The 54904-nt window shown below is 67.1% G+C and carries 60 protein-coding genes (2 of these 60 only partly in view); 27 read left to right on the forward strand and 33 right to left on the reverse strand.

What is annotated here, in order from left to right; all coding sequences use genetic code 11:
* From BST38_RS12800 to BST38_RS12825, 6 genes are all read right to left on the reverse strand, one after another.
* A protein-coding gene (locus BST38_RS12800) for an alpha/beta fold hydrolase (RefSeq protein WP_207569357.1) crosses the window boundary here: on the reverse strand, nt 1-208 show its beginning. The gene continues 611 nt to the left of window position 1, outside the view; the window shows 208 of its 819 coding nt (coding positions 1-208); the start codon lies at nt 206-208; its stop codon lies off the left edge, out of view.
* An 82-nt stretch (nt 209-290) separates the two neighbouring features.
* On the reverse strand, nt 291-1088 hold the full coding sequence (locus tag BST38_RS12805; protein WP_083143683.1) for an SDR family NAD(P)-dependent oxidoreductase: 798 nt from the start codon (nt 1086-1088) through the stop codon (nt 291-293).
* Between the two features lie 49 nt (nt 1089-1137).
* Nucleotides 1138-1830, reverse strand: coding sequence for an enoyl-CoA hydratase/isomerase family protein (locus BST38_RS12810; protein ID WP_083143684.1), 693 nt, complete (start codon nt 1828-1830; stop codon nt 1138-1140).
* The gene (locus tag BST38_RS12815; RefSeq protein ID WP_083143686.1) at nt 1827-2996 is read right to left on the reverse strand and encodes an acyl-CoA dehydrogenase family protein; all 1170 of its coding nucleotides are present in this window, start codon (nt 2994-2996) and stop codon (nt 1827-1829) included. The genes BST38_RS12810 and BST38_RS12815 overlap by 4 nt, the downstream gene beginning before the upstream one ends.
* Nucleotides 2993-4357: an amidase gene (locus BST38_RS12820; protein WP_083143688.1), complete on the reverse strand. Its 1365-nt coding sequence runs from the start codon at nt 4355-4357 to the stop codon at nt 2993-2995. The genes BST38_RS12815 and BST38_RS12820 overlap by 4 nt, the downstream gene beginning before the upstream one ends.
* On the reverse strand, nt 4354-5889 hold the full coding sequence (locus tag BST38_RS12825; protein WP_083143690.1) for a class I adenylate-forming enzyme family protein: 1536 nt from the start codon (nt 5887-5889) through the stop codon (nt 4354-4356). Before BST38_RS12825 ends, BST38_RS12820 begins: the two co-directional genes overlap by 4 nt.
* A gap of 416 nt (nt 5890-6305) precedes the next feature.
* On the opposite strand from BST38_RS12825, the gene BST38_RS12830 reads away from it, so the two are divergent.
* Nucleotides 6306-6635 (forward strand): hypothetical protein, encoded by a 330-nt coding sequence (locus BST38_RS12830; protein ID WP_133057227.1) that lies wholly within the window; start codon nt 6306-6308, stop codon nt 6633-6635.
* 71 nt (nt 6636-6706) lie between these two features.
* Nucleotides 6707-7327: a TetR/AcrR family transcriptional regulator gene (locus tag BST38_RS12835; RefSeq protein WP_163767606.1), complete on the forward strand. Its 621-nt coding sequence runs from the start codon at nt 6707-6709 to the stop codon at nt 7325-7327.
* Nucleotides 7328-7343: 16 nt separating this feature from the next.
* Here the strand turns inward: BST38_RS12835 and BST38_RS12840 are convergent, their stop codons facing one another.
* Nucleotides 7344-8096, reverse strand: a complete 753-nt coding sequence (locus tag BST38_RS12840; RefSeq protein ID WP_165761585.1) for an SDR family NAD(P)-dependent oxidoreductase — start codon at nt 8094-8096, stop codon at nt 7344-7346.
* 18 nt (nt 8097-8114) lie between these two features.
* Nucleotides 8115-9236 carry an alkene reductase gene (locus BST38_RS12845; protein ID WP_083143700.1) on the reverse strand — a complete coding sequence of 374 codons (1122 nt, stop codon included), beginning with the start codon at nt 9234-9236 and terminating at the stop codon, nt 8115-8117.
* A 218-nt stretch (nt 9237-9454) separates the two neighbouring features.
* On the opposite strand from BST38_RS12845, the gene BST38_RS12850 reads away from it, so the two are divergent.
* The gene (locus tag BST38_RS12850; RefSeq protein WP_237160779.1) at nt 9455-10354 is read left to right on the forward strand and encodes a cutinase family protein; all 900 of its coding nucleotides are present in this window, start codon (nt 9455-9457) and stop codon (nt 10352-10354) included.
* Nucleotides 10355-10393: 39 nt separating this feature from the next.
* Here BST38_RS12850 and BST38_RS12855 read toward each other — a convergent pair whose 3' ends face one another.
* From BST38_RS12855 to BST38_RS12865, 3 genes are all read right to left on the reverse strand, one after another.
* Entirely contained in the window at nt 10394-10933 is a 540-nt protein-coding gene (locus tag BST38_RS12855; RefSeq protein ID WP_083143756.1) for a hypothetical protein, read from the reverse strand.
* 62 nt (nt 10934-10995) lie between these two features.
* Nucleotides 10996-12297 (reverse strand): TrpB-like pyridoxal phosphate-dependent enzyme, encoded by a 1302-nt coding sequence (locus BST38_RS12860; protein WP_083143757.1) that lies wholly within the window; start codon nt 12295-12297, stop codon nt 10996-10998.
* A gap of 44 nt (nt 12298-12341) precedes the next feature.
* Complete coding sequence (locus BST38_RS12865) at nt 12342-12926, reverse strand: TetR/AcrR family transcriptional regulator (RefSeq protein WP_083143702.1); 585 nt, start codon at nt 12924-12926, stop codon at nt 12342-12344.
* A gap of 110 nt (nt 12927-13036) precedes the next feature.
* Between BST38_RS12865 and BST38_RS12870 the strand changes: the two genes are divergently transcribed.
* Nucleotides 13037-14266 carry an FAD-dependent monooxygenase gene (locus BST38_RS12870; protein WP_083143703.1) on the forward strand — a complete coding sequence of 410 codons (1230 nt, stop codon included), beginning with the start codon at nt 13037-13039 and terminating at the stop codon, nt 14264-14266.
* A 65-nt stretch (nt 14267-14331) separates the two neighbouring features.
* Complete coding sequence (locus BST38_RS12875; RefSeq protein ID WP_237160780.1) at nt 14332-15729, forward strand: MFS transporter; 1398 nt, start codon at nt 14332-14334, stop codon at nt 15727-15729.
* Here the strand turns inward: BST38_RS12875 and BST38_RS12880 are convergent.
* Nucleotides 15712-16779: an alpha/beta fold hydrolase gene (locus tag BST38_RS12880; protein ID WP_083143705.1), complete on the reverse strand. Its 1068-nt coding sequence runs from the start codon at nt 16777-16779 to the stop codon at nt 15712-15714. The genes BST38_RS12875 and BST38_RS12880 overlap by 18 nt on opposite strands.
* A gap of 71 nt (nt 16780-16850) precedes the next feature.
* Complete coding sequence (locus BST38_RS12885) at nt 16851-17858, reverse strand: NAD(P)H-dependent amine dehydrogenase family protein (RefSeq protein ID WP_083143706.1); 1008 nt, start codon at nt 17856-17858, stop codon at nt 16851-16853.
* 35 nt (nt 17859-17893) lie between these two features.
* On the opposite strand from BST38_RS12885, the gene BST38_RS29210 reads away from it, so the two are divergent.
* On the forward strand, nt 17894-18109 hold the full coding sequence (locus tag BST38_RS29210; protein WP_133057228.1) for a hypothetical protein: 216 nt from the start codon (nt 17894-17896) through the stop codon (nt 18107-18109).
* On the opposite strand, the gene BST38_RS12890 is transcribed toward BST38_RS29210, so the two are convergent.
* The 6 genes from BST38_RS12890 to BST38_RS12915 are packed head-to-tail and all read right to left on the reverse strand — an operon-like array spanning nt 18106 to nt 24021.
* Complete coding sequence (locus BST38_RS12890; RefSeq protein ID WP_083143707.1) at nt 18106-18576, reverse strand: pyridoxamine 5'-phosphate oxidase family protein; 471 nt, start codon at nt 18574-18576, stop codon at nt 18106-18108. The two genes, BST38_RS29210 and BST38_RS12890, sit on opposite strands and share 4 nt — an antisense overlap.
* A 46-nt stretch (nt 18577-18622) precedes the next feature.
* On the reverse strand, nt 18623-20185 hold the full coding sequence (locus BST38_RS12895) for an AMP-binding protein (RefSeq protein WP_083143708.1): 1563 nt from the start codon (nt 20183-20185) through the stop codon (nt 18623-18625).
* Entirely contained in the window at nt 20170-20994 is an 825-nt protein-coding gene (locus BST38_RS12900) for an enoyl-CoA hydratase/isomerase family protein (protein WP_083143709.1), read from the reverse strand. The genes BST38_RS12895 and BST38_RS12900 overlap by 16 nt, the downstream gene beginning before the upstream one ends.
* Entirely contained in the window at nt 20991-22082 is a 1092-nt protein-coding gene (locus BST38_RS12905; RefSeq protein WP_083143710.1) for a hydroxyacid dehydrogenase, read from the reverse strand. Before BST38_RS12905 ends, BST38_RS12900 begins: the two co-directional genes overlap by 4 nt.
* Entirely contained in the window at nt 22079-23194 is a 1116-nt protein-coding gene (locus BST38_RS12910; protein ID WP_083143711.1) for a TauD/TfdA family dioxygenase, read from the reverse strand. Before BST38_RS12910 ends, BST38_RS12905 begins: the two co-directional genes overlap by 4 nt.
* 32 nt (nt 23195-23226) lie before the next feature.
* On the reverse strand, nt 23227-24021 hold the full coding sequence (locus BST38_RS12915; protein WP_083143712.1) for an HpcH/HpaI aldolase family protein: 795 nt from the start codon (nt 24019-24021) through the stop codon (nt 23227-23229).
* Between the two features lie 79 nt (nt 24022-24100).
* Between BST38_RS12915 and BST38_RS12920 the strand changes: the two genes are divergently transcribed.
* Together BST38_RS12920 and BST38_RS12925 are read left to right on the forward strand one after the other, a co-directional pair.
* On the forward strand, nt 24101-25246 hold the full coding sequence (locus tag BST38_RS12920) for an acetyl-CoA acetyltransferase (protein ID WP_083143713.1): 1146 nt from the start codon (nt 24101-24103) through the stop codon (nt 25244-25246).
* Complete coding sequence (locus tag BST38_RS12925) at nt 25246-25671, forward strand: Zn-ribbon domain-containing OB-fold protein (RefSeq protein ID WP_083143714.1); 426 nt, start codon at nt 25246-25248, stop codon at nt 25669-25671. Before BST38_RS12920 ends, BST38_RS12925 begins: the two co-directional genes overlap by 1 nt.
* Here BST38_RS12925 and BST38_RS12930 read toward each other — a convergent pair.
* A complete protein-coding gene (locus tag BST38_RS12930; RefSeq protein ID WP_083143758.1) occupies nt 25658-27229 on the reverse strand; it encodes a class I adenylate-forming enzyme family protein in 1572 nt (523 codons plus the stop codon). The genes BST38_RS12925 and BST38_RS12930 overlap by 14 nt on opposite strands.
* 106 nt (nt 27230-27335) lie before the next feature.
* Here BST38_RS12930 and BST38_RS12935 point away from each other — a divergent pair, with 106 nt between their 5' ends.
* Nucleotides 27336-28193, forward strand: a complete 858-nt coding sequence (locus BST38_RS12935) for an SDR family NAD(P)-dependent oxidoreductase (protein WP_083143759.1) — start codon at nt 27336-27338, stop codon at nt 28191-28193.
* Between the two features lie 6 nt (nt 28194-28199).
* Here the strand turns inward: BST38_RS12935 and BST38_RS12940 are convergent, their stop codons facing one another.
* Nucleotides 28200-28925 (reverse strand): enoyl-CoA hydratase/isomerase family protein, encoded by a 726-nt coding sequence (locus BST38_RS12940; protein WP_237160783.1) that lies wholly within the window; start codon nt 28923-28925, stop codon nt 28200-28202.
* A 195-nt stretch (nt 28926-29120) separates the two neighbouring features.
* On the opposite strand from BST38_RS12940, the gene BST38_RS12945 reads away from it, so the two are divergent.
* The 5 genes from BST38_RS12945 to BST38_RS12965 are packed head-to-tail and all read left to right on the forward strand — an operon-like array spanning nt 29121 to nt 34305.
* Nucleotides 29121-30383, forward strand: a complete 1263-nt coding sequence (locus BST38_RS12945; protein WP_083143716.1) for a hotdog family protein — start codon at nt 29121-29123, stop codon at nt 30381-30383.
* Between the two features lie 7 nt (nt 30384-30390).
* Nucleotides 30391-31197 carry an enoyl-CoA hydratase/isomerase family protein gene (locus BST38_RS12950; protein ID WP_083143717.1) on the forward strand — a complete coding sequence of 269 codons (807 nt, stop codon included), beginning with the start codon at nt 30391-30393 and terminating at the stop codon, nt 31195-31197.
* Nucleotides 31194-32030: an enoyl-CoA hydratase/isomerase family protein gene (locus tag BST38_RS12955; RefSeq protein WP_083143718.1), complete on the forward strand. Its 837-nt coding sequence runs from the start codon at nt 31194-31196 to the stop codon at nt 32028-32030. Before BST38_RS12950 ends, BST38_RS12955 begins: the two co-directional genes overlap by 4 nt.
* Nucleotides 32027-32827 (forward strand): enoyl-CoA hydratase/isomerase family protein, encoded by an 801-nt coding sequence (locus BST38_RS12960; RefSeq protein ID WP_083143719.1) that lies wholly within the window; start codon nt 32027-32029, stop codon nt 32825-32827. Before BST38_RS12955 ends, BST38_RS12960 begins: the two co-directional genes overlap by 4 nt.
* Nucleotides 32824-34305 (forward strand): class I adenylate-forming enzyme family protein, encoded by a 1482-nt coding sequence (locus BST38_RS12965; RefSeq protein WP_083143720.1) that lies wholly within the window; start codon nt 32824-32826, stop codon nt 34303-34305. Before BST38_RS12960 ends, BST38_RS12965 begins: the two co-directional genes overlap by 4 nt.
* Here the strand turns inward: BST38_RS12965 and BST38_RS12970 are convergent.
* Nucleotides 34256-35128: a hypothetical protein gene (locus BST38_RS12970; protein WP_083143760.1), complete on the reverse strand. Its 873-nt coding sequence runs from the start codon at nt 35126-35128 to the stop codon at nt 34256-34258. The two genes, BST38_RS12965 and BST38_RS12970, sit on opposite strands and share 50 nt — an antisense overlap.
* Nucleotides 35129-35327: 199 nt before the next feature.
* On the opposite strand from BST38_RS12970, the gene BST38_RS12975 reads away from it, so the two are divergent.
* The 3 genes from BST38_RS12975 (at nt 35328) to BST38_RS12985 (ending at nt 36458) form a co-directional block, all read left to right on the forward strand.
* Nucleotides 35328-35666 carry an ArsR/SmtB family transcription factor gene (locus BST38_RS12975; protein WP_237160785.1) on the forward strand — a complete coding sequence of 113 codons (339 nt, stop codon included), beginning with the start codon at nt 35328-35330 and terminating at the stop codon, nt 35664-35666.
* Complete coding sequence (locus BST38_RS12980; RefSeq protein ID WP_083143721.1) at nt 35663-36052, forward strand: VOC family protein; 390 nt, start codon at nt 35663-35665, stop codon at nt 36050-36052. The genes BST38_RS12975 and BST38_RS12980 overlap by 4 nt, the downstream gene beginning before the upstream one ends.
* An 85-nt stretch (nt 36053-36137) precedes the next feature.
* Nucleotides 36138-36458 carry an EthD family reductase gene (locus BST38_RS12985; RefSeq protein ID WP_083143722.1) on the forward strand — a complete coding sequence of 107 codons (321 nt, stop codon included), beginning with the start codon at nt 36138-36140 and terminating at the stop codon, nt 36456-36458.
* Between the two features lie 16 nt (nt 36459-36474).
* Here the strand turns inward: BST38_RS12985 and BST38_RS12990 are convergent, their stop codons facing one another.
* Both BST38_RS12990 and BST38_RS12995 read right to left on the reverse strand, forming a co-directional pair.
* Entirely contained in the window at nt 36475-37248 is a 774-nt protein-coding gene (locus tag BST38_RS12990) for an amino acid ABC transporter ATP-binding protein (RefSeq protein ID WP_083143723.1), read from the reverse strand.
* Complete coding sequence (locus BST38_RS12995; RefSeq protein ID WP_083143724.1) at nt 37245-38723, reverse strand: amino acid ABC transporter substrate-binding protein/permease; 1479 nt, start codon at nt 38721-38723, stop codon at nt 37245-37247. Before BST38_RS12995 ends, BST38_RS12990 begins: the two co-directional genes overlap by 4 nt.
* A 289-nt stretch (nt 38724-39012) precedes the next feature.
* On the opposite strand from BST38_RS12995, the gene BST38_RS13000 reads away from it, so the two are divergent.
* Nucleotides 39013-39789 carry an SDR family NAD(P)-dependent oxidoreductase gene (locus tag BST38_RS13000; RefSeq protein WP_083143725.1) on the forward strand — a complete coding sequence of 259 codons (777 nt, stop codon included), beginning with the start codon at nt 39013-39015 and terminating at the stop codon, nt 39787-39789.
* 121 nt (nt 39790-39910) lie between these two features.
* On the opposite strand, the gene BST38_RS13005 is transcribed toward BST38_RS13000, so the two are convergent.
* Nucleotides 39911-40189 carry a hypothetical protein gene (locus BST38_RS13005; protein WP_083143726.1) on the reverse strand — a complete coding sequence of 93 codons (279 nt, stop codon included), beginning with the start codon at nt 40187-40189 and terminating at the stop codon, nt 39911-39913.
* Nucleotides 40190-40411: 222 nt separating this feature from the next.
* On the opposite strand from BST38_RS13005, the gene BST38_RS13010 reads away from it, so the two are divergent.
* Genes BST38_RS13010 through BST38_RS13030 form a run of 5 tightly spaced genes read left to right on the forward strand, consistent with a single transcriptional unit; the run spans nt 40412 to nt 44975 of the window.
* Complete coding sequence (locus BST38_RS13010; protein WP_083143727.1) at nt 40412-41371, forward strand: ABC transporter substrate-binding protein; 960 nt, start codon at nt 40412-40414, stop codon at nt 41369-41371.
* A complete protein-coding gene (locus BST38_RS13015) occupies nt 41368-42243 on the forward strand; it encodes an ABC transporter permease (protein WP_083143728.1) in 876 nt (291 codons plus the stop codon). Before BST38_RS13010 ends, BST38_RS13015 begins: the two co-directional genes overlap by 4 nt.
* Nucleotides 42240-42977, forward strand: coding sequence for an ABC transporter ATP-binding protein (locus tag BST38_RS13020; protein ID WP_083143729.1), 738 nt, complete (start codon nt 42240-42242; stop codon nt 42975-42977). Before BST38_RS13015 ends, BST38_RS13020 begins: the two co-directional genes overlap by 4 nt.
* A complete protein-coding gene (locus tag BST38_RS13025; protein ID WP_083143730.1) occupies nt 42961-44562 on the forward strand; it encodes an FAD-binding protein in 1602 nt (533 codons plus the stop codon). Before BST38_RS13020 ends, BST38_RS13025 begins: the two co-directional genes overlap by 17 nt.
* The gene (locus BST38_RS13030) at nt 44559-44975 is read left to right on the forward strand and encodes a 4Fe-4S dicluster domain-containing protein (RefSeq protein WP_083143731.1); all 417 of its coding nucleotides are present in this window, start codon (nt 44559-44561) and stop codon (nt 44973-44975) included. The genes BST38_RS13025 and BST38_RS13030 overlap by 4 nt, the downstream gene beginning before the upstream one ends.
* Here BST38_RS13030 and BST38_RS13035 read toward each other — a convergent pair.
* Nucleotides 44972-46969, reverse strand: coding sequence for a DUF7064 domain-containing protein (locus BST38_RS13035; protein ID WP_083143762.1), 1998 nt, complete (start codon nt 46967-46969; stop codon nt 44972-44974). The two genes, BST38_RS13030 and BST38_RS13035, sit on opposite strands and share 4 nt — an antisense overlap.
* A gap of 140 nt (nt 46970-47109) precedes the next feature.
* On the opposite strand from BST38_RS13035, the gene BST38_RS13040 reads away from it, so the two are divergent.
* Nucleotides 47110-48099, forward strand: coding sequence for an SDR family NAD(P)-dependent oxidoreductase (locus tag BST38_RS13040; protein ID WP_083143732.1), 990 nt, complete (start codon nt 47110-47112; stop codon nt 48097-48099).
* Here the strand turns inward: BST38_RS13040 and BST38_RS13045 are convergent.
* The 3 genes from BST38_RS13045 to BST38_RS13055 all read right to left on the reverse strand — a co-directional run bounded on the left by BST38_RS13045 (nt 48096) and on the right by BST38_RS13055 (nt 50373).
* Entirely contained in the window at nt 48096-48722 is a 627-nt protein-coding gene (locus tag BST38_RS13045; RefSeq protein ID WP_083143733.1) for a TetR/AcrR family transcriptional regulator, read from the reverse strand. The two genes, BST38_RS13040 and BST38_RS13045, sit on opposite strands and share 4 nt — an antisense overlap.
* Nucleotides 48723-48821: 99 nt before the next feature.
* Nucleotides 48822-49649 (reverse strand): peptidoglycan recognition protein family protein, encoded by an 828-nt coding sequence (locus BST38_RS13050; RefSeq protein WP_083143734.1) that lies wholly within the window; start codon nt 49647-49649, stop codon nt 48822-48824.
* Between the two features lie 49 nt (nt 49650-49698).
* Nucleotides 49699-50373: a GAP family protein gene (locus BST38_RS13055; RefSeq protein ID WP_083143735.1), complete on the reverse strand. Its 675-nt coding sequence runs from the start codon at nt 50371-50373 to the stop codon at nt 49699-49701.
* Nucleotides 50374-50478: 105 nt separating this feature from the next.
* Here BST38_RS13055 and BST38_RS13060 point away from each other — a divergent pair, with 105 nt between their 5' ends.
* On the forward strand, nt 50479-50964 hold the full coding sequence (locus tag BST38_RS13060) for an SRPBCC family protein (RefSeq protein WP_083143736.1): 486 nt from the start codon (nt 50479-50481) through the stop codon (nt 50962-50964).
* A 42-nt stretch (nt 50965-51006) separates the two neighbouring features.
* On the opposite strand, the gene BST38_RS13065 is transcribed toward BST38_RS13060, so the two are convergent.
* From BST38_RS13065 to BST38_RS13080, 4 genes are all read right to left on the reverse strand, one after another.
* Nucleotides 51007-51255 carry a DUF8129 domain-containing protein gene (locus BST38_RS13065; RefSeq protein WP_083143737.1) on the reverse strand — a complete coding sequence of 83 codons (249 nt, stop codon included), beginning with the start codon at nt 51253-51255 and terminating at the stop codon, nt 51007-51009.
* Nucleotides 51256-51371: 116 nt separating this feature from the next.
* Nucleotides 51372-51962 carry a hypothetical protein gene (locus BST38_RS13070; protein WP_083143738.1) on the reverse strand — a complete coding sequence of 197 codons (591 nt, stop codon included), beginning with the start codon at nt 51960-51962 and terminating at the stop codon, nt 51372-51374.
* 13 nt (nt 51963-51975) lie between these two features.
* Nucleotides 51976-53124: a zinc-dependent alcohol dehydrogenase gene (locus BST38_RS13075; RefSeq protein ID WP_083143739.1), complete on the reverse strand. Its 1149-nt coding sequence runs from the start codon at nt 53122-53124 to the stop codon at nt 51976-51978.
* A gap of 87 nt (nt 53125-53211) precedes the next feature.
* Nucleotides 53212-54123, reverse strand: a complete 912-nt coding sequence (locus BST38_RS13080; protein WP_083143740.1) for a manganese catalase — start codon at nt 54121-54123, stop codon at nt 53212-53214.
* A gap of 81 nt (nt 54124-54204) precedes the next feature.
* On the opposite strand from BST38_RS13080, the gene BST38_RS13085 reads away from it, so the two are divergent.
* Entirely contained in the window at nt 54205-54597 is a 393-nt protein-coding gene (locus BST38_RS13085; protein WP_133057229.1) for a hypothetical protein, read from the forward strand.
* Between the two features lie 104 nt (nt 54598-54701).
* Nucleotides 54702-54904 carry the 5' portion of a nuclear transport factor 2 family protein gene (locus tag BST38_RS13090; RefSeq protein WP_083143742.1) on the forward strand. Its footprint extends 196 nt past the window's final position, so the window shows 203 of its 399 coding nt (coding positions 1-203); the start codon lies at nt 54702-54704; its stop codon lies beyond the right edge, outside the window.

Here is a 54904-nt window from a genome sequence, read left to right on the forward strand (position 1 = left end):
TGCCCACCACATAAGCCTTGTCCACACCTAGCGCGTCGAGAACCGCAACGATGTCGTCCGCCGCTCGCGCCTGCCCGTAATGAGCGGATTCGATGGGTACATCAGACGGCGGAAATCCTCTGGCCGCATAGGTGATACACCGGTACCACCGCGAGAAGTGCCGCATCTGCGGTTCCCAAGAGCGATGGTCCCCGCCGAACTCGTGCACGAAGACGATGGGGACGCCGGTTCCCGCCTCTTCGTAGTAGAGGCGGTAACCATCGTCGGTCGGTGCATACGGCATCGCAGGTTCAGCGCTCCATGAGCGGCTTGCGCTGACCACCGTCGATCGGGATGTGCGCGCCGTGCAACGTCGGTGCGAGGTCGGAGGCAAGGAACGCCACCAGCGACGCGACCTCTTCGGGCTGCGTGATCTGGCCGACCGGGATGGACAGTTCCGCGCGGCGCCGGGCCTCGGCCTGATCCACCCCCATATCCCGTGCGAAGGCCTTCTCCAAGGTGTCCCAGCGGTCGGTGTCGACCGGGCCCGGATTGACGGTGTTGACACGGATACCTTTGGGACCGTACTGGTCTGCAATGGACGACGCGAAGTTCAGGTCTGCGGCGTTGGCAGCGCCTGCCGTCATTTCCCAGAAACTGGGCTTGAGGCCGTCGTTGCCCACGACCAGGATGATCGCACCCGATCCGGCTTTCACCATGTGCGGCACCACGGCGCGCACCGACCGGACATAGCCCATGAACTTCAGGCCCAGGCTCTCCATCCACTGCTCGTCGGTGAGTTCCTCCAGGAGGCCACCAGGAGAGCTTCCCGCGCAGGTCACCAGGATATCGATCGACCCTAGAGCATCGAGTGTCTCTGCCACGCAACGGTTCACGTCGGAGGTGACGCTCATGTCCCCCGTCAGCGGCACGATCTTGCGGCCGGTCGAGTCGGCAATCTCCTTGGCGGTTGCCTGCACGTCGGCCGCCGTGCGTGCGGTGATCGCGACGTCGACCCCCTCGTTGGCCAGCTGCAAGGCGACCGCACGACCGATGCCTTTACTCGCACCTGTGACGAGCGCGGTTTTGCCTGTGAGATTGAGTTCCATCGAGATCCCTTCTGATTGGTGATATTTGATATACCATACAGCGCGATTGTCAGTTTCGCGCTGGAACTGCGCCGGAAAAGTTCTGCCGGTTGAGGTCGCGCTCCGCTCGCAGTCGAACGATGAGCTCCGGCATGGACGAGATCTGCTTGATTCGGGCGACCGCGCTGCGATCAAGAGCTGCAAGGCCTTTCAGGACGTTGCCCGCTGCCTCATCGGGAGACTCCGAGACTTCGTCGGCCAATCCGTACTCGACTGCTTGCGCCGCGGGGAGCCATCGCTGCGTCAGCATCAGCGATAGCGCTCGGCCACGGCCGACCAGGTCGGGCAGTACCCACGCCCCGACGGCCAATCCGTGTGCCGGGCCGGCCCACTTCCAGGCCGCATTCGGACCGGCGATGCGCAGGTCGGCGGCCGTCGCCAACTGCGCGCCCCCGCCCACTGCTGGTCCGTCAACCACCGCGACGACGACACCGGGACGGGTGACGATGTTCTCGTAGAGCCCATAGAGGCGATCGCTGACTTCTCTTCGCTCGGCATCATCGATCCGAAGATCAGCTCCGCTGCAAAACATTCCGTTCGTCTGACTGCGAAGGACGACCGAGGCTGACGGGTCAGCATCGAGCGCGGTGGTGATCGACTCGATGGTCGCCAACCGTATCGAGTTGCGCCGGTGCGGCGTGTTGAGGCTGACCACGGTGGCACCATGCGGTCCCGCGGCCACGACGACGCCGGAGTCGTTCATGCGAAGGCTGCCAAGCCGGTCAGACCTTTCCCGATGATCAGGGCGTGGACTTCCTCGGTCCCCTCGTAGGTCAGCACCGACTCCAGGTTCGTCATATGTCGGATGACCGGATACTCGAGACTGATCCCATTGGCTCCCAATATCGTTCGCGCTGTGCGGCAGATCTCGATGGCTGTGCGCACGTTCGCGAGTTTCCCGATGCTTATCTGGTCAGGCTTCAGCCCACCGGAATCCTTCAGCCTCCCGAGATGCAGCGCCAGGGTGAGCCCCTGGCTCATGCGCACCGCCATGTCGGCGAACTTGTGCTGGGTGAGCTGGAACCCGGCGATCGGTTTACCGAACTGGGTGCGGTCGCCCGCGTAGGCCAGCGCGGCCTCGAAGGATGCCCGACCCGCGCCGAGGGCACCAAAAAGGATTCCGAATCTCGCCTCGTTGAGACACGAGAGTGGCCCCCGAATGCCGACCACCCCCGGCAGCACCGCCTCGGCGGGGAGACGGACGTCGTCGAAGACCAGTTCCCCGGTCGACGATGCCCGCAGCGACATCTTGTGATGGATCTCGCGTTGTTCGAAGCCCGCCGTGCCGCTCGGCACGACGAACCCTCGGATCCCTTCGTCGGTGCGTGCCCATACCACGGCCACGTCGGCGATTGAGCCGTTGGTGATCCAGGTTTTCGTTCCGTTGAGGATCCAGTCCGCACCGTCCCTGCGCGCGGCCGTGCGCATCGATGCCGGATCGGAACCGCTGTCAGGTTCCGTCAGCCCGAAACATCCGATGAGCTCCCCCGCAGCCATGCCCGGAAGCCATTGTTCACGTTGCTCTTCGGACCCATAGGCTCTGATCGGGAACATCGCTAGCGATCCCTGCACGGAGACAAATGAGCGCAGACCCGAATCACCTGCCTCCAGTTCCAGACAGGCCAGCCCGTACGCCGTCGCCGAGGTGGCCGCGCAACCATACCCTTCCAGGTGCATCCCGAGCAGACCGATCTCACCGAGTGGTTTGGCAAGTTCTCGTGCCGGGAACCTGGCTTCCTCGAACCATTCGGCGATCTCGTCCAGGACCGCTGATTTGACGAAACTGCGCACTGATTCGGTGATCGCCTTTTCGTCGTCGCTCAACATTGCTCCGAGATCGATGGGGTCCGCGGCGGAGAGTGCGGTCATTGGTCACCTTTCGGTTGTGCAGTGAACTCTTCGATAGTCAGCGCCGTTCGTACGCAGGCGTCTTCGCGATCGGGCGGCGCCATGATTTGGACGCCCGCAGGTAGCCGGCGCGGCGTGGACGCGGGTACAGACAGCGCCGGGATTCCGGCCACCGCAGCCCAAGCCGTGAAGCGGGTGAGGGCAGCATCGACATGTTCGTTGCGTCCACCGATGCCGATGGTGGTCGCCGGCCGTTTGGGAGCGACGCAGGGGCAGGTCGGGGTCAGCATCACGTCGAGGCGGTGTCGGGCGAAAAGCTCGGAAGTCTGCACTTTCACGGCGGCGGCGGCGCGATCCACTACGTCGGTGGCCGTGGCGAATTCGGCACCCAGGGTCAGAAGCGCGCGAGCCTCGGGCCCGTGTCCCCGCGGATCACGGCGCACCTCGTCTCCGTACAGGGTGTCTGCGGAGATCAGCATGCGCAGCAGCGAGACACTCGCCGTCACACGCGGTAGGGCTGTGTCGATCTCGATCAGTTCCGCACCGGCCTCGGCGAGGAGCACCAGGGTTGCCTCGTACGCCGCCGCCACGTCGGTGGTCAGCCGACCGGTTCGTGCGAGGACGCCGATCCGCTGGTCGCGGATGCCGCCGGCAGCAGGCACGACCGCCCGAGCAGCGAGGATTTCAAACAGCATCGCGGCAGTCTCGACATCGGCGGCGATCGGTCCGACCACATCCTGTTGGGCTGCCAGCGCGGTGATCCCCGCGGTTTCGATCGCACCGTGGGTCGGGCGTAGACCGACGACACCGCACAGTGCAGACGGAATCCGGATCGAACCTCCGGTATCGGTTCCCAACGCAGCCCGGACGGCTCCTGCCGCGACGACCGCGGCGGATCCACCCGAGGACCCGCCGGTCATCCTCTCGGCGTCGATCGGTCCTGGAAGTGCCGCAGTCGTGACTCCCCAAGCCATTTCGTGCATCGCAGTCTTACCAACACACCATCCGCCCGCGCGGGCGAGCACGTCCCAGGCCGGTGCCGACACAACGGGGGTCCGCCACCTCGCTCCTGGCGTGCCGTTGCGAGTCAGGAAACCGGCGACATCGATGTTGTCCTTCACCGCGATCGCCAGTCCGGCCGGCACACCGTTCTGTTGGCTGTATTGGGCATCGTCCAGAAGCCAACCGAGTCGACGTGCTTGCGCGAGCTTCTCCGCTTCGGTATGTGCCAGCCTAGGTGCGGCGCTCCTGGTCTCCATTGCGGGCCTCTGCGGCCAGACTGGCTGCCGTTCACGCTGTATCGCCAGCTCCCGGACGACGTTCAGGCCTCCGCGGCCCCACTCTCGGTACCGCTGCCGGACCACCGATTCGGCGTCCGTCATACCAGCGACTTCAGTTGATTTCGCTGCACCTTGCCCATCGAGGTTCGGGGCAGGGAGTCGACGAGCGTGATCTTCTTCGGGCACTTGAACGACATGAGCCGTTCCCGGCAGTACGCGGTGAGTTCCGCGCTGTCGATATCGCTGCGGAGCACCACCCACGCGGCCACCGCTTCTCCCCAGTAGGGGTCGGGCAGTCCGGCCACCGCGGCCTCCTTCACGGCGGGATGGCCAGCCAGGACCTCTTCGACCTCTCGCGGTGACACGTTCATCCCGCCGCTGACGATGATCTCCTTACGTCTGCCGGTGATGATCAGTGCCCCGTCGCCGGTGATTTGCCCCAGATCCCCTGTCCTGAACCAGTTGTCGTTGAAGAATGCTTGCTTTGTCGCATCGGGATCATTGAGGTAACCCGAGAACACCTGCGGACCCCTCAAGACGATCTCCCCGTCGTCACCCGGGGCGACGTCGCGCCCTTCCGCGTCGGCGAGCCGCATCTCGACTCCGGGCAGCGGGTACCCGACAACGCCCGGCCGCCGCGGTCCGTCATAGAGGTTCGAGACATCCAGTCCTGACTCCGTGAGGCCGTACCGTTCCACCGGTGTGAGGCCGAGGCGCTCTTGTATCCGCTCAAACAACGCCTCGGACAAGGGCGCCGAACCCGAGGTCGCCAGTCGCAACGAGGCCAGCTCGGCGGCAACGTTGCCCGGCAGATCGACGAGCCGTTGGTAGATGGTGGGCACCGCGAACAGAACCGTCGCGCGTTCGGTGCGGATCGTGTCTACCAGTGTGCGCGGATCAAAGGTCGCTAGCACGCGCGCACTGGATCCGGCGATCAACGTGGCGTGGATCGCGCCGAGGCCGTGCTGGTGATACAGCGGTAACGCGTGGACCAACCGGTCGTCGGCGCTCCACCGCCACGCTCGCATAACGCCCCGTATCGAGGACAACAGCATTGAATGCGTGAGCGGCACACCTTTCGGCGCGCCGGTCGTGCCCGAAGTGAAGGCGATGAGCGCGACATCCCCGGCGTCAGGACCCGAACCCGTCGTCGGACTGCTTGATCGCGCGGCATTCGCCAACGATGCGAGCGCCACCTGCGGGATCCCGCCCGGCGCTGCACCGTCGGTGATGGCGAGCTCGGCCCCGGAGCTGTCGACGATGACGCGGAACTCCGGCGCTGTCAGCGCGCTGCTGGCCAACACGATCGGAGCGCCGACGGTGAGCAACCCCAGGTAGGCGCACAACCATGCTCCCGAGGGGGCCGCCCGCAGAATGACGGGGCGGCCCGCGACGACCCCGTCGGCGACCAATGCGCTCGCCCAGCGACCGGCGGTTTCCAGAAGTTCGGCCAAGGTGTACTCGTCGTCGCCGACAGCAAGTGTGGACTGCGGGTGCGACTGCGCTCCCGCTGCGAACGCTTGGGGCAGTGAGCCTTCCGTCAGCTCCTCAAGGAGGTGCGCGGCGGACTCGATGGCAGGGTCATGCGCGCGCCAGCAGGCCAGGGTTGAATCGTCTGCGTGTAGGCCACCCATGAGATTTGGTATATCATACTTGGTACTTCATCGTTGGCTGGCGGACGGAATCGCCGGACTACAGGCGTGGGCCACATCGTCGGCGCGGCGGGACTGTGTGCACAGCTTCGTGACCCCGGCCCTAAGGGGCGGCGACAGCACCAACGATATGACCACAGTCCGAGTTCGCTGCGGGAAGACAAGCGGTGGCGTCCTTCGAGACGTTCGAGCGCCGCGTAGCCCGAGCAAATCGGTGATCGTGCCGGATGGCTGCTGCGCCGCCTCACCAGCAGTTGACCTAATTGATTACTTCCGTCGCGTGGATCTTGCCGGTGGCCACGCTTTTATGCATCCTGGCCGCACGAGCGAAGCATCCAAAGACGTCCTTGTTCAACTGATCCTGCTGGTCTGTCGGCGGCATCTTCACCCAATTCGAGGTGATGCAGCAGATGGGGCACCGTCGAACTTCTAGGACCTCCGCCGGCGCCCTCACCTCGGTCCCGGGAGCATATCTTCTCCACGCCGTCGGACTGGCCGCTGACGACCACTCACGCGCGGCAACCGACGATCTGCTCGCCCGAATACAAAGCACCGCGGCACCTGTCGACATCGGCATGGCAGCGGCCCCGTTTGCCGAAGGCCGCGTTGAGATCCCCGACGGGTTACCGATGGAAGCCCTGCAGCGCCTGGCGGCGATCCGTGCCGCGGTCGACCCTCAAGCTCGCATCCTGCCGACGCGGCTCATGGGTGGCGCCACCTGTGCATGAGATCCTTGGTCATGCCCATCGATTCCGCACCCACAGCGCGACGTCGCCCCCGCGCTCTTCGCAGCGACGCTGTGGCCAACCGCGAGAAGATCCTCACGGTGGCGGCCGAATTGATTTCGCAGCGTGGGCCCCACGTGCCCCTGGCTGAGATCGCGGAGGCCGCCGGCGTCGGCGTCGGCACGCTGTACCGCGGTTGGTCCGACCGTGTCGCGCTTCTGCATACGCTCGAGCACCGAGCCTACGATCAGCTGATAGCGATACTTGATCGCATCGAGGACGCGGGACAGACCGGCGCCGATGCGGTAGAGACCTACCTTCACGAATCCTTGAACCTCGGCGATCAGCTCGTACTGCCGTTGCGCGGAGCTCCTCCCTTGTTCGACAAGGACGCAATTGCCGCCCGCGCACGCATTTTCGCCGCGGTGGAACGGTTTCTCGACGACGGCAAACGCAACGGCAACGTGCGCGTCGACGTCCACGCGTCCGATGTCGTCTATTGCGCGTCCCAGATCACGAATCCGGCGCCCGACACGCCTGCGTTGCAGAAGCTCGCACGCCGCCACATAGCGCTGTTCGTCCACTCGATCCGCTCGCCGGCAGACCAGCCGCTCGCCGAGTCTGCGGTAAGCCCGCGAGATATCGAGAAATCGCTCGCCAAACGCGCATCGCGCTTCGGCAAACCCGACCACTGAAGAGCCGCGGCGCTGATCAGAGCATGAACACTCCCCCGTCGACGTTGAGGGTTTGTCCGGTGATGAAACCTGCGTCGTCCGAGGCGAGAAAGAACACCGGCCCGACGAGATCGCCGGCCAGCTGGTCGCGCTGGAGGGCACGGCGCTCACGTTGCGCCGCCAAGATCTCCTCGGGAAAGCTGTCCCGCACCGCTTGGGTGACCGTAAGTCCCGGCGTGATGACGTTGACCGTGATGCCGTAGCCCCCGAGTTCGCGAGCCAGCGACCGGCTCAAGCCGATGACACCGGCTTTGGCGGCCACATAATGCGACTGACTGGCGGTGCCGTCGAAAGTCGACCCGGATCCGAAGTTGACGATCCGGCCCCAGCCGAGGTTCTTCATCAGCGGCAGGACCGCCCGCGTCACGAGGAACGTGCCGGTGAGGTTGATGTCGAGGACCTGGCGCCACTGATCACTGGACATCTCCTCGAACGGCACAATAGGAAACCAGCCCGCACAATTGATCAGCACATCGACCCGACCGGCATGCTGTCGCGCCTGTTCGGCCAGATCGGCGGTCCCGTCGGCCGTGGCGATGTCCGCCGCGGCGGTGACGAGCCGAGGATTGAGCCGCCCATGGGTGTCCCAGCGTGCCCGCCATCCGCCAAGTGTCTCCTCGGACACGTCGCACGCGATGACAGTGTCGCCGTTGTCGAGGAAGCGGTCGACAAGTTCGGAACCGATGCCGCCTACCGCTCCGGTGAGCAGGACGACGCGATCAGTACTCATTGGCCTTCCTCTCGTCATCTAGACGTCGTTGCCGGCGACCTGCTGCGCCAGGGTCGGATAGTCGGTGTAGCCACGCTCGTCACCGCCGTAGAAGGTGTCCTTGTCGGGGGCGTTCAGTGTTGCGCCGGTCTTGATTCGCTCGACGATGTCCGGGTTGGCGAGGGTGCGCGTCCCGACAGTGATCACATCGCCGAGCCCGCTGGAGAGGTCCGCGGTGCGCTCCACCACACTGGCCCCGGCGCGGTTGAGGACCACCGGGCCGCCGAATGCCTGTCCCAAGGTGCGCCGTAACTCGTCGTCGCCGAACGAGATGTTCAGGTAGGCCAACCCGAGCGGGGCCAAGGCCGAGATCAGGGTTTCGTAGAGTTGCGGGACGTCGTCTTCGGCGACGTCGTTGAACGGATTGCCCGGCGAGATCTGGATTCCGGTTCGGTCGGCACCGACCACGTCGGCTACCGCCTCGGCGACCTCGACGGCGAAGCGGATTCTGTTCGGAATGGAACCACCGTAAGCGTCGGATCGTTGGTTGGCATTACTCGACAGGAACTGGTGCACCAGATATCCGTTGGCGCCGTGAATCTCGACACCATCGGCGCCGGCGCGCATCGCACATGCGGCGGCGTGGCGGAAGTCGTCAATTGTCTTCTGCACCTCGGCGAAAGCCAGGGCGCGCGGCTCAGGTATCGGCACCAGCCCTTGCGCTGTGAACATCTGGGTGTGCGGCGCGACCGCCGAGGGAGCCACGGGTTGACGATGATGAGGGGTGTTGTCCGGATGGGAGATTCGGCCGACGTGCATCAGTTGCAGGATGATCCGTCCCCCGGCTTGGTGCACGGCATCGATGACCCGGGTCCAGCCGGCCACGTGCTCGTCGGTGTAGATGCCCGGAGTGACCAGATAGCCCTGGCCGTCGGCTGAGGGCTGAGTGCCTTCGGTAATGATCACAGCCGTCGACGCGCGTTGCCGGTAGTACTCGACGTTCATGGCGGTCGGCGAACCGTCGGGCGCTGAGCGGTCCCTTGTCATGGGAGCCATGGCAAGCCGGTGCGGCAGCGCGATCGCCCCGAGATCAGTCGGTGTCCAGAGCACGCTGTCAGGCGCGACATGCTCGGCGGGCAGTTGCGACAGAGCGGTGTTCATGGTTGCTCTCCTCTTCAAGGTTTCGGTTGTCGTGAGATCAGCCGCCATGGATCGGAAGCGGATCGGCGGATGTTGATGTCGTTGGCACTCTGATGAAGCATAACCATTATTCGGACGAATTATTCCGCTTAATGCCCCTGCAGCACTGCGACCGGGCTCGACTGCGACACGGCAAAACCGCCACGGTGACGAAGCCGCCGGTACTGCGTGGAGGTCAGATGACCGCCAAAGTAGCTGCTACACAGTCCTTTTCAAGATCATGGGGCCGCCACGCCAATCGCGATCGCGGCGTCTTCCCGCGCGCACGGCGCGTCGTGCCGATAAGTACCATCGGCGGTTGCCGACTCTGTCATAGTTCACGAGGGATTATCGGGGGGAAGAAACCAGTGACCTTTGGGATACGCTTCGTCGGGCGAATGGTCGTCGCTTCCGCGCTGGCCATTGCCGCGCTGCCGGTGATCGTCCCGACGGCCGGATCGCAAGCATGTCCCGACATCGACGTCGTCTTCGCTCGCGGTACCGCCGAGCCGCCCGGAGTCGGCGGCGTCGGCCGGCGGTTCGTCGATTCGCTTCGTGCGCAGGTATCTCCGCGAACGGTGGATGTGCACGGCGTCAACTACCCGGCGAGCAGCAACTTCACCGGCGGGACGGTATTCAAGATGAACGTCGTCGAAGGCGTGCGCGACGAGTCCAACCATGTGCGGAGCGTGGCGTCGGTGTGCCCGAACACCAAACTGGTGTTGGGCGGTTACTCGCAAGGCGCGGTGGTGACGGCTCTGGCCACGTCCGGCGTGGTGCCGACCGGGATCGCCCGCGGAGCTGCGCCACTGCCGCTTCCTGCGCGCGTCGCCGACAACGTGGCGGCCGTGGTGCTGTTCGGGACTCCGGCGGGCTGGTCGGCGGAGAAGTACGGCGCCGCCGATATCCACGTCGGCCCGGCATATGCGAGCAAGGCACTCGAGTTCTGCGCGCCCGGCGATGCCGTCTGCACCGGTACGGTCCCGAGTCAGGATCACGGTCCGCACCACCAGTATGGTGTCAACGGCATGGCCGACCGGGCTGCCGCGTTCGCCGTGAGCCGGCTGAGCGCCCTGTCGCAGGGATCACCGGCGAGCTGAGAAAAGCCGGTTCGATTGACGCCGCTTGATTCCGCCCCGCTACGTGCGGTCGGGAAAGTGCGGCCCCGCACACGGCGGCGGCCAAGTGATCGTCGCGCCGCTTTCGCGGACACCCCACTTACGTCTGCCGGGCTGCCGCAGGTCCGGGTGTGAATCCTTCACCGGGGTGATCGCCACCGCGACCCACACTGCGGTGAGTGTCGCCGCAGCCACCGCGGCAACCGCGGTGGATGTCGCCAGGATCGGGCCCGCCGAGCCGGTTCGTGACCACCAGAACGCGCCGACACCGGCGACCGTCGACACCCCGGACAGGTAAGCGGCCGCGACACACCACCGGAACCGGCGGCGCCGCAGCGTGACGACCGAACAGGCCGCGGCGCCGGCGCCCAGCACCGATGCGGCCACCGGTACAGAGCCGCCCACAACCCACGCCACGATGACCGTCACGACCAGCGCCGTGGTCGCCGCCCACGCCGCGCGACGGGCCCACGCGGGCAGATGGACGTCGTCGAGGACCCGGTGTTCGATCTGTTTGAGCGTGGCCTCGATCGACTGACCGCGCGACCGCAGATGGAACACCGTGCTCACCTCTTCGAGAAAATGCCTGGTCTCGAGGATAGGCGCGTACGCAAATCCGCTGCTCAGATCCTGCCGTCGAGGTACTCCGCATACGCGGGCAGATCCAGCTGTCCATGCCCGGACAGCCCGATGATCACCACCTGCTCGCGCGGGTCGTCGGCGACATGCCTGGCGGCGGCTGCGATGGCATGCGTCGACTCCGGTGCCGGCACGATGCCCTGCGTCCGCGCGAACTGCACACCGGCGTCGAACGCGTCGTGTTGCGAGATGGCCACGCCTTCGACCAGGCCGAGCTCGACGGTGTGGCTGAGCGCCGGCGCCATACCGTGGTAGCGCAAGCCGCCGGCGTGAATCGGGTCAGGCACGAAATCCATACCGAGTGTGTGCATCTTGAGCAGCGGGGTCAGTCCGGCGACGTCGCCGTGGTCGTAGCGGTACTCGCCCTGGGTGATCGACGGACACGCGGCCGGCTCGGCGGCCACGACCCGCGGGTTCGAACGGCCGTGGATCTTCTCCCGCAGGAACGGAAACGACAGTCCGGCCAGGTTGGAACCACCACCGGCGCAACCGAACACGATGTCGGCGCCGTCCGGTTCGGCCAGCGCCAGCTGCGCGACGGCCTCTTGCCCGATGACGGTCTGATGCAGCACCACATGGTTGAGCACGCTGCCCAGCGCATAACGGGCGTCCGGGTCCGCCGCCGCGACCTCGACCGCCTCGCTGACCGCCATACCGAGGCTGCCGGTGGTGCTCGGGTCCTTGGCCAAGATGGCGCGGCCCGAGGCCGTGAGCGTCGACGGGCTCGAGTGCACCGTGCCGCCGTAGGTCCGCATGAGGTGTCCGCGATAGGGCTTGGACTCGTACGACGCGCGGACCTGCCACACCTCGATCTCCAGGCCGAACTGCGCCCCGGCGAACGACAGCGCGCTCCCCCACTGCCCGGCGCCGGTCTCGGTGGTCAGCTTCCGGACACCGTCGACGGAGTTGTAGTAGGCCTGCGCCACCGCCGAGTTGGTCTTATGGCTGCCCACCGGGCTGACACCTTCGTACTTGACGTAGATGTGGGCGCCGGTGTTCAGCGCCTTCTCGAAGCGCCGGGCCCGAATCAGCGGTGACGGCCGCCACATCGCGTAGATCTCCCGTACCTCGCGCGGGATCTCGACATAGGTCTCGGTGGACGCCTCCTGCGCGATCAACCCGCTGGCGAACAACGGCGCGAGGTCATCCGGGCCGACCGGTTCCCTGGTCCCCGGATGCAGATGCGGCGGGATGGGCTCGGAGAGCTCGGCCGCCAGGTTGTACCAGTGCGTCGGCACCTCGACGGCGACGAGGTCCGGATGGGTGGCATCGAGCTGTTCGGTCATGGCGGCCACTCTAACGACCACCTCGCCCCGTCCGAGGACGCCGCCTATTGCCTGCCGAAGTTGGTCGCCAACGGCAGAAAGATGTCGTCGACGATCTCGCGGATGGTGGCTTCGGGCACTGCGGTCATCGTCATCAGCATCTCGTGCCGCACCAGATCGACCGGAAGCGCGACGACGCGATCCGAAGGCGCCGCGGTCAGCTCACCGCGGCTGACCGCGCGCTCGACGATGGTTTCCATCGCGCTCGGCCCGTCGGTGAGGAACATCGTGCGCAGCTGCTGCGGCGACCCTCCCCCTTCGTCGAAGTACGCGCCGAGCCGTGCGGTGATCAACCCGATGATGCGTGAGCGCCGGTCGGCGAACTCGGTCAGGACCGCCACCACGTCGTCGCGCAGATTTCCGGTGTCGGGAGCCTCGATCCTGTCGTGTGCACCCCGGTGCCGGAGCACCGCCTCCAGCAGCTCTGTCCGGGACGGCCACCGCCGATACAGCACCGATCGCGCCGACCCCGACCTCGCGGCGACGGACTCGATGGTGAACCGCTCATAGCCCGCTTCGAGGAGTTGATCCCAGCCGGCCTCCAGGATCGCGGACTCCAATGCCGAGCCGCGACGACGCTGCCCGGACACACCTTTAGAGGACACTTGCGTAGCTTATCGCACGCAGGTACGTTCGCGGATAAGCGACAAAAACGTAGCTTATTTGCAGCGCTCAGCGCATCACCCGATCCGGAGGATTCATGACGACTCGCAGTGCGCTGATCAGCGGCGCCGGCATCGCTGGACCGGTTCTGGCCTTCTGGCTCACCGAAGCCGGGTGGGACGTCACCGTCGTCGAGCGTGCCGAGCGGTTACGCACCAGCGGCTACCCAATCGACATCCGGGGCACTGCAATCGAAGTCGTGGAACGCATGGGCCTTTCCACCCAGATCGCGGCACATCGCTATCAGCACGTCCCGCTGCAGGTCCTCACACCGGGCGGCCGTCGTTTGTGCCGACTGGATCTCGGCCAACTGGCCAACGACGCCGAGGCCGGTGACGTCGAGATCACCCGAGGTGAGCTCACTCGGATCCTGTTCGACGCGAGCGCCGACCGGGCCGAGTGCCTGTTCGGGGACAGCATCACCGCACTGACCGATACCGGAGACGGCGTCGACGTCACCTTCAGCCGTCATGGACACCGGCGGTTCGACGTGGTGATCGGCGCCGACGGGATCCACTCGAAGGTCCGCGCCCTGGCCTTCGGTCCCGACGCAAGATATCTCCACCATCTCGACGCGTACGTGACGATCTGGGACATCGACAACGAGATGTTCTCCCCCGCAACGGGTTACCTGTACTCCCACCCGGGCCGCACGCTGATGGTCGAACGCCTGCCCGACGGCGGCGCCGCTCGGGCATATCTGACGTTCGTCCATCCCGCCCCGGGCACGCTGAACCGGCACAACACGGACCAGATCGTCGCCGAGATCCGGCGGGCGTTCGCCGGCGACCGCTGGCGCACAACCGAAGTCATCGACACCCTGCCGGACACCGAGGACGTCTACTTCGACACCGTCAGCCAGGTGCGGATGGACCGATGGAGTCATGGACGGGTCGCACTCATCGGCGACGCCGCATACGCGCCGGCGTTCCTGTCCGGACAGGGCACCAGCATCGCGATCACCGGCGCGTACGTGCTGGCCTGTGAACTTGCCCGTCACACCGATCCGGAAGCGGCGTTCGGGATCTACGAACAGCGGATGCGCGAACATGTGATGAGAAACCAGGAGCTGGCGCTGCGCAACGACTCCACGGTGCTGCCACGCAACCGACGACAATTGTTGCGCCGCAACAGCATGGTGGTCGCCCTGCCCTGGCTGCGGCGGCTCGGCATCGACCGATGGCTTCGCGCTGATCTCCGCTCAGCTGCCACTGAGCTGTCCCTGTCCCCACATGATCTTCGGCGCTCCCCCAGCCGGCAGACATGAGCGTCGCGCTGCGGCGACCCCCTGGCGAAGTTCGAAACCAATGGAGCAAGCGGCTGGTCCTCTGGGTGGTCGTCCTGCTCCTTGCCAATGTCCTCGCCGATGTGGTCATCGGCGCGCCGCTGATGGTCCTGCCCGAGCTCTTGGACCGTTTCGACACCGATCAAGCCGCGTGGCTCAATGTCGGGGCGATGCTGGCCGGAGCCATCTGGTCGCCGCTGCTGGCCAAGAGTTCGGACATCGCCGGTAAGCGGCGCGTGCTGGTCATCACGCTGCTGGTAGCAGGCGCCGGAGCGCTGATCTGCCTCGTCGCGCCGAATCTCTGGACCTTTCTGGTCGGCCGGTTCCTGCAGGGCGCCGGCTTCGGCTCTGTATTTCTCACCGTCGCGCTGGTGCGGGAGATCAGCGCACCGCCGGTCGCGATGACCCTCGTAGGACTGTTGACGTCCGGTGCGTCGGTCGTCGGCGTGCTGGAGCCGTTCCTGATGAAGCCCGTCGTCGACGCGTACGGGTATCGGGGCGTGTTCACGGTGGCGGCGCTGCTGGCCGCCGGTGCCGCGCTCGGGGTGCGCTGCCTCGTCCCGGAGTCGCCGGTGCGCGCCGGTTCCCGGGTCGACGTGGCCGGGGCCGTCCTGCTCGGCGGCGGCGTGGGCGCACTCCTGGCCTACCTCACCCTCGCGCCGTCGGTCGGCTGGTCGGACGGGCGCATGATCGCGCTGGGTCTCGCAGGCGTCGCCGCGCTGGCGCTGTGGGCGGTCTCCTCGCTGCGGCTGGCCGAACCGATCGTCGACCTGCGGGCGCTGCATCGCCCGGTGGTGCTGACGTTGGTGGCGTTGCTACTGGCGGCGGGCGCATTCCGGAGCGTGCTCCACCTGATCGGCATCGTGGCTCACGTGCCCGCGGATCTCGGGCTCGGCTACGGACTCGGCGACGGGGAGGCGATCGCACTGCTACTCGCCGTGCCGAATCTCGGCATCGTGGTCGGCGGTGTGTGCGCCGGTTGGCTGTCGGGGCGCCATTCCGGTCCTGCCCTTCCCCTGCTCGGTGGCATCGCGTTGGGGACGATCGCGGCGGTGACGATGCTCGCCGGTGTCTCAGTTCTTCCGCTGGCGGTCGGCTGCGCCGGAATGCTCGGCGTCGCCGCGGGGGCGATCGGCGCATCCGGTTACAACCTGGCGATGGACCACGCCGCACCCGGAGAGCACGGCACGATCGCCGGACTGGTCTCGGTGACGCTCGCACTGGGCTCCGTCGTCGTCACCTTCGCCGGTGGTGAGGTGCTCAAAGTAACCGAGAGCGCCGCGGTCATCTCCGGGGGCGCTCCGGTCAGCACCGCGTTCGGGGTGTACCTCTACGTCGTCATGGCCGGTGCGTGTTTCGCGCTTGCCGCGATCCCCGCCGCGATGGTGTGGCGGACGAGGTCGACGGCCCGCGGTGCAGCCCCCGGCTCAGGCGGTGATCGGTGAGGCGATCTTCTCCATCCCGCGAGATCGCAATCGCTCCATCTCCACAACGTCACAGACGTTCTCGTCGCCGATCAGATCGTCGTTTCTCAGCCGCAGCACCGGCGCGCCCGGCGTGACAGTCGCGGCTTCCCACGGCGAGACATCGCGCCAATCGGCAATATTCAGCTCTGCGGCCGCTTTCCGAAGTATGTCGCCCAGCTCGCCGCCGAGCAGCTGGCGCACCGCACCGGCGCCGCGTTGCGGTTGCCCGATCAACCACGAATGGCAGGCGTTCTGGACCTTGTAGAGCGCGGCGCCGGCGTCTTCGGCTACCGCGCGGGCGTTCTCGAACGGGATGATGGCGTCGTCGGCACCATGAAGCACGATGGTCGGGACCGCCCGCTGCTGGAGCAATTTCAGCAATGCAGTGGAATCGCCGGCCCGCATCAGCGCCTGCGTGGCTCCGCAGAATCCGGTCGGCGCCATGACCTTGCCCATCAACATGACGCGCAGCATCTGCAGGTAGCGTCCGACCGCCTCGACTTTCATCCTCAGCGGGTCGCGCGACAGATCGTAGAGTGCGCCTGCCACCGTGTGCAGCATCTGGCTGGGTGAGCGCATCACGGTCCGCAGCGCCGCGTCGAGCGGCGCCCCGGCGGCGGCATCGAAAAGCAGTGTCGCGAGGATGCGTTCGGGTGCGAGGGCGGCGATCTGAATGGCCATCCGCCCACCCATGGAATGTCCGGCCAGCACCGCTCTGTTCACACCGAGAGCGTCCAGGGTGCGCAGAAGGACACCCGCCCTGTCGGTGAAATCGGCTGCGGTATCGGGAAGATCGTGGGTATCGCCGTGACCGGGCGCATCGATCGCCACAACGAGAAACCCGAGCCCAGCGATCCGGCTCAGCGTCCTGAGGTAAGCGCGACGGCCCAGTCCGAGCCCGTGCAGGAACACCAACGGTATGCCACGACCGCCCACCGAGACGCCGACCCGGTGGCCATCTTCGAGTTCAATCTCGTGATGGCTCAGCCGGACTCTGCGACCCGCGAGCTGGGGCGTTGCACGTTCCATCGGCGCCACTCCTCCGTCAGTGACGGGTGGCTACCCACTGCCCGCGCGGATAAACCCCGCCGGTGGCGCGATCAGAACCCGGCGCGATAGCGCAGGCGGGGAAGCTTGTCGACCGTGACGATGCCTGGCGGCGCGGCGATCACATCCGGAATACGGTTCACGATCTGGGTACATGTCGTCGCCTGGGTCGGCACGGTTCCGTTGGACAAGAACAGGTTCGGCTCGCCCTCGACCGCCCACTCGTTGATGTCACCCTCGCCCGGCCCGTAGACCCGGCCCGACATCTCGAAGACGAATACCGGCCCTTCCTGTGTCTCGATCCGGTCGATGTCGGTGAATCCCACTACGTCTCCGGGCGCGAGATCGATACCGAGTGCCTCCGAACGCATTGCCGTAGCGGCGATGTCGGGTCGCGTCAAGGTGCTGATGGACCTCACGGTCAATCCTGTGTCGGCGACCAACGCATCCAGCACGTTACGGCCGAACGTCGGCGGACGTTGCGCGCCCTTGACCCACTCGTCGAATTCCGCGGCGGTGCGCCCGACCTGTTGCGCGGTCGCCAGCTCGGGACCGAAGTCGTCGACGTTCCAGCTGGCCTTGCCGCGGACGGTGTCGATTCGGTGCGCGGTCCCCATCAACAGGGCGACCATGTTCACCCAGAAGGTGTCCTGGAAACCGGTGCCGGTCAACGTCGCCCCGGTGGACTTGGCCAGCGTGTCCAGTTCGGCGGCCAATTCAGGTGAGGTGTCCCAGGGGTAGAGCATCTCTTCGGACAACGTGACCGCGTTGACGCCGTGCTCGGCACAGATCCGAAGCTGTTCGACGGCATCCGTGAGGTAACTGTTCACCGCGATGACGGCGATGTCGGGCCGCGTCTGCTGGAACACCGCGGCCGCATCGTCGCTGACGGTGACGCCGAGTTCACGGCCGAGGCCGGTCAGATCGCCGAGGTCTTTCCCCACCTTCTCCGGGCTGCGGGCGATCGCACCGACGATCTCCACCCCCTTGTCGAGAAGCATTCCGGCGATGATCGAGTTCATCGCTCCAACGCCGTACACGACAGCTCGAATACCGGACATCGCGCTCCACCTTCATTCAGGGTGCGGGCCGCACGGTGCGACCGTCCGCAAATGGTATCGACGGGAAGCCGAAGCCGCTCGGCGAACGCGGGTTTCCCGGCCCGGGAAGCATTGTGGGCGTTGATGACTCGCACGAGGGCGCGTGCGCGCTCTACCACAATCCGGATCGGCAGGCGATGTCCACGACGGTGGTCATCCATTGCTTCGATATCCGCGATGGACAGACGACGCCGGCCGCGTGGGATGTCTAGTTCGGTGCGGTCTCCCGGTGGCCCAACACCGGGTCCTCGCCGATGGGGATCTGCGCCGGGCCGGCACTGAACAGGAAGTGTCGGCCCGTGACCTTGCGCGGACGGATCCTGAGGTAGTGGTTCTTGTCCGAGCCGGTCCACGGCGTCAGTTCGGCTTTCTCGGCCTCGGCGATCTCGTCGTTGGTGTACAGCGAGCGGGTGACACCGGCCACGATCACACTCCACCCCTCGACCGAGTCGTAGTGGTCCGCCTCGAACAGCACGTTGTTGTTGATCGCGGCGCCGACCAGTTTCGTGCCCTCGGCGGTGCGGATCAGGATCGTCCGGTCCTGCACGGCGAAGTTGACCGGGTAGATCGCGGGGTTGCCGTCATCCACGGTGACCAGGCGCCCCAGCGCGGCCGTCGCCAGGTGTTCCCAGCACTGGCTTTCGGACAGGATGGTCCTGGTGTCGGCGGCGATGCTCATGAACTCAGCGTAGGCGGGTGCACCGGGTGCTGTCTGAGGCCGAAAGTCACTTCTGTGGGGAATCATCCCTGCCACCGGCACCGCTGGTAGCGGCTCCGTACCTGTCGACCAGTCGCCGCTTGTACAGCTTGCCCGCATCGGTGCGCGGCAACCGCCCCTCGAACGCGATATGACGCGGACACTTGTGCGGCGCGAGGTGTGCCCGTGCCCAGGCCTGCAGCTCGTCGGCCGCCGCATCGTGGTCCGACGCGGGGTCCACCAGTTCGACCGCGGCCATCACCGTCTGGCCGAGGTCGTCGTCGGGAACGCCGAACACCGCGACGTCGGCGACCGCCGGGTGGCTGATGAGCACGTTCTCGATTTCCTGCGGATAGATGTTGACTCCGCCGGAGATGATCATGTTGTGCCTGCGGTCGGTCAGGTACAGATAACCGTCCTCGTCCACGTAGCCGACGTCACCGACGGTGACCCAGCCCTCGGCGGATCGCGACGCTGCGGTCTTGTCCGCGTCGTTGAGGTACTCGAACGGGTAACCGCCCTCGAAGTAGACGTCGCCGACCTGGCGGGCCGGCAGTTCGTCGCCGGCGTCGTCGAGGATGTGCGGCCGCCCGAGGATGGGCCTGCCCACCGATCCGGGCCGCTTCAGCCACTCCTCGGCCGTGATCAACGAGATGCCCGCACCTTCGGAGGATCCGTAGTACTCGTCGATGATCGGCCCCCACCAGTCGATCATCTGGTGCTTGATGGCCGGTGGGCACGGTGCGGCCGCGTGAATCACCCGCTCGAGGCTGGATAGGTCGTAGCGACCGCGGACGTCGTCGGGCAGTCGCAGCATCCGCACGAACATCGTCGGCACGAACTGCGCATGAGTGACCCGGTAGCGCTCGATGCATTCCAGCGCGCCCTCGGCGTCGAAGCTCTCCATCATCACCGTGGTCGCGCCGACCGCCTGCGCCGACATCGTCCACATGGCCGGTGCGGTGTGGTAGGTGGGCGCGGGACTCAGGTAGACCGATGTGTCCGACACCCCGAGCGCCTGGAACACCGGCGTCGGCAGGGACGGCCTTGTGCCCGTCTCCGACTGCAGCGGCCTGCGGATTCCCTTGGGCTGCCCGGTGCTTCCCGCCGAGTACTGCAGCAATTGCCCCTCGGGCTGCCCGACGATGTCGGTATCGGGCTCACCGAAGACGCAGTCGGGGTAGCGCTGCCAGCCCGCAAGGTCGCCGTCGGCGATCAGCGCCGGATCCGGAAGGCGCAGATGACCTTCCAGCTCGGCACACAGGTCGCGCAACGCGTGCGACGACAGGATCGCGCGCGCACCGCTGTCTTCGGCGACGTACGCCGCTTCCCTGGCGGTGAGATGGGTGTTGACCAGGGTGAAGTAGAACCCGCAGCGACGCGCTGCCCACATCGCCGCGTGGATGTGTTCGTTGTTCTCCATCAACACCGCGACGGTGTCCCCTGCCACCAGACCATGACGTCGCAGAAAGTGCCCGAGTCTGTTGGCCGCCGCGTCGAGTTCGCCGAACGTGACCCGCCGGCCCGAAGGATGCAGGATCACCGCCGGCTGCCCACGGCGGTGCGGGTCGGACGTTACAGCGCTTTCCACTGCGGTGGACGTTTCTCCAGGAACGCGCGCGGGCCCTCGACGGCGTCTTTGGTCAGCGCGACCTTCATCCGATAGTTCTCGGCCAGCAGCTCGGCCTCATAGATGGGCAGGGTCAGTCCTTTGCGCACCGCCATCCGCGAACCGCGCACAGCCAGAGGCGCATTCGAGTTCACAACGTCCGCGATCTCCCAGGCCCGGGCCATCAACATGTCATGGGGCACGACTTCGGTGAAAACACCCAGATCGTAGGCGCGTTGGGCATCCAACCGTTCGTGCCTGCCCATCAGGACGAGGCGCATCGCGACGGGCAGCGGCAGGATGCGCGCCAGTCGGACCGCCTCCCTGCCGGAGGTCACACCGATGCTGACATGCGGATCCATCAGACTCGCCTGGTCGGACGCGACGGTGATATCGGCCGTCGTGACCAGATCCATCCCTGCCCCACAGGCGATTCCGTTGACCGCGCAGATGATCGGCTTGGTCATCTGCAGCCACGGCGGCGTGGCTTCCTGAGGGGCGTCCCACTGCCGCATCGAACTGAGCACGGGCTCGCCCTGGTTGTCGATGCCAGGAGCGTTCTCCATGTCGTGGTCGGCCGCCTTGTTGACGTCAGCGCCCACGCAGAGCGCCCGTCCCGCGCCGGTGATGATCACCGTCCAGATGTGTTGCGAGCGTTCGATCTCGGCGTACACGTCGGCCAGTTCCGCGATCATCTCGTCGTTGATCGCGTTGAGGACCTCGGGCCGGTTGAGCGTCACACACGCGGTGTGTCCCCGGACGTCGAAATCGATGGTGTCGTAGCTCGTCACCTGACGGTGCTCCCGTTCTCCAGGTCCACCCGTGCGGTGGGACGCATTCCGAGGAGGTCGGAGAACCGCTCGCAATACCGCGGCCAGACCTCCGGGTTCAGCAACCGCGGCGGCATCCCCCCGGCGAATATCGTCTGCCATTGCTGCGCGGTCGCGACAGCGATGTCGCGGGCGGCTTCGACGGTGATGCCGGCGGTATGGGGTGTGGCGACCACATTGTCCAGATGCAACAGCGGGTTGTCGTGGCGCGGCGGCTCCTCGTGAAAGACGTCGAGACCCGCGCCGGCGATGTCCCCGCCGACGAGTGCGTCGAGCAACGCCGCCTCGTCGTGGACCGGTCCTCGTGCTGTGGTGATGAAATACGCGGAAGGCTTCATCGCCGCGAATTGGGCCCTGCCGAACAGGCCCTTCGTCTCGCTGGTGAGCGGGCACGTCACCTGCACGAAGTCCGACCGTTCGACCAACTCGTCCAGCGTCACCCGCACCACCCCGCGCCGCCGTGCGGTCGAATCGTCCACATACGGGTCGAAGACCAGCACCTCCATGCCGAACGGTGCGCACATCTCGACCAGACGGCCACCGATCGCACCGAGGCCGACCACGCCGAGTGTCTTACCCAGCAATTGAGTGCCCCGCAGGGCCAGCCGGTCGCCGATGTCCCCACCGCGCAGCGCGCGGTCGGCGACGGTGATCTTCTTCGCCAGATCGAGCATGAAACCGAGCGCGTGCTCGGCGACCGCCTCGGCGCCGGGCCCGGAGTTGTTGCACACCGCGATACCGGCGCGGGTACACGCCTCGACATCGATCACGTCGTAGCCGGCACCGGCCGAACAGACCGCCAGCAGGTTGTCGCACCGCGACACGAGGGCCGGACCGGCCAGCCACTGTTCACCGTCGCGGCGGCGCGCCACATCGGTGCGGGTCGCCACCTGGTACCCGTGGGCTGTTCGCAGTTTCGCCCAACCGTCGTCGTCGGATGCCTCCAGGTCTAGTCTCACCAGTTCCACATCGGAGCGCTCGAGCACCTCTCCGGCGACGGGGTCGGTCCACCGTTCGTAAACCAGCCGGGGCCGCGGGCTGCCGGTCACTTCTTCAGCTTGGGTTTCGCCTGAGCGGCCTTGAACATGTCGGCCAATGCGGCGTCGACGTTCTTGTAATCGTTGCGCGCGACGGAACCATCCCGGCCTTCGACGGGGTCGTAACCGAGCCGCAGGTCCTTGTTCTCCATGTGGAAGTACTCGCGCCCGAGCGGCAGCCGCCGGTCCTCGAGCGGCACTTCCATCCACGCCCGCAGGAAGCACCGCGCCTTCTTCGGGTCGGTGCTGCTGACGAAGTCCGAGCGGGAGTGACACATCGCGAAGTTGTTCGCGACCGCGGCCTCCCCCGACTCCAGACGGAACTCCACCTGCTGCTCGACGAGCACGGTGCGAAGCAGTTCGATGGCCTCCTCCTGCTTGGGCGTGAACTCTCGCCCCAGTGTCTTCATCGCGGGAAGAATGCTGCTGTAGGTGAAGTTCAGACAGATGCGTCCGTCGACCTGGGAGAACACCGGGACGTCGTACGGGGTGACGTCAGGCTGGTCGTCGGGCTGTTCGCTGCGGCGGTGGTGCGGGAAACCCTGATACAGCACGTCGAGCAGGTCCGGACGTTCCCGCAGGATCCGGTTGTGCGCCGCCGGCCCGCTGGAGAACTGACTCTCCCCGCCCTGGGCCGCCGGATACACGCACAGAAGCGAGAGGATGTCGGCGGCGTCGTTGTGCATCGCCAGCTCGGCCCGCGACTTGGTGCCGCGTGCCGGCTGAACCCCGTTGGGCAGCACCTCCTCCTGCACCCGCACCATGCGGTGCCCGAAGGAGTTGTTGGACACCAGATAACCGAGGTGGGTGCAGAACGCCCAGTAGATGCGCTCCAGTTCCTCGATCGAATGCTGCTCGACCGGGAAGCCGCGCACGCACGCCAACCCCTTGCCGTACATCAGATCCTGATACAACCGGGCGAGGTCGTCGTCGAGGTCGGGATGACGCGCATCCTCGGGCGTGATGTCGTCGCGGTCCTTGTTGCCGGTCTTGACCAGAATCGATTGCAGCGCGCCGACGTTACGCGAGGACAGATCGAAGCAGAAGTCCTCCTTGCTTGTGAAATCGGCACCAGTCCAGGCCATCGAATCGGTGACCTGCTCGGTGTAGATCGCGGTGGGCATCCGTCCTCCTGTTGTCCTGGCGTGGCTTTCGCTCAACCGGCGCTGGGTCCGTGGCGGCCGTCAAGTCCCCGGAGCGCTTGGGCGCGCAACGTGGCCGCCTCGGTCATCATCCCGACGTCCGTCCCCGCCGAGATGAAGCGCAGACCCATCCCGACGAAGCGTTCCAGCAGGTCAACAGACTTTATGCCGGCCACTCCAAGCGCGACACCGTGGTTTCGGCATGCCGCTGCAACAGACCTTACCGCATTATGGAAATGGGCATTCTCATAGTCTCCGTGAATGCCCATCTCGGCGGTCAGATCGCTCGGCCCGAGTAGGACCATGTCGACCCCGTCGACCGATGCGATCGCATCGACTTCCGCGACGGCAGCGGGAGTCTCGACCATCACGGCGACCACCGTCTGCGACTCCAGGAACGACGCCAGTTCGGGCGCAGGACGCGGCCGGAATCCGCTCAGCACGTTCGGGCCCGAGATCGAGCGATGCCCCAGCGGGGGGAAACGTGCCGCAGCGACGACATCACGCGCTTCCTGGGGCGAGTTGATGTGCGGCACAATGATTCCAGCCGCTCCGACGTCGAGCACTCGGGCGATGAGGCTGGGATCCTGGGAGGGCACGCGCACCAGCGCCGCGATGCCCGCACCGACGGCACCCGAGCACATCACCGCCACCGTGTCCAGAGATGTCGCGGTGTGCTCGAGGTCGATGTAGATCGCATCGTAACCGCAGGCCGCGGCGATGGCCGGGACCTCGGGCGTACGGGAGTTGAGCAAGGCCAAGCAGAGCAGCAGGCCCTCATTTCGCAGCGACTGGCGCAATGACGTCATCAGAGCCTGACGCTAGCCGACTGAGAACCACGATTCGGCATTTCCGTGAATCGCGTTATCCATATGGTAACCATGACATATGCCAGCGAACCCCGTTGCGATCGTCGGTGTGGGCCATTCCGATTGCGGGCGGGTTCCGGACAAGACCGCGATGGCGTTGATGGCGCAGGCAGCGCGTCGCGCCCTCGCCGACTGCGGTCTCGGCAAGGAGGACGTCGATGGTTTCGGGGGGCACGGAACCCTGCTACCGCCCGTCGATGTCATCGAGTATCTGGGTCTGCGCCCGATGTGGATCGACTCCACGAATGTCGGCGGGTCCTCGTGGGAGGTCCTCGCCGGACACGCCGCCGCGGCGATCAGCGCCGGCGAGATCGACGTCGCACTGCTGACCTACGGTTCGACCGCCCGTTCGGACGTCAAACGCCGTGTACGCGCATCGGCCGCCGCACTGGGAACCGGCGGCGCGATGGGTTATGAAGCGCCCTACGGCGCGACGCTGATCGCGAAGTACGCGATGGCCGCGCGCAGACACATGATCGAATACGGCACCACGGTCGATCAGTTGGCCGAGGTCGCCGTCGCCGCCCACGAGTGGGCGGCGATGAACGAGGACGCGTTCGAGTCGGAACGCATCACGATCGCCGACGTGGCCGCCGCGCCGATGCTCGCCGATCCGTTCACGTCCAAGCACGTATGCCTGCGCACCGACGGCGGCGGCGCGGTGGTGCTCGCCGGCGAACGGGTGGCGCGGGACTGCGCGAAAGATCCGGTGTGGATCCTCGGTGACGCTGACGCGGCATCGCACGTGAGCATGAGCGAATGGCGGGATTTCACCACCTCGGCGGCAGCGATCTCGGGGCCGCGTGCCTTCGCGCAGGCGGGAGTCACGCCTGCCGAGATCGACGTGTGCCAGCTCTACGACTCGTTCACCTCGACTGTGCTTCTCACCGTGGAGGATCTGGGGTTCTGCGCCAAAGGTGAGGGTGGGGCATTCATCGGGTCCGGGGCGCTGCGTCCCGGCGGGGCGCTGCCCACCAACACCGACGGCGGGGGCCTGGCGTCCTGCCATCCGGGTATGCGGGGAATGTTCCTGATGGTCGAGGCGGTCCGGCAACTGCGCGGTGAATGCGGGACCCGACAGGTCGCCGACGCCCGCCTGGCGTGCGTGCACGCGATGGGCGGCTTCTTTTCCCACAGCGCGACGATGATCCTCGGGAGGCAGTGATGGAGGTGCCCGCGGGCCCACACCGGCCGGTGGCCGATTCCGACAGCCAAGCGTGGTGGAGTGCGATCCAGGACCGCACCCTGATGGTCAACGGATGCGCATCGTGCGGCCGGAAGTCGTTGTATGCCCGTCCATTCTGTCCACACTGCTGGAGTGAGGATGTCGCGCTGGTCGCTGCGAGCGGACACGGAACCCTGTACACGTGGAGCGTGGTCCACCAGAACGCGGCACCGTTCGACGCTCACGCACCGTACGTGGTCGCGATGGTCGACCTGGCGGAGGGGCCGCGGGTGATGAGTACGGTCGAAGGCTGCGATGCAGCCGAACTTCGCGCCGGCATGGCGTTGACGGTGTCGTTCCGCGAGGACGAGGACGGCTTCGTCGTTCCCGTGTTCCACCCAGCCCACCCGGTCAGTTCGCGCTGACGAGGCGCGGGGCCACCGCGCGGCGTCGACCGTCGGCACGCTGGGCCAGCGTGTTGCGTTCGACCTTCCCGTTCGCGTTGAGCGGCAGGGACTGCTCCCAGAACACCAGTTCCTCGGGCAGCTTGTACTTCGGCAGACCCGCGACGGTGAGCGCCGAGGCGACGTCGGCCAGCGAGAGCTCGGCGCCGTCGTCGAGCACGAGCGCGACTGCCAACCGCTCCCCCGTCGTCGCATCGGGCACCGAATAGGCGGCGCATTCCCGCACCCCGTCGATCCGCAGCACTGCCTCGTCCACCTCGGCCGCCGCGATCTTGAGCCCGTTGCGGATCACGATGTCCTTGATCCGCCCGACGATCCGGACGCGGCCGTCCTCGACCTCGGCGACATCGCCGGTGCGGAACCATTCGCCATCGAAGGCATGCACGTCGTCGTCGGTGTCGGTGTAGCCGAGAAAGGTGTGCGGGCCGCTGATGCAGCACTCGGTCGGCTCACCCGACGACCCCACCCGCACCTGCACATCGGCCAGCAGAGTCCCGTCGTCGTTGTGCCGCAGCGACTTCGGCTCCTCACGTAGGCCGGACGTGCTCACCGGCACCTCCGACGACCCGTACGCGCGCATCACGATGATGCCGAACTCGTCCTCGGCCCGTTCGACGATGCGCCGGTCGAGTTGCGTACCGCCGAGATACACCGCCCGCAGCGGAACCTCCACACCGCGGCGCGCCACCTCGTCGAGCAGCCTGTCGAGGAGTCGATCCGGGCCGCCATACCAGGTCGCACCGGCGTCCAGCAGCAGATCGCAGGTGCCGCTGGGGTCCCAGCGGTCCTCCAACACCACCGGAGCGGCGAGCATCGGACCGATGAAGAGTCCCTGCAGTACGCCGGTGATCGACGCGAGCGGGCTGATCAGGAAGATGCTGTCGGCGGCTCCGAGGCCGGATGCGGCGATGTAGTTCGCCGACGCCTTGGTCAACGTGCTCAACGAGTGCACCACCCCCTTGGGCCGGGAGGTGGTGCCCGAGGTGTACAGCACGAAGCACGGTTCGTCGGCCGCGCGGGCCGGGCGCAACAGGGTGTCCGGGCGGCGTCCCTGGCCGGCCCGGGCGACCGCGACCGTGCGGCAGTCCGCAGACGCCAAGCCCGGCCAGTCGCAGTTCGGCGCCATCATGTGACGGGCACCGCTGCGGATCAACGCATCTCGGACGCCCACTTCCCCAGCGCTGCGTGCCACCAGCAGCACCACCGCATCCACCCGCAGCGCCGCCTGCACGGCCACCACGGAGTCCACGTCGTTGCCTGCCACGATCACCACGGGGCAGGACCGCGTCACGCCGGAGTCCTTCAGCGCCTGGCCGGTGAGGTCGACCAGTGCGTCGAGTTCGGCGAAGGTGAGGGTCCGGGCACGGTCGCGCACCGCGGGCCGGTGCGGATGCTTCGAGGCCGCCGACCGCAGCGGGTCAGTAGGGCGATCCGACCAGAAGCCGGCGTCGCGGTAGCGCTCGCGCAGCGTCGCTGCCCGTTTCCGGGCCGTACGCAGCAACTCTGGCGAGCCCGTCATGACTTCCTCCGATGCCATCGCAGATGCAAACGCATATTCTCTCTATCGTAAATGTAACCTCTCAGCCATGAATCCAGACCACACCACCTCGCGTGCGCGTTCATCGATGACCTTCGACGGCGAGGTCGCCATCGTCACCGGCGCAGGAAGAGGGCTCGGCCGTTGTCACGCCCTGGAGCTGGCCCGCCGGGGGGCACGGGTGGTCGTCAACGACCTCGGCGGCACCGTCGACGGCAGCGGCGCGTCGACGTCGGCCGCACAGGCCGTGGTCGACGAGATCACGGCCGCCGGTGGCACGGCGATCGCCGAGACATCCTCGGTGGCGACCGAGGACGGGGGCGCGGCGATCGTCGCGGCCGCGATGGATGCCTTCGGCCGGGTCGACATTCTGGTGAACAACGCCGGGATCCTGCGTGACGCGGCGTTCAAGAACATGACCGCCGACCAGGTCGACGCGGTGATCGCCGTCCATCTCCTCGGGGCGTTCAACGTGACCCGTGCGGTCTGGCCGGTGATGCGGGAGCGGAACTACGGCAGAATCGTCCACACCACCTCTGGTACAGGGCTTTTCGGCAACTTCGGACAGGCGAACTACGGCGCGGCGAAAATGGGGCTGGTCGGCATGATGCACGTGCTGTCCATCGAAGGCGCGCGCAACAACATCGCGGTCAACGCAATCGCGCCGATCGCCCGGACCCGGATGACCAAGGACATCATGGGTGAGGCGGGAAAGGCGATGGACCCCGAGCTGGTCACACCCGTCGTCGTCTACCTCGCACACCGCTACTGCGACCGCACGGCCCATGTCTACTCGGTGGGCGGAGGGAAGGTGTCGCGGGTGTTCATCGGAGTGACGAGCGGGATCGAGGATCCGGCGCTGACCGCGGAATCGGTCGCCGACTCGATCGACACGATCGACGATCCGTCGGCGTTCGTCATCCGCGGAGGGCCCGCACCGCGCTGACAGCGATCAGCACCCACGGAACTTGGGGGGACGACGCTGCGCGAACGCGGCCAGCCCCTCCTGGAGGTCGCTGGTCCGAGACACCACCTCTTGCGCCCACGCCTCCTGCTCGAACGCGCGGTCGCGCCCGGACTCCGAGGACACCTTCAGCAGGCGCTTGGTCAGACCCAGCATCACCGTCGGACCCTGCGCGAGCCGGCCGGCGAGCTCGGCGGCGACACCGTCCACGTCCGACGGGGCGACAACCCGGTTCACCAGACCGAGGTCGGCGCAGGTCGCGGCATCGACGGGTTCGCCGAGCATCAGCAACTCGGTTGCCTTGCGCAATCCGACGATCCGCGTCAGAAGATGGACCGCGCCGGAATCAGGCAGGATCCCCCGATTCACGAACGCCTCGACAAGGCGCGCCTCGCTCGACATCACGACCAGATCGCAGGCAAGCACCAGGCTCGCCCCGGCTCCCACCGCCGTGCCGTTGACCGCGGCGACCACCGGCTTGTCACAGTCGAGCACCGCGCTGATCAGTCGCTGCCAGCCCTGCTGCAACATCTTGGCGATATCGCCGGCCCGGCGTTCGCTTCTCGGCGCGGCGGCACTCGCCTCGGCCGCGTGCGCCGACAACCCGGCACCGCCACAGAAGTGCTTCTGCCCGGCAGCGCAGAGCAGGACCGCGCGGACGGCCGGGTCGTCGTGGGCCGCGGCGAAAGCCTCCGTGAGGGCATCACGGGCCAACGGCGACAACGCGTTTGCGGTCTGAGCGCGGTCAATCGTGATGCGTTGGACACCGTCGCGCACACTGACGGTTATCCCCGGTTCTTGTGTTTCCATCGTGTCGCCCCTACTGCGTTAACGGCATTTCCGCTTTTCGGGTATGTTAATTCTCGCTGCCGCCGCGATACCCATATCACCACGACGAGGAGGCATTTCATGGCAGAAACGGCCTCCCAGACGGGGCAGATCACCGACGAGGGTCTGGCCAGGTTGCGCGCGACCATCGGCATCCCGGTCCCCAACCCCCAGCCGCCGCACTACACCCGCCCCAACGAGGACGCATTCCGGCACGTGGCGGAGAGCTACGGCGACGCGAACCCGCTGTGGACGGACCCCGAGTACGCCGCCAAATCCGTCTGGGGCGGATCCATCGCGCCGCCGGCTCTCATCGGAGGGGACACGCTGATCGGCGAGGACGAGGTGCCGGTGCTCTCCGATGAGGAACGCGAACTCACCCGCGGTGACCCGCTGCGGGGGGTGCATGCGTTCTACGCGTCCTCGGCGCGGGAATGGTGGGCTCCGTTGCGTGCGGACCATCGGGTGTTCCGGCGCAGCGCGCTGGTCGCGGCGCTGGACAAGGGCAGCGAGTTCGCCGAGCGCGCCGTGCACGAATGGTCCGCGCAGGTCTACCGCGACGACGACGGAACCATCCTGGGCGGCCAGTACCGCAACATGATCCGGACCGAACGCAGCAAGGCTCGAGGACGCAAGAAGTACGCCGCCGTGGAGCCGAAGACCTGGAGTCCTGAGGAGATCGCCGAGATCGACAGCCGCTACGCCCGTGAAGTCCCCCGGGGCGCGGAACCCCGCTGGTGGGAGGACGTCACCGAGGGGGATGCCCTGGGCCCGCTGACGAAGGGCCCCCTCACCGTGACCGACATGGTGTGCTGGCATGTCGGCATGGGCACGGGCATGTACGGGGTTCTACCGCTGCGCCTGGCCTGGCACAACCGCCGGCGCATCCCCCGCTTCTACACTCCGGACGCCAACGGCGTGCCCGACGTCCGGCAGCGGGTGCACTGGGAGCCCGACGCCGCCCGAAACGCCGGGAATCCCACGACTTACGACTACGGCCGGATGCGCGAGACCTGGTTGATCCACCTCTGCACGGACTGGATGGGTGACGACGCGTGGCTGTGGAAGCTGGACTGCGAATTCCGGTTGTTCAACTACGTCGGTGATCTACACACGATCTCGGGCACGGTGACCCGCAAGTACCTCGCCGACGGAGGACGCCCGGCCGTTGACGTCGAACTGGCCGCAACCAGCCATCGGGGCGAGGTCACCGCCCCCGGACATGCCACGATGCTCCTGCCCAGCCGTGACCGGGGCCCGGTCCGGCTCCCTTGTCCACCGGGCGGCGCAACCGATCTGACCGAACTCCTGGCCGCGGTGTCGGCCCGATTCGCCGAACACTGAGCACCACATGGACTATCCGAGTGCGCCCGGCCTGCTGGCCGAACAGCAGGGGCCAGTGCTGCGGCTGACGCTGGATCGCCCGGATCGCCGCAATGCGGTCGACGATACGATGCTCGACGCGTTGATCGCCCACCTCGCGGCCGTGGGCACCGATGAGTCAGTGCGGGTCATCCGTATCGATGCCACAGGCCCGGACTTCTGCGCGGGGTCGGACCTGATCGCCAACAACGTCAGATCCGAACGCAAGCCGCGCGTCGGGAGCACCCAGCGGCGACTTCCCAACAAGGCAAACAGGCTCATCCCGCTGATGACCGAGACCCAGGTGCCCATCGTCGCGGTGGTGCGTGGCTGGGCGGCAGGGCTCGGCTTTCATCTGGCGCTGGCCTCTGACTTCTGCGTCGCGGCCGACACCGCCAGATTCTGGGAACCGTTCATGGCACGCGGGTTCACCCCCGACAGCGGCGCGGCGTGGCTGCTCCCCCGGGTCATCGGGATGGTGCGCGCGCGCAGACTGCTGATGCTCGGCGAGGAACTGTCCGGGTCTGCGGCCGCGGAGTGGGAGGTGATCCACCACGCATGCGCGGAGGAAGACCTGGACCGCAGCGCCGCCGCACTCGTCGCCACCCTCGCCAAGGCGCCGACGGTGGCGCTCGGCCTGACGAAATGGCTGCTGCACAGCGGAATCGGCCTCGATCTGGACCGCCACCTGCACAATGAGGCGATGGCGCTCGAGCTCTCCAGCCGCAGTGAGGATTTCAAAGAGGGGCTGGCCGCGTTCCGCGACAAGCGCGACGCGGAGTTCCGCGGGCGATGAACCAGAGGACGGTCGGGCGCGGCACCGAATACCAGCGACTGACGGTGTCGACCGCCGACGGAGTCGGATGGCTGATCCTGGACCGGCCCGAGGCGGCGAACGCGTTCGACGCCCTGATGCTCGACGAGCTCGAACAGGCCTGGGCGCAACTCGACGCCGATCCGGAGGTGCGCGTGATCGTCAACGCCGCCAACGGAAAAGCGTTCTGCACCGGCATGGACGTGGTGCAGGTGGCCCGCGACAAGGCCGCGATGCGCCTGCACTCGCGCCGGACCCGGGATGCCGAACTCAAGATCTCGTCGTGGCATTGCGGCGTCTGGAAGCCGGTGATCGCCGCGGTCAACGGTGTCGTCGCCGGCGGCGGGCTGCATCTGGTCGCTGACGCCGACATCGTCATCGCCTCCGAGGAGGCCTCGTTCGTCGACCCCCACGTGTCGGTCGGACAGGCTGTCGCGTACGAGGCGATCACGCTCATCCGGAAGTCCCCGATGGAGGCGATCACCCGGATGGCGTTGAGCGGAAAGGGCGAACGGATATCTGCCGAGCGTGCGCGCGAGTTGGGGATCGTCTCCGAGGTCCTTCCGGCCGACCGGCTGCGCTCCGCTGCGGCGTCGCTGGCGACCGCCGTCGCCGCCAACTCGCCGACCGCACTGCGTGCCACCAAGAAGGCGCTGTGGCGGTCGCTGGAGGTCGGGCTGAGCCAGGCCCGACACGAAGCCGCCGAGCAGATCTGGCGCCTGCGTGACCATCCCGACCACGCCGAGGGCGCTCGCGCCTGGCGGGACAAGCGTCGTCCGCTGTGGCAACCCGTCAACTCGGTGGAGGTGCCGTGACCTATCGAAGGCTCATCGTGGAACGCCGCGGCCCGGTCGGCTGGATCATCAACGACCGCCCGGACCGGCTCAACGCCTACGACACCGTGATGCGGGCCGAGTTCCCCAGAGCGTGGGCCGAATTGGACGCCGATCCGCAGGTCCGGGTCATCGTGCACACCGGCAACGGCAAGGCGTTCCAGGTCGGTGCCGACATGGAAGAACTCGACGGCGAGTCGGTGCTTCAGTTCCAGGAGACGATGCGCACGCTCGACCTGAAGCTGACGGCCTGGCACTGCAACGTCGGCAAGCCGGTCATCACCGCGATCAACGGCGTGTGCGCCGGGGGTGGCCTGCACTGGGTGGCCGACGCCGACATCGTCATCGCGTCGTCGAACGCCACCTTCCTCGATCCGCATGTGTCGATCGGTCAGGTCAGTGCGTTGGAGACGATCGCGTTGATGCGCAAGATGCCCGCCGAGGCGGTCATGCGCATGGCACTCGTCGGCAGCCATGAGCGGCTCACCGCTCAGCGTGCCTACGAACTCGGCATGATCAGCCAGGTCGTCGATCCCCCCGAGACACTCCGTGACGTCGCCCAGCAACTCGCCGAGAAGATCGCGAAGAACTCCCCGTCGGCGATGCGCGCGACCAAGCGCGCGCTGTGGGGTGCGCTGGAACTGGGTCTCACCGATGCCTGCCGCGAAGGCGCCAAGCACCTGACGTCGATGTGGGGTCACCCCGACCAGAACGAAGGCCCGCTCGCATTCGCCGAGAAGCGAACCCCGGAGTGGCAACCACTGGAGAAGGATGCATGAGCCTGGCGAAGCTGCTCGGCGACGCGCCCGAGATCGCCGTGCACACAGTGGATGCCGACGTCACGCGAGAAGAGGTGTCGGCCGGCGCGGACGTTCTGGCCACGCTGCTCAGCGCTTCCGGGGTGGAGGTCGGTCAGGTGGTGGCGGCGATGCTGCCCAACGAGCCGACCACGGTGGCCGCGCTGTTCGGGACCTGGCGTGCCGGAGGCGTCTACACCCCGTTGAATCCTCGGGCGGCGGACGCCGAGCTGAGCTCCCAGCTCGAAACACTCTGTCCCGTCGCCGTCGTCACCACCGCCGATCACGCACCCCGGTTCGCGGACTTCGGCCTGCCCGTCCACGTCTGCAACGGGTCGGGGTGGACGGTCCTCCCCGCGGCCCGTCCCGCCGTCGGGACCCCGCGTCGTTACGACCCCGATGTCGCGCTGCTGCAGTTCACCTCGGGCACCACGGGGGCACCCAAGCCTGTTCCGCTGCGGCATGCGACCGTGGTCGACCTGATCGACCGACTGCTCGCAAAGCTGCGAGGCTCCAAAACCGGTGCTGAAGAATCGAAACGGGCGCCGAAGAAGGCGCCGATGCCGAACCTGGTGCCGTTGTCCCTGTCGCTGTGGGCCGGGATCTATCAGGTGCTGTTCGCGTTCCGGGCGGGCGCCGGCGTCATCCTGATGGATCGCTTCACCCCGGGCGAGTTCGCGACCCTGATCGGCCGCCATCAGCTGCGCTCGACAGTGTTGCCCCCAGCCGCGCTGACGATGGTGCTGCACGACGAGACCGTCACCGACCTTGCCCCGCTGAAGATCGTCCGGTCGATCACCGCACCGCTGTCACCAGTGCATGCCGCCCGCTTCCGCGACAAGTTCGGTGTGCTGGTGCTCAATTCCTACGGCCAAACCGAACTCGGCGGCGAAGTGGTCGGTTGGTCGGCCGCCGATGCGCGGGAGTTCGGCGAGGCCAAACTCGGCTCCGTCGGCAGGCCCCTCCCCGGCATCGACGTGATGATCTCCGAGGACGAGGTTCTGGTGCGCACCCCCACCACCGCGGCCCGCAAGATCGATCCGGCGTTTCACGACAGGCTCACCGACGAGGGCTGGTTCCACACCGGCGACCTGGGCTGGTTCGACGACGACGGATTCCTGTGGCTCGACGGGCGGGTCTCCGACATGATCAATCGCGGCGGCCTCAAGGTGTTCCCCGGAACCGTCGAAGATGTGCTGATGGAAGCCGACGGCGTCCGGGAAGCAGCGGTCGTCGGCGTGCCCGATGACCGCCTCGGCGAGGTGCCGTGGGCCTTCGTGGTCCGCAAGGACGAGGCCGTCACGGAACAGGGGCTGATCCAGTGGTGCCGCGACCGGCTGACGCCCTATCGGGTGCCGGTGCGTGCGGTCTTCGTCGAACGGTTGCCCCGCAACGACGTCGGAAAGGTGCTCAAGAAGGAGTTGACCAGCCTCGCCGGAACAGGTGCGACGCGACGGTGATCAGCCGTCCGCCCGCGCCGTCGTCGTAGCCCAGCGTGCGCGTCGCGAGGGTGCCCGTGGCGGAATTCTGATCCCCGACCACCTCGGACACGTACCGGAACGGCCCGGCCTTGCCGCGTGCGAGAAACATGACGTGCGACGAGACGCCGGTGATCGCGTCGCTGCCCGCCGCTTCGGTCGCGATTTCCCTGGCGGCCGCCTCGAGCACGACGAACTGCGGTCCGATGTGCAGCGCCGCATCAGGCGATGCGACATCGACGGTCAGCTCGGGCAGCGACCACGTCTGCTCGTCGACCCGGGCTCCCCCGAACACCTGCCACAACGGCGGCAGGTCCTCCGAATCCACCACCACGATGGGCTCGACCACCATCTTTCCCAGACCCTCGGGGGGAACACCGATCGAGACGCCCTGGCCTTCGGTCAGTGCCAGCACCCGGTCGGGGTGATCGGCGTCCACGATCAGCGAACGGCTGTAGGACATTCGCTGCCCACGCTTGAGATCCTCCGTGCGGACCTCGAACCGGCGCACATCGACGCCTGGATCGAGAATCTGGCACGAGTGCACGACCGGATTGGGAACCGCCTCCATGTCGGTGACCAGGCCGCCCTCAGGGGATGCGATGCCGTAGACGGCCAACAGGATCCCTCCTGCGCCGTCGCGCATGTCGTGGCGGACAGTAACGGTGTCGTCGGCGGGGCCGACGTTCATGGAGCCGTGGTTGCGCCCGAGGTAGCGGTAGCTCAGCAACCCGCCCCAGCGCCGCTGCAGTTCGGCCGCGTAGGCGGCAGGATCATCGGTGAGCTCCCTGATATCCCGGATCACGCTGTCGGCCAACCTTTCCCCGTCGCCTTCTGAGAGAGCGACTGTTCTCAACTCAGGAGAACGATGCTATCGCCATGGGAAAGCACGCGCGAGCATTACGCACTGCGACACAGCACGAGCGGCCTCGGGGCTGCTTAGGTGTGGCCTTGCGGGCCGCAATGCTTGACATGCAAGCGAGTACTTGCCTATCGTCGGCGGCGTGGATGACGCCGAGCAGGCCGATGTCTCCAAGGTGGATGTCTTCAAGGTGGATGTCTTCAAAGCGCTTGCCGACCCGACCCGCCGCACCATCCTCGATGAACTGACCGATCACGACGGACAGACGCTCTTTGAGATCTGCGCGCGCCTGACCACCAAGCACGGCATCAGCTCATCGCGCCAGGCGACCTCGCAGCATCTCGGTGTGCTCGAAAACGCCGGGCTGATCCGGAGCCGGCGCGAAGGCCGGTACAAGTTCCACTATCTCGACACCGCACCGCTGCTCGAGATCGCCGACCGCTGGTTGCAGCCCGGTGAGCAGAAGGAAGGATCGGCATGAGAATCAGGTACACCAGCGTGATGGTCGACGACCAGGAGAAGGCGCTTCGGTTCTACACCGACGTCCTCGGATTCCTCGTCAAACACGACGTGCCGATGGGAGACGCTCGATGGATCACCGTCGTGTCGCCCGAGAACCCGGCCGGCACCGAGCTGGTGCTCGAACCCGACGCGCATCCGGCCGTGCGGCCGTTCAAGGACGCCCTGGTCGCCGACGGCATTCCGTTCACGGCGTTCGTCGTCGTCGACGTGCGCGCGGAGTACGAGCGGCTGCGCGGCCTCGGCGTCACTTTCACCCAGGAACCCACCGATATGGGCCCGGTGACCACCGCCGTCCTCGATGACACCTGCGGCAATCTGATCCAGATCCAAAGCGCCACGCGCTAGCCGCGCCGGCGACGGCGTTCTGGTGGATTACTGACCGGCATGTGTGCGTTCCCTTCGATGAGAACCCGACTGTCCAGGAGCGAACATGCCTGAAACCAAAATCACCGCCATTTACGACAACCCGCTCGATCCCGCCGCGTTCGAATCAGCCTATGAGTCAGAGCAACTGGAAGCGGCCCGTCGCATTCCGGGACACATCCGCCTGGAAGCTTCGAAGGTCTGGCCAAAGGAGGATGGGAGCCCGACGCCTGCGTACCGCATGATCGACCTGTACTTTACGGATTACGACGCGGCAAGCGCCGCCGTGCAGACCCCGGAGGCCGGCGCCTTCTTCGAGGCGCTCGGCCGACTGTCCACCGGCGGTGTGCGAGTGCTGTTCTCGGAGATCGAGACCACCGCAGGCTGAAGACACCACGCGCCCGTCAGAGGACCTTGGACAGAAATTCCTGCAGTCTGGGGTGTTTCGGGTTGTCGAAGATCTCCGCCGGTGTCCCCTCCTCGACGATGTGACCGTCGGCCATGAAGATCACCCGTGACGCGACCTCACGGGCGAACCCCATCTCGTGGGTCACCACCACCATCGTCATCCCGGCAAGGGCCAGCGCCCGCAATACCTCCAGCACATCGCCGACCATCTCCGGGTCGAGCGCGCTGGTGGCTTCGTCGAACAGCATGATCGACGGATTCATCGCCAGCGCCCTGGCGATCGCGACGCGCTGCTTCTGACCGCCCGAGAGTGTCGACGGTTTCACGTCCGCCTTTTCGGCCAGCCCGACCTGTGCGAGTAGGTCGCGTGCTTTCTTCTCGGCCTCCGCCTTGTCCATCTTCTTGGTGAGCAGCGGTGCGAGGGTGATGTTCTCCAGCACCGTCATGTGCGGGAACAGGTTGAAGTGCTGGAACACCATGCCGATGTGCTGACGCACCTTGTCGAGGTCGACTTTGGGATCGGTGAGGTCGAAATCGTCGATCACGACCCTGCCGCCGGTGATGTCCTCCAGCTTGTTCAGGCACCGCAGCAACGTCGACTTCCCCGAACCCGACGGACCGATGACGCAGACGACCTCGCCGTGGGTGACGGTGGTGTCGATACCGTCGAGCACCACCAGTTCACCGAATGCCTTCTTCAGACCCTCGATCCGGATCTTCACCGTGCCGGGGGGCTCGGCGGCCACGGCTTCGGGTATCAGTTCACTCATTTGACGAGCCGCCTCTCCAGCCGGTCGGACAGTTTGGTCAGCGCCATGATGACGACGAAGTAGATGACGCCGACGATCAACCACATCTCGAACGCCTTGTAGTTGCCGGCGATGATGATGCGACCGCTCTGGGTCAACTCGGCGATGCCGAGCACCGACAGGATCGAGGTGTCCTTGAGGGTGATGACGAACTGGTTGATGTACGACGGGATCATGGTCCGTATCGCCTGCGGCAGAATGACTTTTCGCATGGTGGGCAGGTAACCGATACCCAGGCTGCGGGCGGCTTCCATCTGTCCCTTGTCGACCGAAAGGATGCCGCCGCGGACGATCTCGGTCATGTAGGCGCCCGCGTTCAGCGACAGTGTGATGATGCCGGCGGTCACCGCCGACATCTGGAAGCCCATCGTCGCCGGGATGCCGAAGTAGATGAAGAACGCCTGCACCAGTAGCGGTGTGCCGCGGAAGATGTCGACGAACGTGGTGCCGATCGCCCGCAGCCAGATCGACCGGGACACCCTGGCCAGCCCGAAGAGAACACCCAGGATCAGGGCGAAGAAGATCGAGACGACGGTCAGGATGATCGTCATCTTCAGGCCTGCCAGCAGCATCGGGCTCGTGCTCTTGATCAGGCCGAACAGGGAGTTGTCGCCGGCTGCCGCTTCCTCACCGAGATAGGTCTGCAGGATCTCGTCGTAGCGGCCCTGCGCCTTCAGGTTCTCCAGGCCGGCGTTGAACTTCTGCAGCAGTTCGGCGTTCCGGCCTTTGTTGACCGCGAACCCGTATCCGGTCGGATCTTCCTTGGGCGTCACGGTTTTGAATCCGTTGCCCTGCGCTATGCCGTACAGCAGCACCGGGTAGTCCTCGAAGACCGCCACCGAGTTCCCGGTCTTCACCTCGTCGAACATCGTCGAGGAGTCGGCGAACGACACGACGTCGAAGCCGTACTGGTCCTTGATCGAGTTCGCGAAATCCGAACCCTGGGTGCCGTTCTTGACCGATACCCGTTTGCCCCGCAGGTCCTCGTAGGACTTGATGTCTTCGTTGTCTTCGAGGACCGCCATCTGGATACCGGATTCGAAGTACGGTTCGGAGAAGTCGAAGACCTTCCTGCGCTCGTCGGTGATCGACATACCGGCGATGACGCCATCGACCTGGTTGGCCTGCACGGCCTGCAGTGCGGCGTCGAAACCGAGCGGCTTGATGTCGACGGTGAAGCCCTGATCCTCGGCGATCGCCCGGATGAGGTCCATGTCGATACCGACGAAGTCGCCGCTGGCATTCTGGAATTCGAACGGCGCGAACGTGGTGTCGGTGGCGACGGTATAGGTTTCGCCTTCTGCGGCGGCCGTAGCCGGCAGTGCCAGAGCGGCCCCGAACAGACCGACGAGGATACCGGCGATCAGTATTCGCAGCCTGCGCGTCCGGCCCCTCGGCGATTGGGGGCTACCGCCCGACATCCTCTTGGCTCCCATGTTGGCCTCCCGATCCCGCCGGCGTCTGCCACGCTAGACGCTATCGCCGCCGAGTTGCCTTCGCGCGATCTCACCCGAATCTGCGTGTCGCACCGAGAGCGCCGGTGCCGATGTTCCGGCGACCTTCGATACAGAGTCAATTTGCCTGCGGCGCGCGGTGGGGACCACTGAGAAGCGTTTGCACAGTTCACAATGCCGAGCCGAGATGCCCCGGACCAGTAGTTAGTTAGCCACCGCAGCCTGCCACGCCTCCGGCCGGCTCGGCCGGCGGCTGTTCTACACTCACGCTGTGGACGTCAATGGAACAAGCGCAATTGTCACCGGCGGTGCCTCGGGCATCGGCGCCGCGACCGCCCGACTGCTGGCATCCCAGGGTGCCCGCGTCGTCATCGCCGATCTGCAGGCGGAGCGCGGTCAGGAACTCGCACACGAGATCGGCGGCGTGTACGTCAGTGTCGACGTGACCGACACCTCGCAGATCGAAGACGCGGTGAACACCGCTGCCGACCTCGGGCCGCTCCGTTCGCTCGTCAACTCGGCCGGAATCGGTTGGGCGCAGCGCACGATCGGTAAGGACGGCGAGTTCGCCTCGGCGCACAACCTGGACGCGTACAAGAAGGTGCTCGCGATCAACCTGGTCGGAACCTTCGACTGCATCCGGCTGGCGGCGACGGCGATGAGCCGGCTCGACCTCACCGAGTCCGGCGAACGCGGCGCGATCGTCAACATGACCAGTGTGGCGGCCTTCGACGGCCAGATCGGCCAGGCCGCGTACTCGTCGTCCAAGGGTGGCGTCGTCGGTCTGACCCTGCCGGTGGCCCGCGATCTCGCTGCTGTCGGGATCCGGGTGAACACGGTCGCCCCGGGCCTCATCGACACGCCGATCTACGGCGAGGGACCCGACTCGGAGGCGTTCAAGGCCAAGCTCGGCGAGTCGGTGCTCTACCCGCGCCGTCTCGGCAAGCCCGAGGAACTGGCCTCGATGGTGGTCGAGCTGATCAACAACTCCTACATGAACGCCGAAGTCGTGCGCGTCGACGGCGGAATCCGGATGCCACCCAAGTAGTTCGTCCCGCAGACCCGGCCGCCTCTCAGACGGCCGGGTCTTTGCTTTTTCGGGAACGGCGCCAACGCGCAAGGCATCGAACGCCCGCGGCTCTACTGCCCGGCGGTATCCCGCGCGACAGTCAGGAGTCGGACGGGCAATCGATCGACACCGTTGCGACGGGCTTGGTCGCTGTGTTGACCCCCGACACGGAGCACATCCCGAGAGGCATGTTCGCCGCTTCGCCGTCGACCCAGTTGAACTGGACGTCGTAGCCCTCGTGGGCAAGGTTCTCAATGGTCTGGGCGGGCGACACGACGGCCTGCGGCGGCGGATCGGCGTGGGCGAACGGAGCGAAGGCCAGCACGGCGGCCGGTCCCGCGACGGACAAAGCGGTGATGATCCCTCGGGTGCACGCCATGGCGGTCCTTTCGCTCGGACAGGTGACCGTTCGACGGTATCGCCGGCACCCAGCGGATTCGCTTCGCAATCTCTGCAGATTCGCTGTGACCTTCCTGGTCGCGCGGTGACGACACGTGCGGCTTTCTGGTCACCCTGAGCGCAAAGGTGGTCCTCATCGGGGCAGCGCCGTCTACTTGTGCCGATCCGTGCTCATCGGCATAACTTCCCCGGAGGCCCCTTCATGTTCCGCCACCTTGCGCGCACCGCCCTGACACTCGTTGTCCTCGGTTCGGCCGTCGCCTGCGGTAGCGGCGGTGACGGTTCCGACGGCTACACCCTGCGCATCGGTGCCACCTCCCCGACGGGCACCCCGGCCGGCTCGCTGGGATGGGGCGACAAAGAGGGGATCCTCGCCAGGGAGCTCAAAGAGGCCGGTGTCGACAAGATCGAGTACTCGTTCTTCCAGTCCGGCAGTGACGTCGCATCGGCGCTGATCGCGGGCGCCGTCGACGTGGCGGCAATCGGCGACAATCCCGGCCTGCGGACGCGCAGCAAGAATCCCGAGGTGGTCCTGCTCAGCCTCGACTCGATCAACGGGGACGCCTGGCTGGTCGGCGCCAAGGGCGGACCGACCGACATCGAGGGGCTCGTCGGCAAATCGGTGACCGCGCCCCAGGGCACCATCCGTGACAGGGCGGCCAAGCAACTGATCGACGCCGCAGGACTGACCGGCAAGATCCAGGTGCGTGATGTCCCGACCCCCGAATCGATCGCCGGCCTCAGCTCCGGCCAGATCGACGCCACGGTCGTCACCGGCGCCAGCGCGATCGAGTTGGAGCACAAGGGCTTCCCGATCATCGACAGCCTGGGCCGACACGGAATGGGTAGTACGGGCACCAACATCGCGCTGACCCCCTTCCTCGACCAGCACCCCGGATTCGCCGACGCGTGGCGCACCGCGGTCACCGCCGTCAACCGGGACATCCGGGACAACTTCGACGAGTACGCCCAGTGGGTCGCCCAAACAGACGGCACCGAGCTCGAATTCGTGAAGGAATCCACCCGGCCCGACGAGTTCAACACCGAACCGTTCCCGGCCGAAGGCGTCGACCAGCTTCAAGCGGCCTACGATTTCCTGGACGCCGACGGGTCCCTGGAGAACTCGTTCGACGTGCGTGAGTGGGCCGGAGCCAAGTCGTGACCGCGGTCGCCGCGCAGCAACGTTCCGCGGCCCCCGCCGCCACCCCGGAACTTGTCGACGTCGTCGCCAAAAACGGCCGTAGGCGTGGACTTTGGGCCCGGATCCCGCGCCCGGTGCGCCGCATGGTCAGCCCGGTGCTGATCCTGGCCGCATGGGGCATCGGCTCGGCCACCGGCTTGCTCAACGAGGACCTGTTCCCGCCTCCCTCGGACGTCGCTGTCACCGCGTGGCGACTGCTGACCGACGGTCAGCTCGCGCTGCACGTGGGCACCTCGACCACCCGGGTGCTGATCGGCACCGTCCTGGGCATCACGTTGGGCGTGGTGCTGGCGGTACTGGCCGGGTTGACCCGCACCGGTGAGGACCTCCTGGACTGGAGCATGCAGATCCTCAAGGCCGTCCCGAACTTCGCGCTGACCCCGCTGCTCATCATCTGGATGGGTATCGGCGAGGGACCCAAGATCGTGCTGATCACCCTTGGCGTCGCGATCGCGATCTACATCAACACCTATTCCGGCATCCGCGGTGTGGATCAGCAGCTGGTGGAGATGGCGCAGACACTGGAGGCGCGGCGCTCCACGCTGATCACCCAGGTGATCCTGCCCGGCGCGATGCCGAACTTCCTGATCGGACTGCGCCTCGGACTGTCCAGCGCATGGCTGAGCCTGATCTTCGCCGAGATGATCAACACCACCGAGGGCATCGGATTCCTGATGTCACGGGCCCAGACCAACCTGCAGTTCGACGTCTCGCTGCTGGTGATCGTCATCTACGCGGTGCTCGGGCTCGCGTCCTACGCGCTGGTCCGGCTGCTGGAACGGGTTCTGCTGTCGTGGCGCAACGGCTTCGCCGGTTTCGAGGCAGCGGTATGAGCGCCGCGGTGGTCTCGGTGCGTGGCCTGCGTCGCGCATTCGGCGCCCAACAGGTCCTCGACGATCTCGACCTGGACATCGCCGACGGCGAGTTCGTCGCGATGCTGGGCCGCTCCGGCTCCGGCAAGAGCACGCTGCTGCGCATCCTCGCCGGTCTCGACGGCCAGGCCGAGGGGTCGGTGATCGTGCCGCGCTCGCGTGCGGTCGTCTTCCAGAATCCACGCCTGCTGCCCTGGCGCCGCGCGCTGGCCAACGTCACATTCGCGCTGCCCGACGGCGGACCGGACGCCCCGAGCCGGGCCGCCCGCGGGCAGGCCGCGCTCGAGGAGGTCGGGCTCGCCGACAAGACCCGCGCATGGCCGCTGTCGCTGTCCGGTGGTGAGGCCCAGCGTGTTTCGCTGGCCCGGGCGCTGGTGCGTGAACCCGACCTGCTGTTGCTGGACGAGCCGTTCGGTGCGCTCGACGCGTTGACCCGGCTCAAGATGTATCGGCTGCTGCACGAGTTGTGGTCGCGTAGGCACATGGCCGTCCTGCATGTCACCCACGACGTGGACGAGGCGATCCTGCTCGCCGACCGGGTGGTCGTGCTGTCCGACGGCAAGGTCTCGCTGGACCGCGATGTCGATCTGCCGTTCCCGCGCAGCCGCGGCGACGACGGATTCGACGAACTGCGCCGTGTTCTGCTGGCCGAACTGGGTGTGCAGGAGGAGGTCGGGCATGACCGAAGCCGGTGACGTCGACACACACCACACAGACGTCCTGGTGCTCGGCGGCGGCCCGGCAGCCACCTGGGCCGCGATCGCGGCCGCCGAGGCGGGCAGCCGGGTCACGTTGGTGGACAAAGGTTACTGCGGTACCAGTGGGGCCACCGCCGCCGGCGGCAACAACCTGTGGTTGATCCCGCCCGGTCCGCGCCGCGACGAGTCGATCCGCGAGCGAGAGGCCGCCGCCGGCGGCCTGACCGACGCCGACTGGATGGCGCGGGTGCTGTCCGCGTCCTGGGATCGCGTCGAACAGCTGGCGTCGTGGGGATATCCGTTCCCGGTCGGCGACGACGGGCGCCAGCTGCGCAGCAGCCTGCAGGGACCCGAGTACATGCGCCGGATGCGACGCAAAGCCCACCGCAGCGGGGTGCGGATCCTCGACCACCACCCGGCCACCGCGCTGACCACCGACGGCGACGGAGTCGTCAACGGCGCCAACGGGATCGCCCGTCAGGACGGCGGTCGGCCGTGGCGTATCGCGGCGGGCGCGGTGGTTCTCGCCACCGGCGGCACCGCGTTCCTGTCCGGGTCGTTCGGCACCAACGTCGACACCGGTGACGGGTTCCTGATGGCCGCCGAGGTCGGGGCTCACCTGTCCGGCATGGAGTTCAGCACCGCCTACGCGTTGGCACCGGAATGGGGCACCCACACCAAAGGCCGAATGCTGCAGTGGGCCAGTTTCTACGATGAGCAGGGCCGGCCGTTCCCGACCGAGCGCGGGCTGGCCGGACGCCAGGACGCGCAACGGGCACTGGCGCAGGGCAAGCGGGTGTTCGCGCGTCTGGACCGCGCGCCCGAGCACATCCGGCAGACGATGCGTGACGCGCAGCCGAACTACTTCCTGCCACTGGACAAGGCGGGCATCGACCCGTTCGTGACGGCCTATCCGCTGCGCATGGTCTATGAGGGTTCGGTGCGTGGCACCGGCGGGCTGCGGCTCACCGGCGCCGACTGCGCCACCACTGTTCCGGGGTTGTTCGCCGCCGGCGACGCGGCCACCCGGGAGCTCATCACCGGGGCGATCAGCGGCGGCGGCAGCCACAACGGCTCGTGGGCGATCGCGTCCGGATCGTTGGCCGGGCGTGGCGCGGCCGAGTACAGCCGCCGCCGGGCGAGCGGCGGTGAGCCCGTCGAGCACGACCGCCTCGGTCTGCGGCCCGGACCCCGCAACGCGCCGAGCGTCGACGAGGTGGTCCGAGTCGCGCAGGACCACATCCTGCCGCCGAACCGCAGCCACCGGAAATCCGGCGCCCGGCTCACCGAGTCCGCGGCGGCACTGGAGGCGCTGTGGCGCGACATCTCGGCCGGGCTCGCCCCGGTGCCCGCGCGGGATGCGTACAAACCGCGGCAGGCCGTCGCGCTGGTCGCCGCGGCCCGGTGGATCACCGCGGCATCGTTGGCGCGCACCGAGACCCGGGGCATACACCGCCGCGAGGATCTGCCCGACCTCGACGACCGGTTCGCCCACCGCATCCTGGTCGGCGGCCTCGACGAGGTCTGGACTGCCCCGGACCCTGTCCTGCCCCAGCTGATCTCCGCGGAGGCCGTGGCGTGATCGAGATAGTCAGCACCGAAGCGTGCATCGCGTGCGACGTGTGCATCAAGGTGTGCCCGACCGACGTGTTCGAGCGCGGCGACGACGGGATCCCCGTCATCGCGCGTCAGTCGGACTGCCAGACCTGCTTCATGTGCGAGGCGTACTGCCCCGTCGACGCGCTGTACGTCTCCCCCATTTCGGCGCCCGCCGGGGCGGACAGCCCGCACACCGACGAGGACGCGGTGGTGCGTGCCGGGTTGTTCGGCGGTTACCGCGAGCTGGTCGGGTGGGGTCGCGGACGCACTTCCGGTGCGCTGCGTGACCGCAATCCGTTGCTGAAAGCGGTTCCGCCGCTGAGTGAATCGCGGTTGCCGTCACCGGCGACGGTGGCGGGCACGCCGTGGAACCACCCGGAGCAGGCGGTCGACTAGCCCTGGTTGCGGTTCCATTCGATCCAGCCGGTCCCGGCGCGGCCGTCGGCGGTCGTGACGCTCCCCCACGCCCGTGGGAACTGGCTCACCCGCCCCTCCGGCGAGGTGAGCAGAACCGGCGCCTGGCCACGCAGGTCGATGGTCGCCGAGATACCGCCCGGCGCGAAGTCGAGTGTCGCCGACTGCGGTAAGTCGTTGTCCGCGAACGTGGTTTGCGTCTTCACCGTGGTGAGCTCGACCAGCGGCTCGCCGGCGCGCTGCACGTAGCCGACCGACAGCGGCGGCGCTCCGGGGATCAGGATCTCGACGCCGTGGATGTGGGTGCCGTCCTCGAGGTGGAACGCGCTCCACACCCAGTCCATCCCCCACCAGTCCCGCGCCGCCCAGGAGTGGTCTCGCTGGCCGGCCGAGTCGGTGAACTCGTAGGTGTGCCCGTCCGCGGTCACTGTGCCGGTGACCGTGCACGGGATCTCATAGCGCGGCGACACCCGGTATAGATAGGGCGCTCCGACGCTGGTCCAGGTCAGGTCCATCGCCAGGTCGACGGGCCGCCCGGTCTCACCGCGCAGCAGACCCGCCGGGTCGTCGTAGGCCTGACCGCGCCCGCGCAGCGTGACGCGATAGGTCTGCAGCGGCTCCGCGGCGTCCTGGGTCAGTTCGATGCCGTCAGCGACCACCCGGGTGTGATCGTCAGCCGACGGGGCCTGGAAGTCCAGCACCGCGATCGTCGGTAGCCCGGGTCCGCACAACAGCCCGTTGATCCATGTGTGCCCCTGGTTCGGGATCAGGCCCAAGCGGATCCACCCACCGACGCCCTGTGCCGGATCGGCGAAGTCGAAGTACCAGCTCTCACTCCACAGCGTCTCGTCCGTGGGCTCGTGCCGCCCCTCGTCATCGGCGTTGGGCCGCAACGGCTCCGGCATCGTCGGGTCGGGCAGGATGGCCAGCGCATCGGTGTCGAGTACGTGCTGGCAGTGCCGGGTGATCATCGCCATGAACATCTCGTCGCCGCGCTCGGTGCGCCCGACGAGCATCGGGGACACGATCGACATCAGGACTCCGAAGAAGCTCTGCCGGCGCACCCCGTCGCGCACGTCGTCGATCGACACTTCCGAGTCCGGGCCCAGCGCCTGGTGGTAGGCCGCCAGCAGCGCGTCGTAGTGGGCGCGGCGCACCTCGATCGGCAACGATCCGCCGAGGAAGTACGCGACGTCGGTGAATGCCGGTCCCCACGTGACGGTCTGCCAGTCCACGGCCGTCAGCGGCCGGTCGGCCCCGTCTTGGCCGAACAGCATGTTGTCCAGCCGGAAATCACCGTGGACCAGGCCGCGCGGGGAACCGGCGGCATCCTCGGCGGCCATGTACGCGTCGAACGACGCCACCAGTCGCTCGCACACCTCGACGTGTTCCGGGGCGATCTGGTCGCGGTAGCGCTCGATGTAGCCGGCGTACAGCGCAGCCACCAACCCCTGGTTCACCGGCGATTCCCGATTGATCCAGTCCGCGCCTTCGAGGGCCTCGTTACCCAGCAGCGGACCGTGCACGAGGCCCAGTTGGGTCATCGCCAGCTTGGCCTGTTCCGCTGTGGCGCCGCGGATCTCGTCACCTACGGTGGCCGGGGTGGCATCGGCAAGCAGAAGGTCGAACGCGCCGGTGTCAGGGTCATAGGCGGCGTGATGGCACGGCGCGACCGGACCGTCGAGGCCGGGGGCGATATCGGTGTAGAACCGCACCTCGCGCTCGTAGAGCCCCATCGCCAGACCGGTCTGGCGGCTGCTCGGTTCGGCCGCGGCGACCTTGAGCACGACCGACGCGGGACCGGTCGCACCGTCTGCGTAGCGCAGCTCGACGCGGTAGCACTCGCTCATCTGCCCGGTGCCGATGCGATCGGTGGTGAAGCCGACGACCGGCCCCTCTCCGATCACGGAGGTCAGCCATTCGGGGGTCAGATCGGCGGGACGTTCGATCAGTCGCGGGCGTGTCGAGGAGCTCACCCGGTCAAGGTATAGCAGCGCCCGCGTGGCCACGATCACAACCACCGAAAAAGTTGACTGTTGTCAAAAAATGCAGGTGAGGCTGTGGTTAACGGCCGTCAACTGCGGGTAGCCTGCGACTCGGCATCCACGGAGGGCAGATGAAGGTACTGATCACCGGAGGTACGGGGTTCGTCGGCGCGTGGACGGCGAAGGCCGCCCAGGACGCCGGTCACGAGGTCCGGTTCCTGGTTCGCAACCCCGACCGGCTGAAGACCAGCGCCGCCCAGATCGGCGCGGACATCAGCGACCACGTGACGGGCGACATCGCCGACAGCGAGACCACCGCGGCGGCGCTGGACGGCTGCGACGCAGTGATCCACTGCGCGGCAATGGTTTCCACCGACCCGAGTCGGGCGGACGAGATGCTGCACACCAATCTCGAGGGTGCGCGCAACATCCTCGGCGGCGCGGTGCGGGCGGGGATCGATCCTGTCGTGCACGTGTCGAGTTTCACCGCGCTGTTCCGTCCCGGCCTCGACGTGCTGCACGCCGACCTACCGGTGGTGGGCGGCAGCGATGGCTACGGCAGGTCGAAGGCCGCCGTCGAGGCCTACGCGCGCGGACTGCAGGACGGCGGCGCACCGGTGAACATCACCTACCCCGGCATGGTGCTCGGCCCGCCGGCCGGTGACCAGTTCGGCGAGGCGGCCGACGGTGTCGAGGCGTCGGTGAAGATGCGCGGCGTCCCCGGGCGGGGTGCGGGCTGGGTGGTGATCGATGTTCGAGACCTCGCCGCGCTGCACGTGGCCCTGCTCGAACCCGGCCGCGGTCCTCGCCGGTACATGGCGGGCGGACAGCGGGTTTCGGTCTCTGAGCTGGCGACGATGATCGGCACCGCTGCAGACCAGTCCATCCTGGTCTACCCCGTCCCCGATGTCGCGCTGCGCAGTGCGGGGCGGCTGCTGGACGTGGTGGGGCCGTACCTGCCGTTCGAGACGCCGATCAACTCCGCGGCGATGCAGTACTACACGCAGATGCCCGAATCCGATGACACCCCGAGTCAGCGCGACTTCGGGCTCACCTGGCGCGATCCCGCCGACACGATCGCCGACACCCTCGAGGGTCTGCGGAAGGTGGGCCGGCTCTAACCGTCGGTCTGCCGGGCGAGGACACCACGCAGCACGAGGTCGGCCAGCTGCGCCGCCGCGGCCTCGAGGTCTGCCACCTTGCGCACCACGACGGCGTACCACGCCGCGCCCGCGATCACGTCCATCACGGTGTCGGCGTCGGTGCCGACGCGCACTGTCCCGTCGGCCTCACCGTGCTGCAGCTGCCCGGCCAACTGCCGCCGCGCCGCCGCCTCGAGCCTGTCGTCGATCAACCTGCGCATCGCCGGTTCCAGTCGGAGATCATGCAACAGGCCGGGAATCGCTTCCCGGGTAACGGGATCGGCATACAGCGTCAGCGCCCCGCGGCAGAGGCGGGTGATCTCCGCGGCCACGTCGTCCTCGCACGCGGAGGTACCGGGATCCGGAAACGCGGCCTCGTGGATGAGGTGGGCCTTCGAACGCCAGCGCCGGTAGATGGCGGGTCTGCTGACCCTGGCCGTGGCGGCGATCAGGTCGATCGAGGTCGCCGAATACCCGCGGGTGACGAGGAGTTTGCGGGTCGCTTCCAGGACGGCCTCGTCGATGGCCGGGTCGCGGCGGGAACCGTGCGGCCGGCGAGCCGGGTCGCGCACCGCGGAGAGGCCGGTGGTGTGGTTGATCAATACCGTCCCCCGTCTGTCCCAGGATCGATACAGTGTCGCACAGCTAATTGTCGTTACAGTCAGTAATTGCGAATCGACCGTGGGATCGACCAGTGCAGGTCAATCGGGCCGGTTGACCACACGCAGCCGGAGTGCGGCCGCGGTGGCCGGTCCCACGATGCCGTCCACCGTCAGTCCTGGTGTGCGGCGCTGGAACTCACGGACCGCGGCCTCGGTCTTCGCCCCGAACACACCGTCGATTCGAAGGTGGCCCGCATACGCGGCGTAGGCCTGTTTCAGGCGCCGCTGCAGCTCGGCGACCTGCGGACCCGTCGCTCCCCGGAGTAGCAGCATGGCGCCGTGCCCGCCGTCCGGGACAACGCCGATCCGCACCGCGATGTCGCGTCGCAGCACATCCATGTCGATGGCACCGGGGTCCCATTTGCCTTGGGCACGGCCTGCGTACTCCTTGTGGCCGATGGTGCGCTCCGCCGGGTACCCGAGACGCCGGCAGATCGCGGCGCAGGCGGCGACGAGCGCGTCGTACTGGGCGTCGGGCCAGTTACGGCGGTGCGGCGCCGTCGGGCTCGTGCCGGTGTTGGCACATTCGATCCCGATGGTGTGCCAATTCCCCATGTTCGTGGGCAACCACGGATACCTCCCGACGCCGGCGTGCCACGCGACACCGGCGGCCACGACGGTCACCGTCCCGTTGCGGGCGATGTGCAACTGCGACAGCGGGCCGGGTAGGTCGGGCCGTCCGTGGGCGATGGACTCCGCGGCGGCGGCGTTGGAGCCGGTGTGGTGGACCATGATGCCGCGGACGTCCTCGAACACGCCATGCCCGCGGCGACGCCAGCCCGGGAATTCGACGACGGCGATTCCCTCGGCGCGCAAAACCTCGGCCAGCCAGACCGGGTCGCCGCGCCAACCGCCCGGCTGGGGCATGCGATCACACCTCCTGAGAACGTCGTGCTCGGTCAAACACCGCACTTGGTCAGACACCGACGGCGCCGGTCGCCACCAGCGCCGCGCCCAGCACCGCGAGCACCGCGGCGGCGACCGCGGCCTGATGCCGGGACACCTTGTCCCGCAGCACGGTCAGCGCGGCGTCGACCCGCTCGGCAGCCATCACATACCCGACAACCGGCACAATCACCGTGGAACCGGCGAGGACGGTGAAGCCGGTGACGGCCACCGCGGTGGCACCCGTGCCCATCGCCGCGGAGCCGATGACGAGACCGGCCGCCGCGGTCGCCAGCATCACCTTCGGGTTCAACACCGTCAACGAGACCGCGAGCAGCGCCGCGATCGTCGGCGTGATCCTAGTCAGACCGGTCAGCCATGCCCCCGCGGGAACAACCTGTCCGCGCCGCGTCCAGGCGAACGCCGCGAGCAGGATCAGCACGATCCCGATGCCGATCCGCACCCATGCTCCGTTGCCGCTCGCCGACCACTGGAAGCCCCCGAGCAGATCCGGCGCGCCGGTGAACAGCGCGGTGGCTGCCACCAGAGCCGCGAGTGAGCCCGCCAGGTAGGCCAGGCTCGTCGCGCGGGGGCGGGCCGCGGCGAACACCAGCGCCAGCGGCGGCAGGATCTTGACCGGCGACCACGCCACCACAGCCGCCAGCGGGACGAGTTGGGCCAGCAGTGTGGGCAGTTGGGCAGTCATGGCGTCGACACCATGTCAGATCCGCAACCCGGTGTCACGAATTAGCCGCGCCGCGCGCCGATGTGCCTCCGGTTTGTCCGGCGCCGGGGCGGGTAGCCGCTTCCCGTGACGACAGAACCTCACGAGATCACCAGCTCACCGATCGTGCGCCGGGAGACGAAGGCGTCCCGGCAGCGGGTCTGGGCGGTCTTGGCAGACGGCTGGACGTACTCCCAGTGGGTGGTGGGTAACAGTCGTATGCGCGCCGTGGACCCCGACTGGCCCGCACCCGGAAGCACCATCCACCATTCCATCGGCGTGTGGCCGGCCCTCATCAACGACAGCACCGTCGTCGAGTCCTGCATCCCCGAGCGTGAGCTTGTCCTGGTCGCGAACGGTCGGCCGTTCGGCAAGGCCCGGATCACGTTGCGGCTGCACGACCTCGACGATGGCGGCTGCCTGATCGAGATGGCCGAGGTGCCGGCGTCCGCTCCGATGACATGGCTTCCCGATCGCATCGCGCTTGCCGGGGTGTTCCCGCGTAACCGCGAGACCACCTGGCGGCTGGCGGCGATCGCAGAACGCCGCACCGACGACGAGGCCACTGTTTGACGCCGGCCCTGTCTGACGCTGGCCCTGTCGGAAAGCGGTGACCTAGGAACGGTCCTCGGGGCCGTCGACAGCAGGGGCGCGGCTTGGGTCCCCCGGCGACGGTTCGGCGCCTGACTGCAATTCGCGGAGCCGGGCTTCGAGGATCTGCAGCACCGGCACCCGTGCCGCGTGGCCGGCCTCGTAGGTCAACACCGTGTTGAGCTGGTCCTCGTCGAGGGCCCGCAGACGATGTTGCAAGTCGCCAAGCGTCAGTTGGTCGTAGTCGGCCACCGGAAGCTCATGGTCGGTCATCGGGCTCCTTCGGCGAGCCGTTCGTCGGCCGCGATCGGTGGTGGGGCAAACAGCATGAGACACCAGTAGCCACCACGCCGGGTACTAAACCCGCGCGAGCTTGAGAGCGAGCGACGTCACCGCCGCGACGAACCGCGCCGGGCCAGCAGGACGCCGGTAACTGCCGCGGCCAGCGCGACCCACGGGGCGTTGACGGTGAGCGTGTCGATCCACTGGTGCTTGAAGTCGGTGCGCCCGCGTCCGGCGCGAGCGTGCAGCCCGCCCCGGGTGACCTCCGCCGTCAACCCCATCTCGGTCACCGGGTTGTCGGGCCGCCCGTGCAGCAACGCGGTGATCCGGTGTTCGACGACGTCGACACGGTCGCCGAACAGCAGGATCAGCCAATGCGCCGCGCGTCCCTCGCTGTAGCGGTAGGCGTACCTGCGGATCGCGCCCGACAGCCCGCTCAGCGGCTGCGCGGTGCCGAACACCGGCGTCAGCACCCGGTGCTCGATCGAGCGTTCGCGCGGCGTGGTCTCCTGTTGGCGGTCCGGGAACTCCCAGTGCGCGCCGGCATTCAGATCCTGGCGCAGTTTCGGGACCGACGGCCGGTCCGCGGGATCGAGGTCGGCGCCCCAGCCCGGGATCGTGGCGCGCAGGTGCGCCGGGTCGGGGCGCGGCGGATGTGCCGCGGTGTAGACGGGTAGGTTCTGTTCGGGGGTTGCCATGGTCTCTTCCGGATCAGTTGTTGTCCATGACGACGACCGGCTTGATGCAGTCGTCGAGTTTCGACGAGAACATGTGGTAGCCCTCGGCGATGTCGTCCAGCGGAATATGGTGAGTGACAATGTCGCTCGGCTTCAGGTAGCCCTGTTCGATGTGTGACAGCAGGCGGGGCCACTGCCGTTTGACGGGGCACTGGTTGGTGTTGATGGTCAGCCCCTTGTTCATCGCGTCGCCGAACTTCACCGCGCTGAACATCGGCCCGTAGGCCCCCATCACCGAGATCGTGCCGCCTTTGCGCACGGAGTCGATCGCCCAGTTCAGCGCGACGGGCGAACCGCCCTGCAGCTTCATCTTCGCGGAGGTGACGTGCATCAGCAGGTTGCCGTCTGCTTCGGCGCCGACCGCATCGATCACGACGTCAGCGCCCAGATGACCGGTGGCCCTCTTCATCTCGACGACGATGTCGTCGTACTCGACGAAGTTATAGGTCTCGGCGTGAGCGAATGATTCCGCCTTCCGCAGCCGATAGTCGAGATGGTCGACGACCAGTACGCGACCGGCGCCCATCAGCCAGGCCGACTTCGCGGCGTACAGCCCGACGGGTCCGGCGCCGAATACCACCACGGTGTCCCCTTCGACGATGTCGCCGAGCTGCGCACCGAAGTAGCCGGTGGGCAGCGCGTCGGTGAGCATCAGCGCGTCGTCGTCGTCGAGCCAGTCCGGTATGGGTATGGGCCCGACGTCGGCGAACGGAACCCGGACGAACTCGGCCTGGCCGCCGTCGTAGCCGCCGCAGGTGTGTGAGTACCCATAGATGCCGCCGACGGCAGTGGCGTTCGGGTTGACGTTGTGGCAGTTGGAATACAGCCCACGGGCGCAGAAGTAGCATGAGCCGCAGAAGATGTTGAACGGCACCATGACTCGGTCGCCCGGCTGGAGGTTCTGCACCGAGGAGCCGACTTCGTGGACGGTGCCGATGAACTCGTGGCCGAATGTGTGCCCGACCCGGGTGTCCGGCATCATGCCGTGGTAGAGGTGCAGGTCCGAACCGCAGATCGCGGCCCGCTGCACCCGCACGATCGCATCGTTGGGGTGTTCGATCGACGGGATGTCTTTCTCTTCGACGCGCACCTTGTACGGGCCGCGGTAGGTCATGGCCTTCATGCCGGTCTCCTGCTGATCGAAGTGGATGGGCCTGGGGCGGGGCGCCGACCACCCACCGGCGACGCCCCGCCCTCGACAGGTGGCTTGCTAGGTCTTGTCCGGATCGATGGCGTCCTTGAGCTTGCCCATGACGCCCTTCTCGGTACCGAAGGCCGGCGGCCGCGGTTCGCCCATCGCACCGTCGTAGGTGACGTAGAGCTTCGGGTCCGGCGGCGGACCGGACTGCAAGTCGCCCAGCGGTTGCGGATCGGCGAGGAACTTGAACGTGTGCTTACCGTCCGGCGACGTGCCATGCGCCCAGCGACCCTTGTCCGCGTCGGCGCCGTCGGACAGATGCCACAACGTGCTGGCGTGCTCGTCGAACTCCTCGTCGAACAGATCGTTCGGTGCCACAACGCCTTCGAGACCGTCGGCCTGCAATTCCTCGATCGCTGCCAGCCACATGTTCTGGTGGTAGGTGTCGCGGGCGAGGTTGAACTTCAGCATCGCCTTGACGCCGGTGTCGTCAGTCATGTGCCACAGGCGCGCGGTCTGCACGCGGCCCTGCGCCTCGGCCGCGACATTGGCATAGAAGTCGGCGAGCAGGTTGCCCGACGCGACGATGTACTTGCCGTTCCACGGAGAGCCCTGACTGTCCGAAAGCGTCGGTGCGCCACCGGAAATGATGGCCTGCTGCGGATCCATGCCGCCCATCACCGCCGCGACGACAGGGTCGCCGAGCGCGTTCTCGGTGGCGTTGGTGGCAGGTGCGCCTTCAAGGAGACGGGCACACATCGTGGCGATCATCTCGACATGGCCGATCTCCTCGGTGGCGATGTCCATGATGAGGTCTTTGTATTTGCCCTGCATGCGACAGTTCCAGCCCTGCATCAGGTACTGCATCGTCACGGTCATCTCGCCGAACGCTCCGCCGAGCAGCTCCTGGAGCTTGCGCGCGTAGACGGGGTCGGGCTTCTCGGGCTTCACGTCGAACTGCATGTAATCGGTATGGCGAAACATCACTACTCCAGATCGCATTTGCGTAGGACTGCCGTTCTGGCATCGACTCAACCGAAGGCTCAAGCGAGATACCCCGCACGGATGGATCAAACCTGGAAAGGCAAGAATTCTTGGAGGGTCCGGCGCGGTTTACCGCACCTGACGCCGGGTATCGAGCGCGGAATGCTTTCCGCCGTCCCACCGATGAGGTCGGCGTTGCACGATCCGGAAAATCCTTATGCCACCGCACGGTTGACCGGCGAGCCGGCATGGATGGACATTTCCGACGGTAGGCTTTGGACAGACGAGGTCACCAGGCTGCGAGCGCGGTCCGTGGTCGCTGTGCCGTTCGGGCTGAGCACGCATCGCCTCGGGGTGCTGATGATCTACTGGACCGAGGCGGTCATCCCGTCGGCGAAACGCGAAGCGCTTGAGTTCTTCGCTTCGCGGATCGCCGAGGATGTCGAGGGGCACCGAGACCCGTCAGCCGCGTAGGCCTCGCGTACGTCGCACCTGCCCCTCGTCGGCGTCTCGAAGAGCGCTACCGTTCTCTACTGGCGGCGCGGCAGGACGCCGCGAGGCAGAAACGAGGTCCACCGATGCAGTCATTCCGGAAAGCCGTAGAGGCTCGCGACGAGGCCGCGATCGAGGCGCTGCTGTCCGAGGATGTGGTCTTCACCAGCCCTGTCGCGTTCACGCCGTACGAGGGCAAGCCGATCACCGCGGCCATCCTGCGCGGCGTGATGCGGGTATTCGAGGACTTCCGCTATTTGCGTGAGATCAACGATGCGAACGGCCGCGA

Origin of the sequence: Mycolicibacterium parafortuitum (assembly GCF_002086815.1) — a bacterium.
Taxonomy (GTDB): domain Bacteria; phylum Actinomycetota; class Actinomycetes; order Mycobacteriales; family Mycobacteriaceae; genus Mycobacterium; species Mycobacterium parafortuitum.

Excerpts from the sequence above, each read along its gene's own strand:
- BST38_RS12910 (WP_083143711.1), bottom strand. The coding sequence starts at position 23,194 with ATGCCCACCGCGATCTACACCGAGCAGGTCACCGATTCGATGGCCTGG.
- BST38_RS12915 (WP_083143712.1), bottom strand. The coding sequence starts at position 24,021 with ATGACGTCATTGCGCCAGTCGCTGCGAAATGAGGGCCTGCTGCTCTGC.
- BST38_RS12985 (WP_083143722.1), top strand. The coding sequence starts at position 36,138 with ATGCCTGAAACCAAAATCACCGCCATTTACGACAACCCGCTCGATCCC.
- BST38_RS12880 (WP_083143705.1), bottom strand. The coding sequence starts at position 16,779 with ATGGAACGTGCAACGCCCCAGCTCGCGGGTCGCAGAGTCCGGCTGAGC.
- BST38_RS13070 (WP_083143738.1), bottom strand. The coding sequence starts at position 51,962 with ATGGCAACCCCCGAACAGAACCTACCCGTCTACACCGCGGCACATCCG.
- BST38_RS13085 (WP_133057229.1), top strand. The coding sequence starts at position 54,205 with ATGGATCAAACCTGGAAAGGCAAGAATTCTTGGAGGGTCCGGCGCGGT.
- BST38_RS12950 (WP_083143717.1), top strand. The coding sequence starts at position 30,391 with ATGGACTATCCGAGTGCGCCCGGCCTGCTGGCCGAACAGCAGGGGCCA.
- BST38_RS13080 (WP_083143740.1), bottom strand. The coding sequence starts at position 54,123 with ATGTTTCGCCATACCGATTACATGCAGTTCGACGTGAAGCCCGAGAAG.
- BST38_RS12920 (WP_083143713.1), top strand. The coding sequence starts at position 24,101 with ATGCCAGCGAACCCCGTTGCGATCGTCGGTGTGGGCCATTCCGATTGC.
- BST38_RS12885 (WP_083143706.1), bottom strand. The coding sequence starts at position 17,858 with ATGTCCGGTATTCGAGCTGTCGTGTACGGCGTTGGAGCGATGAACTCG.
- BST38_RS12870 (WP_083143703.1), top strand. The coding sequence starts at position 13,037 with ATGACGACTCGCAGTGCGCTGATCAGCGGCGCCGGCATCGCTGGACCG.
- BST38_RS12965 (WP_083143720.1), top strand. The coding sequence starts at position 32,824 with ATGAGCCTGGCGAAGCTGCTCGGCGACGCGCCCGAGATCGCCGTGCAC.
- BST38_RS12810 (WP_083143684.1), bottom strand. The coding sequence starts at position 1,830 with ATGAACGACTCCGGCGTCGTCGTGGCCGCGGGACCGCATGGTGCCACC.
- BST38_RS12890 (WP_083143707.1), bottom strand. The coding sequence starts at position 18,576 with ATGAGCATCGCCGCCGACACCAGGACCATCCTGTCCGAAAGCCAGTGC.
- BST38_RS12980 (WP_083143721.1), top strand. The coding sequence starts at position 35,663 with ATGAGAATCAGGTACACCAGCGTGATGGTCGACGACCAGGAGAAGGCG.
- BST38_RS12925 (WP_083143714.1), top strand. The coding sequence starts at position 25,246 with ATGGAGGTGCCCGCGGGCCCACACCGGCCGGTGGCCGATTCCGACAGC.
- BST38_RS13055 (WP_083143735.1), bottom strand. The coding sequence starts at position 50,373 with ATGACTGCCCAACTGCCCACACTGCTGGCCCAACTCGTCCCGCTGGCG.
- BST38_RS12825 (WP_083143690.1), bottom strand. The coding sequence starts at position 5,889 with ATGGGTGGCCTACACGCAGACGATTCAACCCTGGCCTGCTGGCGCGCG.
- BST38_RS13020 (WP_083143729.1), top strand. The coding sequence starts at position 42,240 with ATGAGCGCCGCGGTGGTCTCGGTGCGTGGCCTGCGTCGCGCATTCGGC.
- BST38_RS12850 (WP_237160779.1), top strand. The coding sequence starts at position 9,455 with ATGACCGCCAAAGTAGCTGCTACACAGTCCTTTTCAAGATCATGGGGC.
- BST38_RS13010 (WP_083143727.1), top strand. The coding sequence starts at position 40,412 with ATGTTCCGCCACCTTGCGCGCACCGCCCTGACACTCGTTGTCCTCGGT.
- BST38_RS13025 (WP_083143730.1), top strand. The coding sequence starts at position 42,961 with ATGACCGAAGCCGGTGACGTCGACACACACCACACAGACGTCCTGGTG.
- BST38_RS12805 (WP_083143683.1), bottom strand. The coding sequence starts at position 1,088 with ATGGAACTCAATCTCACAGGCAAAACCGCGCTCGTCACAGGTGCGAGT.
- BST38_RS12945 (WP_083143716.1), top strand. The coding sequence starts at position 29,121 with ATGGCAGAAACGGCCTCCCAGACGGGGCAGATCACCGACGAGGGTCTG.
- BST38_RS12845 (WP_083143700.1), bottom strand. The coding sequence starts at position 9,236 with ATGAACACCGCTCTGTCGCAACTGCCCGCCGAGCATGTCGCGCCTGAC.
- BST38_RS13065 (WP_083143737.1), bottom strand. The coding sequence starts at position 51,255 with ATGACCGACCATGAGCTTCCGGTGGCCGACTACGACCAACTGACGCTT.
- BST38_RS12840 (WP_165761585.1), bottom strand. The coding sequence starts at position 8,096 with ATGAGTACTGATCGCGTCGTCCTGCTCACCGGAGCGGTAGGCGGCATC.
- BST38_RS12995 (WP_083143724.1), bottom strand. The coding sequence starts at position 38,723 with ATGGGAGCCAAGAGGATGTCGGGCGGTAGCCCCCAATCGCCGAGGGGC.
- BST38_RS12815 (WP_083143686.1), bottom strand. The coding sequence starts at position 2,996 with ATGACCGCACTCTCCGCCGCGGACCCCATCGATCTCGGAGCAATGTTG.
- BST38_RS13040 (WP_083143732.1), top strand. The coding sequence starts at position 47,110 with ATGAAGGTACTGATCACCGGAGGTACGGGGTTCGTCGGCGCGTGGACG.
- BST38_RS13050 (WP_083143734.1), bottom strand. The coding sequence starts at position 49,649 with ATGCCCCAGCCGGGCGGTTGGCGCGGCGACCCGGTCTGGCTGGCCGAG.
- BST38_RS12820 (WP_083143688.1), bottom strand. The coding sequence starts at position 4,357 with ATGACGGACGCCGAATCGGTGGTCCGGCAGCGGTACCGAGAGTGGGGC.
- BST38_RS13075 (WP_083143739.1), bottom strand. The coding sequence starts at position 53,124 with ATGAAGGCCATGACCTACCGCGGCCCGTACAAGGTGCGCGTCGAAGAG.
- BST38_RS12955 (WP_083143718.1), top strand. The coding sequence starts at position 31,194 with ATGAACCAGAGGACGGTCGGGCGCGGCACCGAATACCAGCGACTGACG.
- BST38_RS12935 (WP_083143759.1), top strand. The coding sequence starts at position 27,336 with ATGACCTTCGACGGCGAGGTCGCCATCGTCACCGGCGCAGGAAGAGGG.
- BST38_RS13005 (WP_083143726.1), bottom strand. The coding sequence starts at position 40,189 with ATGGCGTGCACCCGAGGGATCATCACCGCTTTGTCCGTCGCGGGACCG.
- BST38_RS12860 (WP_083143757.1), bottom strand. The coding sequence starts at position 12,297 with ATGACCGAACAGCTCGATGCCACCCATCCGGACCTCGTCGCCGTCGAG.
- BST38_RS12930 (WP_083143758.1), bottom strand. The coding sequence starts at position 27,229 with ATGACGGGCTCGCCAGAGTTGCTGCGTACGGCCCGGAAACGGGCAGCG.
- BST38_RS12990 (WP_083143723.1), bottom strand. The coding sequence starts at position 37,248 with ATGAGTGAACTGATACCCGAAGCCGTGGCCGCCGAGCCCCCCGGCACG.